Raw genomic sequence first — 57,522 nt, 5'->3', positions numbered from 1 at the left:
GGGGGGACCATACGACGGCGGGAGGGTCGTCGTACGGCTGCAGGGTCCGGTCCCGCGGAACGCGTCCGCCGCCGGATATTCATCCGGACGTCTTGGCCCCCTTGTCGCCGCCGTTGCCGTTGCCATGGCCGTTGCCATGCCCGTTGCCGTTGCCGTTGCCGTTGCCGGGGCCGTCGGTGGGCGGGGCGCTCGGTGTCTGGCTGGGCGGAGCCGGGTCGGGCTTGCCGGGCTCCGGGTCGGGCTTGCCGGGCTTGTCGGGCTTGCCCGGGTCGGGCTTGTCGGGCTTGCCCGGGTCGGGCTTGTCGGGCTTGCCCGGGTCGGGCTTGTCGGGCTTGCCGGGCTCCGGGTCGGGCTTGTCCGGCTTCCCCGGTTCGGGCTTGTCGGGCTTGTCGGGCTTGCCCGGCTTGTCGGGGTCAGGGGCGCCGACTAGCGCGGCGCAGAAGGCAGCGATCCGGTCGGCGCCGCCCGCCGCCTCGCTCAGCGCCGCGAACGCAGCGCTGTCGAGCGACCCGCCGCCGGCCTGGTAGGCGCGGCACAGGCCGGGGAGGTTCGGGCTGGGGGTGGGCTGGACCGGAGGCGTCGTGGTGGGGTCGTGCGACGGGGACGTGCCGGGGTCCTCGGGGCCGGGCGCGGTCGTGCCGGGGTCCTGCGAGCCGGAGTCCTCCGAGCCGGGGCCCTTCGAGCCGGGCGCGTCCGGTGTGCCGGAGCCGGGCTGACCGCTGCCCGACGCGTCGGGGTCGCCCTCCGGCCCCTCCGGGGCTCCGGACCCGCCGGTCGCCGGGTCGCTCGGGTCGCTTCCGGTCGTACCGTCCTGCGACGTCATCGAGGGCCGTTCGTCGACGGCCCCGCTGCTCCGGTCACGGTCCTGCCCGGGAAGGCTGGGGAGGTCGAGAGAGCCGGCGAGGGCGAAGCTGCCCGAGGCGAGGGCGACGACCGCCGCTGTCGCGACGACGGCCTGGGTCGCGGCACGACTGCCGAGTCGTCGGGGGGAGACGAAGTGGCTGCGGCGAGCCGGTGGGGGAGTCGAGCGGGCGGCGTGGAACGCCGCGACCGCGGCGGCCTCGCCGTCCAGCTCGCCGGGACGAGCCGGCGCCCGTGCCGCGGCGAGTGCGGCCCCAAGAGCGCTGTCGGACGCCGCGGGGTCGTCGAGCAGGCGCTCGGCGTCGCGGCGGGACAGGCGGTCGGGATCGGTCATCTCACTGTGTTCAGCGCCGTGCGACCCGCAGGTGTTACGGCCTGTCGCCGATCTTCTTCGCCAGCTGCTTGAGCCCGCGATGGGAGGCGGCGCGGACCGCGCCCGGACGCTTGCCGAGGATCCGGGCCGCGGTCGGCGCGTCGAAGCCCAGGACCGTGCGCAGCACGATCGCCTCCGCCTGGTCGCGCGGCAGCGAGGCGATCAGTGCCAGCGCCGCCTCCGACTGCACCCGCCCGAGCGTCTCGTCCTCCACGTCGACGGGGCCGGCGAGGTCCGTGAGGGACTCGACCGGCTCGTCGGCAGTCGGTCGTCGGCGCGCGTGGCGCAGGTGGTCCAGGGCGCGGTTGCGCCCGATGGTGGTGACCCAGCCGCGGAACGCGTCGGCGTCGCCGCGGAACCGGTCGAGGTCGCGGAAGGCCTGGGCCCACGCCTCGCTGGCGACGTCCTCGGCGTCGGCCGTGCCGACGAGGACCGTCAGGTAGCGCAGGAGGGGCGGCTGGATGTGGCGGTAGACCAGCCGGAACGCCGACTCGTCCCCACCCAGCATCGCCTCGACCGCATGGTCGAGCCCCTCCTCCGCCACGGCCGCATTCTCGCCCCTGGACACCGGTCCGCGGGCAGGAACGGTGACCGGCGCGCCGGACGTGGCGTCCGGCTAGGTCGCCGCGGTCAGGTCGAACAGCGCGATGGGCTCCGTCGTCGGCTGCGGCGAGCCCTCGTCCGGCTCCACGGTGATGCCGACAGCGGCAGCCTGCGCGGCGGAGCCCTCGAGGACGACCGTCTGGTCCGCGGCGTCCGGCATCAGCCCGGCGGGCGTGAACTCCCCGTCGGGGGACATCAGCCACAGCTCGTACGCCTTGCCCTCCGGCGCCTCGACCATGTCCTCGGTGACGATCACGGCGCGGTCGGCCGCCTTGGACCGGACGACGGTCGCCCTCCCGGCCTCGCCGAGGTCGAGGAACACCTTCTCCGCGTCGTCGGCGCGCAGGACCTGCTCGGCGGCGGTCAGGCGGGGCGCGTCGTCGGTGGCCCACGGCTGGATGACCGCGGCGCCGACGCCTACGACGAGCGCGAGGACCGCCGCGACCAGAAAGGGCAGCCACCGCCGCCCGCGGTGCGCTGCGGAGGAGTGGGTGTCGGGTGCCGGGACCTCCGGCGGCAGCGGACGGACCTGGGAGATGCCGGTCAGCACCGACTCACGCAGCGAGGCGGGGGCAGGCGTGGCGACCGTCTCGGCCAGCATGGCGGCGGTCTCGCGAAGCTCGGCGACCTCCCCGCGGCAGTCCTCGCACTGGGCCAGGTGCTGCTCGAAGCGGGCTCGTTCGAGCTCGTCGAGCGCGTCCATGGCGTAGGCGCCCGTGAGCTTGTGCAGGTCGCTCATGAGCCGACTCCCATCAGGTCTCGCAGGCGGATCAGTCCGTCGCGTATGCGTGTCTTGGCGGTGCCGAGCGGCACGTCGAGCAGGGTGGCGACCTCGGTGTGGGTGTAGCCACCGAAGTACGTGAGCTCGACCGCCCGGCGCTGTACGTCGGTCAGTGTCGCAACGGCGCCGCGCACGCGGGCGGCGTCCAGGGAGGCGTGGGCCGCCTCCGCGGTCTGGTCGTGGTCGGTCGGGGCGGTCTCGCGGTTCCAGGTCTCGTCGCGGGCGGTGGCCGCCTCCACCGAGCGCACCCGGTCGACGGCTTTGCGGTGCACGATGGTCAGCAGCCACCCGGCCGCGCTCCCGCGGTCGGGGTCGAAGCGGGTGCTGGAGCGCCAGGCGTCGAGATAGGCCTCCTGGGCGACCTCCTCGGCGTGGGCCGGGTTGCGCACGACCCGCAGCGCCAGGCCGTACGCCCGGGCCGACGTCGCGTCGTAGAACTCCGCGAAAGCCGCCTCGTCCCCGAGGCCGGCACGGCGGAGCAGCTCGGAGAGCCGGTGTGCGTCGCCCGGGGACGGGGTGCCCGGGGGCACCCCGTCCGGTACGGGCCTCACGTGGTCCACGTCAGTCATCCTCGCGCACTGTTGTCGGGACGAGTCACATCTGCGGCATCATGACCGAGTCGATGACGTAGACGGTGGCGTTGGCGGTCTGCACGTTGCCGCAGACGACGGCCGCGCCCTCCGCGGTGAAGTCCTCGCCCGAGCCCTCGACGGTGATCATGTCGCCGGCCAGCGTCTCGTGCTCACCCGCGACGTCCTCGGGGGAGAGGCGCTCGCCGACCACGTGGTGGGTCAGCACGGTCGTCAGGGCCTCCTTGTCCTTGAGCAGCGCGTTGAGGTCCTTCTTGGGGATCTGCGCGAAGGCGTCGTCGGTCGGCGCGAAGACGGTGAGGTTCTCGGCCGAGTTGAGCGTGTCGACGAGGCCGGCCTCGGTCACCGCGGCGACCAGCGTCTTGAGCAGCGGGTTGTTGGAGGCGGCGGTGGCGACCGGGTCGTCGGCCATGCCCTCGACCGAGCCCTCACCGCTGGTGGGGACGCCGGCGCAGCCGGGACCGAAGGGCGTGCCGGCGGCCATCGGCTCCTCGGACTCCATCGGCGACTCCGACTCCATCGGCGCCTCCGACGTGCTCTCGGAGGTGGTGGGCTCGTCGGCGGCCGCGGTGCTGTCGTCCTCGCTGCCGCAGGAGGCGAGGCTCATGGACGCGGTCAGCGCGAGGGCGGCGAGGCCCATGGAACGGGTGCGGAGCGTGGTGTTCATGGTGGTGCCTTTCGACGGGATTGCCAGGGGTGGGCCGGAAGGCCCGCTGTCGGGAGGTGTTCGGACCCGGGCCGCTCCCGGATGGGTGAGAAGTCGAAGAAATGTCGTCGGGCGGTGCGCGGCGCAGGTTCCGGAGGCTCGGGACCTGCGCCACGCACCGCCCGACGGCGATCCGGTGGCGCGCGGCGACGTCAGGTGACGGTCACCGAGATCTCCTGGTGGCCCGAGCTGCCCTCGGGGAACGGCGTCCTCCGCACGTCGGACTGCACCTCGCCGTCCTTGTTGGTCGCCCGGCAGGCGATGAAGTGCTGGCCCGGTTCGGCGTCCCACTCGAGGTACCACTGGCGCCAGTAGTCGTCGGTCACCTGCGGGCCGAGCGTCGCCTGCTGCCACGCCTCGCCGTCGATGCGCACCTCGACCTTCTCGATGCCGACGCCCTGCGCCCAGGCGATCCCGCCGATGACGACCGTCCCTGCCGGGCTCTCCGACAGCGGCTTGGGGGTGTCGACGCGGCTCGACAGCTTGATGGGCGCGTCGACAGCCCAGTCGCGCTCGGTCCAGTAGGCCTGCTCGGCGTCGTACGTCGTCAGCGTCATCCGGGTGATCCACTTGCACGCGCTCACGAAGCCGTAGAGCCCCGGCACGACCATCCGGGCCGGGAAGCCGTGCGTGCGCGGCAGGGGACCGCCGTTCATGCCGATCGCGATCATCGCGTCGCGCCCGTCGAGCGCCACGTCGAGCGGCGTCGAGATCGTCATGCCGTCGACGTCGGTGGACAGGATCTGGTCCGCCCGGGTGCGGCCGATCCCCGCGCGCGCCAGCACGTCGGCGAGCGGTACGCCGAGCCACCGGGCGCCGCCGACGTAGGGACCGCCGACCTCGTTGGAGACGCAGGTGAGGGTGATGTCGCGCTCGATCGTGGGCATCGCGGCGAGGTCCTCGAAGGTCAGCGTGACCTCCTGGTCGACGTCGCCGTCGATGGTCAGCGTCCACGAGTCCACGTCGACGGCCGGCACGGTGAGCCGGGTGTCGACCCGGTAGAACTCGCCGGTCGGGGTCCGCAGCGGGGTGATGCCGGCGTACCTCTGCTCCAGTCCGCGAGGGAACGTCGACGCGGGGTCGGCGGCGACCGGCAGCGCGACGTCGGTGCCGCCGAGGCGGTACGACGTCACCCGGCGGCCTGCTGCCCCCATGGCCACAGCGGCCGCGGCGAGGCCGCCGCTCGCCAGCACGACCCCGCGTCGGCTCGGACCGTCGACCCTGAACGACAGCCCGGTCCGGGCCGGGCCCTCGGCCCGGTGGTCCTCTCGATGTGCCCGGTCGTCGAGGCGGTGCAGCCACCACAGCGAGACGACGGCGACGACGGCGGCGACCAGCGCCGGGACCGCGTCCAGCGGCCCGGCGCTCGGGCGCAGCACGGCGAGCAGGCCGGCGACGCCGGCCAGCGCCACGACGAGGAGCAGGCCCGGCGTCTCGCGCCGCGCCGCGACGATCCCGGCGACGGCCGCGAGGACCAGGACGACCACGGTGACCGAGCCGACCAGCACCAGCTTGTCGGCGGTGCCGAACTGGCGGATCGCCCACTCCTTGAGCGGGGTCGGCGTCAGGTCGATCACGGTGGAGCCGACCGCCAGCACCGGCGAGGCCGCGGGCACGGTCAGCGCGGCGACCAGGTGGGCGGCGGCGAGGCCGACCACGGTGGCCAGCACGCCGAACCCGGCGTGGCGCAGGGTGCCGGCACGGGTGCGGCGCTGGGAGGTCTGCATGGGTGGTCTTCGGAGCCGCGGGCGTCGCGGATGGGTCGGCGTTTCGGTGTGGGCTCTGCGATCGCCCTAGCCTGTGCACGTGTCAGCACCGGAAGTGGCAGACAGGCGCGTCGAGGCGACCGGGCGACGTTCCGGGGTGCGCACGGACATCCAGCTGCTCCGCGCGTTCGCCGTCCTGGCCGTGGTCGTCAACCACCTGGCGCCCAACCGGCTCACCGGGGGCTACCTGGGTGTCGACATCTTCTTCGTCATCTCCGGCTTCCTGATCACCGCCCACCTGCTGGCCGAGCTCGAGCGCGAGGGAAGCGTCCGGCTGGGCCGCTTCTGGGCCCGTCGGGCACGCCGCCTGCTGCCGGCCTCGCTCACGGTGCTCGCCGCGTGCGCGGTCGCGACGGTCGTCTGGCTGCCGCAGACCAGATGGTCGCCGGTGATGGAGGAGATCCTCGCCAGCGCTCTGTACTTCCAGAACTGGGAGCTCGCCGCGTCAGCGCAGGACTACTTCACATCCGCGCAGACCGCGTCGCCCGTCACGCACTTCTGGTCCCTGTCGGTGGAGGAGCAGTTCTACCTCGCCTGGCCGCTCCTGGTATTCGGCACCTGGTGGCTGGTCGCACGCCGCGGTGGCTCCGCCGCGCCCAGGGCGGACCCGCGCGTACGGAGCCGCGTCCTGGCGTTCGTCCTTGGCGGTCTGGGATTGGCGTCCGTCGCATTCGCTGCCTGGTCGGTGTCGGCGCACCCCGACTCCGCCTACTTCCTGACTCCCGGCCGCGTCTGGGAGTTCGCGGCGGGGGGAACGCTCGCCGCCCTCGCTGCGCAGTCCAGGACTGCTCCAGGACCGCACGGGCGATGGCTTGCCGCACCGGGCTGGGCGCTGATGGCGGCCAGCGTGTGGCTGTTCGGTCCCGACTCCGGCGTCCCGGGACTCCTCACGCTGGTTCCGGTCGCGGGTTGTGCACTGGTGATCTGGTCAGGGCGTGCGTCGGCAGGCGAGGCGGTCCCGCGGGTGCTGCGCGCTCCGGTGTGGATCGGCGACATCTCCTACTCGGTCTACCTCTGGCACTGGCCGCTCATCGTCTTTGCCCCGTACGCCCTCCAGCGTCCGATGACGCCGGTGCTGGCGGTGTGCGTCTTCGTCGTCACGTTGGCTCTGTCGCACGCGAGCACCCGCTTCATCGAGGACCCCTTCCGGCGGGCGAAGGTGCTCGTCGCTCGTCCGGCGGCCGTGACGCTGGTCGCCGCGGGCGTCGCCATGGCCGCGGTGGCCGGTGCCGCGGCCTACGTGCCCACGACGGTCGCCGAAGACCTCGAGGACGTGCAGGAGCAAATGGAGGCGCTGGTGGTCCGAGGTGGCGAGTGTGTCGGTGCGGCCGCGGCGTCGTCGACCTGTCCGGACTCCCACGAGCTCACCATCTCCAACTCCTCCCTCCTCACCATCGTCAACTCTCCCTACTACCCGGGCTGGGGTGGCACGTGCCAGGTCGAGCCGGATGACCCGCGGCCTGCCCCGTGCGAGTTCGGTGTGCCCTCCGAGGAGGCGCACCACCGGCTGGCCCTGGTCGGGGACTCGCACGCCGGACACTGGGCGGCACCTCTCGACGTCATCGCCCGCGAACGCGGCTGGAACGTGACGATGCACGTGAAGTCGTCCTGTCTCCCGGCGCCCGGTGACATCCACGCAGCGTGGGCCAGTGAGCCGATGATCGCGAGCTGCCGTGACTGGGGCGACGACGTCCGGTCGAGCCTGACGGCGGACCGCGACCTCGACGTGATCGTGATGTCGGGCATCTCCCGGGACTACGTGAGCAGCGGTGAAGGGGGCGTCGTCGGTGACCTGCGCGCCCTGTGGGCGGAGTGGGTGGACGCCGGGAAGCAGGTCGTGGTGCTCGCGGACCCGCCGGCGCTCGGCCAAGGCCCGGTACCGGAGTGCCTGGCCGCTGCGAGCACGACCCGCGACCCGTGCGCGACGCCGGCCGAGGTCGCGCGCACGCCCGATCCGCTCGTCGAGGCCGCGCGCGGGCAGGACGGCGTCACGCTGGTCGACCTCACCGATGTCGTGTGCGACGAACGTCGGTGCCACGCGGTCGTGGGTGGCATTCCCGTCTACGCCGACCAGAACCACCTGCTGCAGTACTTCGCCCGCACGATGGCACCACTGTTGGACAAGGAGCTGGCGGTCGTCCCAGGTCTGAGCCGCTGACGCGCTCAGGGAAGGTAGTTCGGTGTCTCCCGCAGTCGCCGGTGGAACGCGTCCCACGAGAAGTCGTCGGCGAGGAGCTCGTAGGCGGCGTCGGCACGCCGCTCGGCGTCCCGACGCCCCTCGCGCAGCTGAGCGAGCACGTCGACGTAGGCGTCGGCGTCATCGAAGCGTGCCACCGGCCAGCCGGTGCGATCGCTGACCAGCTCGCCGACCCCTCCGACCAGGGGCGACACCACCGGCACCCGGCGTGCCATCACGTCGAGCAGCGTGAGTGGGATGCCCTCGTTCTCCGAGGTGAGCAGGAACGCGTCCAAGTCTGCGATGGGCAGGTCGTCGAGCGAGGTGTAGGTGCCGTGGAAGGTGGCGCCCACCTCCTTCAGCCGGGCGACCGCCGCTGCACTCTCGTCGGCCGCTGCGATCACCGGTGCGCCGTAGATGTGCCAGTCCACCGGCAACCCGCGCTCGGCCGCGGCCTCGGCGACGTCGGCGAGCACATCGAGGCGCTTCTGACGGTCGAAGCGCGCCGCCCACAGCACCTGGAGCGGAGCGTCGGGGTCGCGCGCCGTCCACTCCCGGCGGGGCGGGAGGTCGACCGGCTGGTGGTGCACCGCGAAGCGGGACCGCGGCATGCGGAACAGCTCGTGGAACTGCTCGACGATCGCGTGGTTGTCGACGATCACCCGCTCCACCACGTCGAGGTAGTCGGCGGGTCGGCGCGCGAGCTGGCTGTAGATCTCTCCGTCCGGTCCGTAGTCCACCGCGAACGTGGACAGGAAGATCCGGCTGTGCGCCGAGATCGACCGCTTGTAGTGCTGGACGGCGTCGAAGGCCTCGGGCGCGTTGAAGATGTGCACGACCTTCGGGCGGAACTGCGCGACCAGCATCGCAACCATCCGCTGCCGATCCTGCAGCGTCATCGAGGAGTAGCCGGCCATGCCGTGCATGTCCACGAAGGTCACGGCGTCGCCGAGGATCTCGGGATTCGTGGAAGCCCCGTGCGTGGTGACGACCGCTACGGCGAGATCGGGCCGGGCACGCGCCATCGCGGTGGCGTAGCGCGCCAGCAGGAGGTCGCCGCCACCCATCCGCACCCAGGGTGCGAAGAACACGACGTCGGGCCGGGTGCCGTCGAGCGCGGCGACCGCCTGCCACCAGGCCGCGCTGCCGGCCGTCAGGGATCCGTCGTACGGCGGGCCGACGTTGCGGTATCCGGCCAGGACGGCCGCGGTGGGGACCGGCACCCACGGCTCGTAGGCGTGCATCTGTCGCCACTCCGCCTCGACCTCCTCGGAGATGGCGACCGGCGCGGCCCACGTCCGCTCGGCGGCGGTCAGGTGCGTCGTGCGCTTCTCGTCGCGACCCCACTGGAGGTAGTGCTGCAGGAGCTGGTCATCGTCGTGCCGGGCCAGGTCGGGGTAAAGGTCGCGGTAGTCGTCCAGGTCGAGGACGGCGAGGTCCCTGAGCTCGGCGCGTGTCAGGACTGCGCGGCGACCCTCGACGCGCCCTGTCGTCAGGTAGTGCAGCCGCGCCTCCTCCGCGGACATCTTCATGACGTCGTCGTGGAGGGCGCGGTAGTGATGCACCCGGAAGCGGGCCGGGTGCAGGGCGGCGAGCTCCTCGCGGGTGAGCCAGCCGCGCCGACCGGCGGGTCTTCCGGCCGTGCGGAAGTGAGCAATCGCCTCGTCATCGGTGAGGTGAGGTGCGTTGTAGAGATAGCGGTAGTGGGACGGTTCGACGAAGCCCGGTCGCAGACGCGCGAGGCGCTCCTGGGCCGGCGGGAGCGGCGCCGGCGGCGCCTCGGCGGCCACCAGGCGGCGACGCGCCTTCTTGCCGCTGGCCTCGCGTGCCAGGCGCGCCAGTAGACGGGATCGGCGGGGCGGTTGGGTCTGACCGAAGGCACGTGCCTCTTCGACGACCGCCGCGGCGATGGCCGGGTCGGTCAAGAGCGGGGTCTGATGGATCAGGCTGCCGCCCGCTCGGTGTGCGCCCATGAGCGACCCCACGGTCTTGGCCCGGTAGAAGAGGAGAGTGTTCTCCGCGGCGAGGTGGGGAATGCCGTCGTGCACCACCTCGGTGTTCCAGTGCCAGTCCTCGGGACCGAATCCACTGTCCCGTCCGGTGGCGTCGTAGGGATGCCGCTCTAGCACCTCGCGGGAGGCCAGGCAGCAGGCGTCCCAGTAGTTCTGGTCGTAGAAGTTCTCGGCGCGGAAGCGCGGATCGGCGGTGGGCCACTGCGGCCAGATGGCCGTGCGGCCTTCGAAGATGATCAGCGCCTCGGGATGGATCACGCACGGACCACCGTGCGCGACCGCCGTGCGGTGGGCCTCGAGGAACCAGGTGAGGGAGGGGAGGTTGTCGGCGTCGAGCACCGCTATGAAGGGCGCACGCGAGGCCCGGACACCGTGGTTGCGCGCGAGACCGAGATCGGCGACCGACACCTCCAGCACGCGCGCCTCAGCCACGTCCTGGAGGTAGCCGGACGGGCCGGCCGCCTCCACGATCACCTCTCGCGTGGCCTCGTCGGCGTTGTCGAGGACGGGGAGGATCTCGACCACGAGGCCGGCGTCTCGCGCGTGGGCGACCGAGCGATGCAGCGTTCGGAGCGTGTGGTGAGCCAGGATGCCCTCGCGATGGGCGTTCAGGATCACGCTCAGGTGGGGCACGTCACTGGCAGTTGTTGGTCCCCCGGGCGTCACGTGGTCCACGTTAACCGGTCACTCCGGGTCGACCGTCGCCAACCAGTCGTCTGCCGATCGCGGACGGAAGTCGAGGAGTTCCCGCAGCCTGCTGATGTCGAGCTCCGCGACGGGGCTGTCCGACTCGCGCGCCGGGCGCCTGTCGATGACAGGCTCCACACCGAGGGCGCTCGCCAGTCCCGAGATGATCTCAGCCACCGAGGTGGTGGTGCCGCTCCCCACGTTGAGCACCCGGATCCCGTCCGGACGCCCCGCGAGCGCGAGGACGACCTCGGCCAGGTCGTCGACGTGTAGATAGTCCCGCCGCGCGCTGCCGTCACCGAACATGACGACGGGCTCGCCGGCCCTCAGGCGCGCCCGCGCGATGCCGATCAACCCCTGGCTGCCCGACGTGGGCTCACCAGGACCGAACACGTTGGCGCACCTCAGGATGTCGGCGGCGAATCCGTCGTGGTGCGCATGCATGGCGACGTACTGCTCGGCGGCTGCCTTCATCACCCCGTAGGAGCTGATGGGCCACAGCGGGGTGTCCTCGGGTGTCGGTACGGGCGCGCTGGGCCCGTAGACCGTCCCGCCGGAGGACAGGAACGTGAACCCTCGCGCACCGGCGGCCGCGGTGGCTTCGAGGGCCGACAGGACGGGCGCCAGGTTGTGCACCGCGTGCGTCAGCGGGTCCTGGTCGGACTCGGCCGGCTTCGTCGTGCCGGCCGCGAACACCACCCACGTCGTGCCCTCCGTCGCTTGCGCGACGGCCAGCGGGTCAGCGGCGTCGCCCTCGATGACGCGAACGCCTGGCAGGGCGACGTGGCGGCGCGAGAGGGCTGTGACGTCCCAACCGCCGGCGCGCGCCGTCCGAGCTATCCGTCGTCCGATGAATCCGAGACCAATCACCGCGAGGTGGCCCGGGGCTGCGGAGCCGGTCACGAGGTCGTCCCGGCGGAGTCGAGGCGGTGCAGCCAGTCCAGGACGTGGCCGACGAAGCCGGTCGCGGAGTGGCGCGACGCGACGTGCGCACGAGCTGCGGTCCCGAACCGAGCCAGCGTCTCGACGTCGGCAGTCACGGCCTTGCGAAGAACCCCGCTCAGCTCGTGCAGGTCGCCGGGCTCGCACAACCAGCCACTGACGTCGTTCTCCACCAGCTCGCCCACCCCGAAGGCGGCAGTGGCGGCGACGGGTCGTCCGGCCAGCATCGCTTCGAGCATGGTGCGGGGCATGGACTCCACGTCGGAGGCGGACACCAACACGTCGGCCGCGGCGTACCACCGCAGGATGTCAGGGTCCGCAGGCACGACGTGCACGTTGTCCAGTGCGGCGTCGCGGACGTAGTCGCGCAGCGCGTTGGAGTACGAGTTGTCCGAGGCCCCGATGAGGTGGAGGGACGCGCCCGCTCGGAGCTCGGAGTCCAGCCGGGCGAACGCGCGCGCCAGGGGAAGCTGGCCCTTGCGCGGCTCGACGGAGCCGACGCAGACCAGGACGCGCTCGTCGTGCGGGATGCCCAGCTCGTCGCGCGCCCGCCCCCGGCTCGTGGTGGCGAGCGCGCGATCGAAGGGCTCGATGTCGAGCCCGTAGGGCACCAGGGCGGCGGACTCGGACGGCACCACGTGGCGATACACCTGCCGGGTGGCCTCCGCCTCGAACAGGACCGCCTCGCACACGCTGAGCGCCTCGTACATCGCGGCGAGGATGGCTGGGTTCGCCGGGGCGCCGAGGAACTCGTGCCAGAAGATCGGCGGGCTGAAGCTCTCGTGGATCGCCCAGGTGGAGGGCAGTTCGAGCCTCGAGGCTGCCAGCACCGCGGGGAAGGTGACGAGCGTGTTGGCCAGGCACGCCACGGCACCGTGCTCGATCGCGAAGTCCGCGACCAGGCGGATCTGGGTCTCGAGCAGCTCGGCGTTGCTTGGCACCTGGCCCACGACCAGCACGGGTGCACCGTAGGTGGTCTCGATGCGCTCGAGTAGCGGGCCGTCGCTCCCGGCCACGACACAGAATGTGACGCCGTGCTGATGCAGACCGTTCATGAGGTCGTCGAGGTACCCCTGGGCGCCACCGATGCCCAGGTCGTGCGCGGCCACCAGGACGCATCCCGACCGAGGGCCGGGAAACGCCCGATGCTGCGCCGCGACGTGCTGCTCGAAGCGCTCGCGGTTGACCCGGGTGCGCTCGTCCGATGGACGGGGCGGCTCCTCGGCCACGCGGACGGGGGTGGTGGGGAGGGCGGCTCGGGTGCCGTCAGTGGCCACTGCAGTCACGCGAACGTCGGCCTCCCGCGCGCCCGCGGGGAGCTCGAGGGTCGCGGAGAACCCGCGTACGGCGCTCTCCGGGCCCGCTCCCCGCTCCGGGGCGCTGGGCAGACTCGTGCGGGCCAGCACTGCGGCGCCGCCGTCGAGAGCCACCTCGACGCGGGCCAGGGCAGGTGTGATGTCTGCGGTCCCGCTCACCAGGAACGTGCCTGGACCAACCACGTCCGGGAGGTCGACCGCGCCGCGGACACGGCCGCCGTCGCGCACGGCGACCAGCCGCTCGGCGAACGGGAGCAGGACCGTGCGCGCGGCCTGGTCGTCGGTGCCTGCGACGGCGACCAGCGCCTGTGCCGACAGCGTGACCTGACCACCGACCGGGCCCAGTGCCACGGTGACCGACCATCCCGAGCGCGCGGACGCGGCGCCGTGGACGGACGCGACGTCCGGTCGGTCGATCTCCCTCTCGACCGTCCCGACGAGCCGTCCGTCGGCGAAGACCACGACCAGGACGACGTCGGCGTGCTCGTGGAAGGTCCACCCCGCCACCACGACGCGGGCGGGGTCCTCGATGGTGTCACTGGGCAGGTCGATTGATCCGCGCAGGCCGCGGCGGAGGTTGCCACCCCCGGAGGGTCGACGATCGGTCACGAGCGAGCTTCTCCATCGGTGGGTGGCACGACTGCGCATTCTGCAGCATGGTGGCGCCGTGACCAGCGCCCTAGGGTGAATCCGTCGGCCGCCGATCCGCGTGGGCCAGAGGAGGAGTGGGGTCGTGGGTGATGACATGGGCGGGACCAGCGAAGCCCTGCGGAGCTTCGTCGAGGAGGCTCCCGTGGCCAGAGGTCCTCATGTGACGTTCCTGCGGGAGGCTCTGGCCGACCTCCCGGCCGGGGCCCGGATCCTTGACGTCGGGTCCGGCGACTCGCCCTATCGCGAGCTGTTCGGCAAGTTCGACTACCTCACCAACGACTGGGGTGACACGACGTACGTCCCCGACGTGCCTGTCGACGTGGTGGCCCCGGCCCACGACCTCCCACTCGCGGATGACGCTCTCGACGCGGTCGTCTGCACGCAGGTCCTCGAGCACACGCCCGAGCCGTGGGCAGTCATCGACGAGTTCGCGCGCGTGATACGTCCGGGCGGCAAGCTGATCCTCACAGCGCCGCTGACGTGGTACTTGCACGAGGTTCCGCACGACTACTACCGGTTCACCGCCTACGGACTGCGCTACCTTCTCGACCGCGCCGGGTTCGTCGACGCCGAGATCCGCCCGATGAACGACAGCGCGGGGACGATCGCAGAGCTGCTGCGCCACCTGCGGTGGATCCTCGGCACTGCGGACGACGGGCGACAGCCCCTCAGGGAGACGTCCGGTGTGCTGGTCGCCGAGCTGGCGGCGGTGGTCGAGCAGACGCGGTGGCTCGACACCCAATGGTCGATGCCGATCAGCTTCTCGGCGACCGCGCGGGTGCCCACCGCGAGCTGATCGGCTCGCGAGGCGGCAGGATGGCCGCCATGAGCGATGCGCCCGCCGAGCTGGTCCACTACGCCGTCACCGATGCCGTAGCGACGATCACCCTGGACAGCCCGGCCAACCGCAACGCCCTGAGCCGCCGGCTGGTCACCGAGCTGTCCGCCCACCTCGAGCGGGCAGGTGCCGACGACGCCGTGCGCGTCGTGCTGGTGGAGAGCTCGGGCAAGGTGTTCTGCTCGGGCGCCGACCTGGCCGAGGCCACGGCCGAGGGCATGGAGGTGGGCGCGCGGCGCATCGTCGACCTGCAGCGGCTGATCGTCACGCTCGACAAACCCGTGGTGACCAAGAACCTCGGGGCCGTGCGCGCCGGCGGCATCGGGATCATCGCCGCCGCCGACGTCGCCATCAGCGCCGAGGACGCGACGTTCGCCCTCACCGAGGTCAAGCTCGGCCTCGCCGCGGCGATCATCAGCCTCACCGTCCACCACCGGATGACTCCGCGCGCCGCGGCCCTGACCACGCTGGGCGGCGAGGTCTTCACCGGCGCGGAGGCGGCGGCGTACGGGCTGGTCACCAAGGCGGTGCCGGCCGACCGGCTCGACGCCGAGGTCGCCCGCACCTGCGCGAGCCTGGCGACCGGCGCAGCCCAGGGGCTGCGCGAGTCCAAGCGGATCCTCAACCGCGAGCTGGTGGCGCGCATCGACAACCTGGGCGAGAAGATGGCGGCGACCAGCGCGCGGCTCTTCGCCAGCGACGAGGCCCGCGCGGCGATGACCGCCTTCCTGTCCCGAGGGTGAGCCGGCAAGTGGGCGCCGTCGGTGCCCGCCGGTATTCTTGACCGTCTGCCCGCGGGAGCGAGGGCAGCGGTGCTGGGGGATGAGGAGCAGGTGTGAGCGAGGAGCTCGAGGCGCGGGAGATCGCGGCGGAGCAGCACTACGTCGACGAGGTCTACGTCCAGCTCGAGGCGTCGACGCGCAGCGCGCGGGCGCTGGCTGCTGAGGGCCACAGCCGCGGCAAGCTGGAGCACGAGGGCGGCCTCGTCGAGCGCGACGCCATGGTCTTCCAGGCCGCCAAGCGCATCGCCCAGCTCGATGCCGCGCACGAAGGCCTCGTCTTCGGCCGTCTCGACCTCGACCCCTCGATCGACGCCCAGCCGCGCTACATCGGGCGCATCGGCGTGCGCAACGCCGACCGCGACGTGCTGCTGATCGACTGGCGTGCGCCGGCGGCCGCCGTGTTCTACCAGGCCACCGCCGCGACCCCGCAGGGCGTCGTACGCCGCCGGGTGCTGCGCTCGCAGCACCGCACCGTCGTCGGCGTCGAGGACGAGCTCCTCGACGACCAGGCCGAGACCGACCTGCCCATCGTCGGCGAGGGCGCGCTGATGGCGCAGCTCTCCCGGGCCCGTGACCGCTCCATGCACTCGATCGTCGCGACCATCCAGGCCGAGCAGGACCAGGCGATCCGAGCGCCCGGCAGGGGCGTCGTGGCGATCTCCGGCGGCCCCGGCACCGGCAAGACCGTCGTCGCGCTGCACCGCGCCGCCTTCCTGCTCTACTCCGACCGCCGCCGCTACGAGAGCGGCGGCGTGCTCGTCGTCGGTCCCAGCGGGGTCTTCATGCGCTACATCGAGCGCGTGCTGCCCAGCCTCGGCGAGACCGCCGTCGCGCTGCGCTCCCTCGGCGAGGTCGTCGGCGGCATCCGCGCGACGCGCCACGACGAGCCGGCCGTCGCCGACGTCAAGGGCGCGACCCGGATGGCCGAGCTGATGCGCCGCACGGCCCGCCAGCACGCGCCCGGCGCGCCGACGAGCTTCCGCATCTACTGGCGCGACGAGACCATCGTGCTCGACCCCTCCCTGCTCGGTCGGCTGCGCCGCCAGCTGATGTCGCAGGGTCGCCGCAACCGCCAGCTCCCGCGGGTGGCCAGGACGCTGCTCGACGCCATGTGGCGCCAGGTCACCGGCGAGCGCGGCAAGGAGCGCGGTCGCGAGGCGTTCGACGACGACATGCTCGGCCACGAAGGCTTCGTCGAGTTCGCCTCCGCCTGGTGGCCGCCGCTGGACGCGCAGACCGTCTTCGGCTGGCTGCGCGACCCGGAGTTCCTGGCCCGCGTCGCAGAGGGCGTGATCCCGCGCGAGGAGCAGCTGCTGCTCACCAAGTCCTGGGCGTCCGGCGAGCTGTCGATCGAGGACGTCCCGCTGCTCGACGAGCTGCGCTACGCGCTCGGCGACGTGCCCCAGCGCACCGACGACGAGCGCGACCTCGACGAGACCGGTCTGCTCGAGGGCGGGGTCGACCTGCAGGAGCTGACCACGATCTCCGAGCGCGACTACGCCCCGGGCGGTCGACAGTGGGCGCCGCCGACCCACCGCATCGAGGACGACGGCTACGCCCACGTGCTCATCGACGAGGCCCAGGACCTGACACCGATGCAGTGGCGCATGGTCGGTCGGCGCGGGCGCACCGCCAGCTGGACCATCGTGGGCGACCCCGCGCAGTCCTCGTGGCCCGACGCGCCCGAGGCTGCGGCCGCTCGTGCCGAGGCGCTGGAGGGCAAGGAGCTGCACGAGTTCCACCTGTCCACCAACTACCGCAACTCGGCCGAGATCTACGCCTTCGCCGCCGACTACGCCCGCCGGGTCGGGCTCGACGCCGACCTGCCCGACGCCGTACGCCGCACCGGCGAGGAGCCGAGGGTCGTCGGACCCGTCGACGACCTCGAGGCCGCCGTGCGTGAGGCGGTCACCACCACCGCCGGTCGCGTCGAGGGCACCGTCGGCATCGTCGTGCCGGTCGCGCGTCGCTCCGAGGTCAACGCCTGGCTCGCATCGTGGCCCGAGCTCGCCGACGACGCCCCGGCCGCGCGGGCGGCGGTGGACTCGAGCGTCACCCCGAGCGGCGAGGACCGCGTCGTGGTGCTCACCGGGCTCGACACCAAGGGCCTGGAGTTCGACGGCATCGTGGTGGTCCGCCCCCAGGAGATCGAGGACGAGTCGGTCACCGGCCGCGCCACCCTCTACGTCGTGCTCACCCGCGCCACCCAGCTGCTCACGACGGTCAGCTGACCTCGAGCGAGAGCTTGCCGCCGGCACGTATTGTCCGCCGCACACGCACCCGTCCACCACGACCGTCCTGGGGAGGCACATGTCCGGGCTCGCGCGTCGACGTGTCGGCATGTTGGCCGCGGCGCTCGTGCTCGTGAGCGGGTCAGCGGCGTGCGCAATCCCCGGGGCCGGGCCCACACCGGCGCCCCCGTCGCGCGGCGACGTCGCGCGGCCCACGCCCGCCCCGGAGTGGCAGACCCTCTTCTCCGACTCCTTCGACGGCGCGGCCGGGGCGTGGCCGGAGGAGTGGCACCACATGCCGGGCTGGAACGGAGCCGCGCAGAACGGCCTCGGCCAGCTCGAGGTGGGCCACCTCGCCCAGCTCCGCTCCACTCCCGGCTGGGTGCTGCCCCCAGGCACGCAGGTGCGGGTCTCGACGAGCCTCCTGATGCCGGACACCGGGAGCAACTACGCGGCGTTGTGGGTGCAGCACCCCAACGCCGCCGACCCCCGCGAGATCGACGTCATCGAGAGCTACGGCCCGCTCAAGCCGGCGGGCGCGCAGCTCGGCTCGCACATCTGCTACGACGAGACGGCCGACAACGCCGTCAACGAGTGCGAGGCGGCCGGCATGTCCGCGGAGCTCTGGCCGGTCGGGCACACCTTCCCCGCCGGGGCGAAGCCCTGGGAGTCGTTCTGGGAGTACCACGCCGAGTTCACCGTCGGTGGCGATCGGGTCCAGTTCCACGCGCAGGACGGCTCGGGCCACCGGCCCTACACAGTGGCCACGACCCGGGACCCGCGCCGGGTCCCCGGCAACACGGTGCCCTTCCACCTGCGGCTGTCGAACAAGGACGTCGACGCCGCCGACGCGGTCCCGGGCGGGACCCGCCACAGCATGCTGGTCGACTGGATCACCGTGCAGGTGAAGTACCCGACCGCTGCCAGCTGAGGTCGGCCCGGGGAGGTGAAGGCGGCTCGGGCGACCGGTGCGGCGGGTCGCGGGCGTCCGTCTCCTAGGCTGCGGGCCGTGCCTTCTACCTCGCGAGCCGGCGGCCGGGTCCTCGTCACGGGTGGCGCCGGCTTCATCGGCACGACGCTGGCCCGCGCGCTCGCGGACTCCGCCGAGCGCTGGGTCGTCCTCGACAACCTGCACCCCCAGGTCCACCCCGGCTCGGAGCCGCCAGCCGACCTGCCGGACTCGGTCGACCTGCGCGTCGGCGACGTCACCCGCGCAGAGGACCTCGACGCGGTCGTCGCCGACCTGCGCCCGGACACCGTCGTGCACCTGGCGGCCGAGACCGGCACGGCACAGTCGCTGTCGGAGAGCACCCGGCACGGCATGGTCAACGTGGTCGGCACGACCCAGCTGCTCGACGCGCTCACCAGGGCCGGCCACGTGCCCGGGCACTTCGTGCTGACCAGCTCGCGCGCGGTGTACGGCGAGGGGGTGTGGCGCAACCCCGACGGCACCACGTTCCAGCCGGGCCTGCGCACGCACGCCCAGCTCGAGGCCGGCTCCTGGGACCACGGGGAGGGGGCCGCCCACGTGCCCAACTCCGTGCGGGGCACCCAGCCCCACCCGATCAACGTCTACGGCGCCACCAAGCTGGCGCAGGAGCAGATCCTGGCCGCCTGGACCGGCTCGCACGACACCCGGCTGTCGATCTTGCGGCTGCAGAACGTCTACGGTCCGCGCCAGTCGCTGTCCAACCCCTACACCGGCATCGTCTCGCTGTTCTCTCGGCTGGCCCGCGAGGGCACGTCGATCCCGCTCTACGAGGACGGCGAGATCACTCGCGACTTCGTCTACATCGACGACGTCGTCAGCGCGCTCGCCGCCGCGATCGCGCGCAAGCCTGCCGACCACCTGCGCACGGTCGACGTCGGCAGCGGCGTGCGGACCACGATCGGCGACCTGGCCCGCGAGATCGCGCGCTACCACTCGGCGCCCGAGCCGCACGTCACCGGCCAGTACCGCGACGGCGACGTCCGGCACGCCTCCTGCACGGTGGAGGACACCGTGAGGCAGCTGGACTGGCAGCCCAGGGTCTCCCTGCGCGACGGCGTCGCCGGGCTGCAGGAGTGGATCGCGACGCAGCTGGACTGATCCCGCCTGAGACGACCGTCCGGGCGGCGGCCACGCCGCCGTAGGGTCGTGCCCATGACCCAGACCCCACCCGTCACCGACCTCCTGGAGCAGATCCAGGGGTACGGCGCGTGGGCGGTCATCCGGCGCAAGGCCGCGCCCACCGCCGGATTGATCGGTGGCACGCCGCACGAGGTGGCGAGCCTGCTCGACATCCCGCTCGAGACCGGGGCGCCCGAGCCCGGCCGCAGCGCCGACCGCCTGGTCGCCGTCCCGTTCCGGCAGGTCCGCGAGCGCGGTTTCGCCGCCATCGACGACGGCACGCCGTTGACGGTGGTCGACATCGAGGCCGAGCACGAGGTGCCGGTCGACGACCTGCTCGCCGCGCTGCCCGACGTACCGGTCGAGCTCGCCGACCGCGGCGGGTTCGCGACCAGCGACGAGGACTACGCAGCGGTCGTCGAGTCGATCATCCGCGACGAGATCGGCCAGGGCGAGGGTGCCAACCTCGTGATCGGGCGGCACTACCGCGCGGTGCTCGCCGACTGGGACGCCGAGAAGGCGCTGACCGTGCTGCGCCGGCTGCTGGAGCACGAGCGCGGCGCCTACTGGACCTTCTGCTTCTTCACCGGTGAGCGGTTCCTCATCGGCGCCAGCCCCGAGCGGCACGTGTCGGTGCGCTCGGGCGACGTCCGGATGAACCCCATCTCCGGGACGTTCCGGGTGGCCGGCCACGGCGACGACCTCAAGCAGCGGCTCCTGGAGTTCCTCGCCGACGAGAAGGAGATCTTCGAGCTCTTCATGGTCGTCGACGAGGAGCTCAAGATGATGTGCGACATCTGCCACGAGGGCGGCCAAGTGCTCGGCCCGTTCCTCAAGCCGATGACGCACCTGATCCACACCGAGTACCTCCTGGCCGGCCGGTCCGACCGCGACCACCGCGAGATCCTGCGCGACACGATGTACGCCGCGACGGTGACCGGCGCGCCGGTGGAGAACGCCTGCCGGCTGATCGCCGACTACGAGCCCGAGGGCCGCGGCTACTACGGCGCGGCACTCGCGCTGTTCGGTCGCTCGCCCGACGGCACGCCGACGATGGACAGCCCCATCCTCATCCGCACCGCCGACGTCTCGCCCGCCGGTGAGCTCAAGGTGACCGCCGGCGCGACGCTCGTGCGCGACTCCGACCCCGACTACGAGGTCGCCGAGACGCGGGCCAAGGCCGGCGGCATCCTGAGCGCTTTCGGGCTCGCGCCCGGGGCGACCTCCGACGGCGCCGACATCGCCGAGCTGGCACGCGACGAGGACGTCGTGCTGGCGCTCGGGTCGCGCAACCAGCGGCTCTCCCGCTTCTGGCTCACCGACCAGGCGGGCGAGCCCGCCGACGCCCGGCTGGCCGGCAAGTCCGTGGTGATCCTGCACGGCGAGGACGACTTCGTGAACATGCTGGTCCACGTCCTCGGCGTCCTGGGCATGACCTCGCGGGTGGTGCGGCACGAGGACTACGCACCGGAGGCCTTCGACGGCGCCGACCTCGTGATCGTCGGTCCGGGACCCGGCGACCCGCGCGAGGGCGACCACCCCAAGATCGCCGCCTTCCGGCGCGCCGTCGACGACCTGCTCGCCGCCGAGCGGCCCTTCCTCGCGGTCTGCCTCGGCCACCAGACGCTGTGCCAGCGCCTGGGGCTGGAGCTCACCTACAAGGACGTCGTCTTCCAGGGCACCCAGTCGCCGGTCCGGCTCGAGGGCCGCACCGAGCGGGTCGGCTTCTACAACACCTTCGTGGGCCGGGTGCCCGACGGCGCCCTGCCGGACGGGGTGCGCGTCGAGGCCGACGAGGCGACCGGCGACGTCCACGCCGTGGTCGGCCCGCACTACCGCGGCATCCAGTTCCACGCCGAGTCGATCCTCACCGAGAACGGCTACGACCTGCTGCACGCCGCCGTGCGCGACCTGCTCGCCTGACGGCAGATCCGCCCAACCCGGGTGCGCCCGCGCGCGACACGGGAGACACTGGTTCGGCGTGGCAGGCAACCGATCGGCGGGCCACGGCGTCACTGTGGGTAGCCATCGGGGGACACGACGGGGGACACGTGCACCACTTCAAGACAGCCTGGGCCGGCCTGTGCCTGCTCGCGCTGATGACCTGCGTCGCCTGCGGGTCGAGCGCGGGCTCGGACCGGCGCGGCGACGTGCGCCCCGCGCGTACGACGAGCACCGCGGCCGCGGTCGCGGAGCGTGAGCCGGCCGGCACCAGCGCCCGGCGGCCCAACATCGTCGTGGTGATGCTCGACGACTTCTCCATGGACCTCGTCCAGACGATGCGCTCGGCGCAGACGATGCGGCGCACGGGTGCGAGCTATCCGCACTCCTTCGTCACCGACTCGCTGTGCTGCGTGTCGCGCTCGAGCTTCTTCACCGGCCAGTACCCCCACCAGACCGGCGTCCGCACCAACATCTCCCGCGAGGGCACCTCGACGCTCGGCGGCTGGCCGGCCTACGACACGCACGGCAACCCCGAGCGTGCCTTCAACGTGCGGCTGCAGCAGGCGGGCTACCACACCGGCTTCGTCGGGAAGTTCCTCAACGAGTACGAGTGGGTGCCGGGCCGGGCGCTGCCGCCGCTCGTGCCGGGGTGGACGACGTTCGACGCCGTCTTCGGCTCGGCCTACGACGGCTGGGGCTTCGCCAGCACGTCCGTCACCGACCAGCGGCTGCGCGTGCGCGAGCACCCGGCACCGCCGGCCGGGGCGAGCGCTGCGGCGAAGGACCGCGCCTACGCCGGCACGGTCATCGGCGACCTCGCCCTGGACTTCCTGCGCCGGGGCGAGGCGGCGGACGCGCCGTACTTCCTCGAGGTCGCGCTGTACGCGCCCCACAACCGCTCGCAGGCCCAGGGCTACTACCCCGGCGACCCCCTCTTCCCGCCGATGTTCCGCGACCGCGCGGGTGAGCGCTCCTGTGGCCGCGTCGCCTGCAGCAAGCTCACCGTGGCGGACCTGCCCGGCTTCGGCGACGCCCCGGCCGACAACCGTCCCCGGCTGCCCGACGGCCGGCGCGGGCGGGCCTGGAACACCGCCGGCTCGCTGCCGGCCGCCGTCGCCGTCCGTGACCTCCGCGACCGCGCGCGGATGGTGCAGTCGGCCGACCGGCTGCTCGCGCGGATCCTGCGCACCGTCGGCCCGGAGACGTACGTCGTGCTGACGTCCGACAACGGGTTCCACCTCGGCCAGAACGGGCTCGGCCGCGGCAAGGGGACGCCGTACGACACCGACGTGCGGGTGCCGCTGCTCGTCACCGGGCCGGGCGTCGTGCCGGGGGCACGGCGCGAGGTCACCAGCAACATCGACCTCGCCCCGACGTTCGAGGAGCTCGCCGGGCTCGTGCCCGCGCCCTACCGCAGCGGTGTCTCGCTGGTGCCCACCCTCACCGATCCGTCGCTGGTGCGCTCGTCGTACGCCTTCCTCGAGCACACCCAGCAGACGCTGACCGGCGGCGATCCCGACGCGGCCTTCACCGGCACCGAGCTCGACCGGATCCCGTCGTACACCGCGGTCCGGAGCCGAACCGCGCTGCTGGCCCGCTTCGACCTCGACCCGCGGCCGGGGCGCACCACGTGGGGCTACGAGTACTACGACTACCGGCGCAGCCCGTACGAGGCGCGCAACCAGGTCGCCAGCGCGAAGCGGCGCGACGACGTTGCGGCGCTGATGGCGAAGCTTGCGGCGTTCGACACGTGCCAGCAGCAGGGGAACGAGCCGGTGCCCGCCGCCTGCCGCGCGGTGCGGCGCTAGCACTACCCTCCGGGGGTGACGCCGGACGTGCCCGCGGACGTGATCCCGGATGTTGTCGTGGTCGACCACCACGACTCCTACACGTGGAACCTGGTGCACCTCGTCGCCCGCGTGACCGGGGTCCTGCCGCGCGTGGTCCAGCACGACGAGGTTCCCCCGGAGGAGGTGCTGCGGCACTCGCACGTCGTGCTGTCGCCCGGGCCGGGACATCCGGGCACTCCTGCCGACTTCGCGGTGGGTGCCGCCGTCCTGCGGGCGGGGACGCGACCGGTGCTGGGGGTGTGCCTAGGGATGCAGGGCCTGGTGACGGCCTTCGGCGGCACGGTCTCCCGGCTCGCTCCCGCCCACGGCGAGGTCGCGACCGTGCGGCACGACGCTGACGGCGTCTTCACCGGTCTGCCGCAGGGCTTCGCGGCCGTGCGCTACCACTCGCTGGGCGCGGTCGACCTGCCCGGCGACCTCGTCGCCACCGCCTGGAGCGAGGACGGCGTGGTGATGGGCGTGCGTCACCGGTCACTGCCGCTCGAGGGCGTGCAGTTCCACCCGGAGTCGGTGCTGTCCGAGCACGGTGAGGCGCTGGTGAGGAACTTCCTGTCGTGAGCGACCCGGTCGACTTCTTCCGTGAGGTGGCGGCCGCGCACCCGCGCTGCTTCTGGCTCGACGGCGGCGGCGCCCGCGAGTGGTCGGGCCGCCGCTCGATCATCGGCTGGCTGAAGGACGACGACGTCTCGCTGAGCTGGTCGGCCGCCCGCCGCGAGGTGCGGCTGCACGCCGGCGGCCGGGCCGAGGTCGTGGGCGACGACGTCTTCGCCGTGCTGGAGGACCGGCTGCGGGCCGGGGAGCAGTGGTTCGGCTACCTCGGCTACGCCTCGCGCACCGACCTGCCCGCCGCCGCCGACCCCTCGCTGCCCGACGCGGTCTGGATGCGGCCACGCGGGGTGCGGGTGTTCGAGCATGCGGTGGTGGTGGGGGGTGGGGGGCCGGATGAGGGATCCCCGGCCGGCCGGGGATCCCTCAGGTTGTCGGCCCACGCAAGAGCCGACAACCTCAGGGAGAGCCCGACAACCCAGTACGCCGCCGCGTTCGCGCGCGTCCAGGAGCACCTGCACGCGGGCAATTCCTACGAGGTGAACCTCACCCACCGGCTGAGCCGCCGCGCCGACCTCGACCCGGTGACGGCGTACCTCCGGCTGCGCGAGCTCAACCCGGCGCCGTACGCCGGCTTCCTCCAGCACGACGTCGCCGGCGCACGGGCGTGGCTGCTGTCGAGCTCGCCGGAGCGGTACGCCCTCGTCACCGCGGACCGGCACCTGGAGACCAAGCCCATCAAAGGCACCACGCCGCGGGGCGCCACCCGGGAGGAGGACGAGGCCCAGCGCTCGCGCCTGGCCGGCGACCCCAAGACGCGCGCGGAGAACCTCATGATCGTCGACCTGCTGCGCAACGACCTCTCGATGGTCTGCGACGTCGGCTCGGTCGAGGTGCCCGCGCTGATGCAGGTCGAGACGTACGCGTCCGTGCACCAGCTCGTCTCCACGGTGCGCGGCCGGCTGCGCGACGACGTCACGACCGTGGCGGCGCTGCGCGCGCTGTTCCCGGCCGGCTCGATGACCGGCGCGCCCAAGCTGCGCACGATGCAGGTCATCGAGGAGGTCGAGTCGACGCCGCGGGGCGTCTACGCCGGCGCGTTCGGGTGGATCAGCGGCGACGGTCCGGCGGACCTCGGGGTCGTCATCCGCTCCCTGACCACCGACGGCAGCGGCACCTGGACGCTCGGCACGGGCGGCGGCATCACGGTGCGCTCCGACCTCGCCGAGGAGTGGGCCGAGGCGCAGTGGAAGTCCGAGCGGCTGCTGCGGGTCCTCGACGGCGGATAGGGCCAGGAGTGAGACCGGGCGAGGACGGCTGGCCGGCTAGGCCGGTGCGTCGGCGGTCACGCCGGGCACCCACATCGAGAACCGGGCCCCGCCGCTGGGCGCCTCGGACACCTCGATGCGCCCGCCGTGGCGGTCGATGACCTGGCGCACGATGGCCAGGCCGAGGCCCGAGCCCGGCATGGCGCGCGACTCCTCGGCACGGTAGAAGCGCTCGAAGACGTGGGGCCGGTCGGCCTCGGCGACGCCCGTGCCCTCGTCGTCGACGGTGAGCACGCCGTCGGCCAGGCGCACGGTGACGGTGCCGTCGGTGGGGCTCCACTTGGCCGCGTTGTCGAGCAGGTTGGTGACGGCCCGCTCGAGGCTGCTGGCGTCGCCGAGCACGGTCCACGGGGTCGTCGACACGTCGAAGGCGATCCCGTGCGCACGGCGGCGCACTCGGGTGACGGCGCGGTCCACCACGTCGGCCAGGTCCACCTCGGCCACCACGTGCGTCATCGGCTCGTCCCGGGCCAGCTCCACCAGGTCGCCGACGAGCGCGCTGAGCTCCTCGATCTGGCCGCGCACGTCGTCGAGGAGCTCGAGGCGCGCCTGCGCCGGGAGCGCGCTGTTGCCCTCGGCCTGCCGGAGCAGGTCGAGGTTGGTGCGCAGCGAGGTGAGCGGCGTACGCAGCTCGTGGCTCGCGTCGGCGACCAGCCGCCGCTGCCGGTCGCGGGAGGCGCCGAGCGCGAGCAGCATCTGGTTGAAGGCGGTCGCCAGGCGGGCCACCTCGTCGTCGCCCTCGACCCGCAGCGGCGTGAGGTCCTCGGTCACCGCGATCCGCTCGACCGCGGACGTGAGCCGGCGTACGGGTCGCAGGCCGTTGCGGGCGACCAGCCAGCCGGCGAGGAGGGCCGCCAGCACGCCCAGCGCGCCGAAGACGAAGAGCACGCCGCCGAGTTTCTCCAGCGTGCGGTCGTTGGGGGCGAGCGGCTGCGCGAGGATCAGGGCCTGTCCGCTGCTGGCGTGCACCGTCGCGACGCGGAACCGCTCGCCCTCCTTCGTGACGAGGGTCCGCACGACCGACTCGCGCCGCCCCGTCACCACCTCGTACTCCGGGCGGCCGAGCGTGAAGTCGGGGATGTCGGTGCCGCTGGGCGGTCCGTCGAGGGTGACGAAGATGACCCGGACGTCGGCAGCGCCGAGCCACCAGGGCGGCACGCCCTGGACCGTCAGCTCGGACAGCGCCGAGACGGAGGTCGCCTTGTGCGCCCGGTTGAGCAGCGACTGGTCGAGCGAGCTCATCAGCTGCTGGCGCATCACGACGTAGGCGGTCAGCGCCATGATCGCGATGGACACCCCGAGGGCGAAGGTGGTCAGCACGGCGACCCGCGACGCCAGCGACCTGCGGTAGTGCCAGCGCCCGGGGGGCCAGTCGGGCGAGGTCATGCTTCCTTCAGCACGTAGCCGACGCCGCGCACCGTCTGGATCAGCCGCGGCTCACCCGCGGCCTCGGTCTTGCGGCGCAGGTAGCCGACGTAGACCTCCAGCGAGTTGGCGCTGGTCGGGAAGTCGTAGCCCCACACCTCCTCGAGGATGAAGGACCGGTCGAGCACCCGGCGCGGGCGGCGCAGGAACATCTCCAGCAGCGTGAACTCGGTGCGGGTCAGCTCGATCGGCCGCCCGCCCCGCGACACGTCGCGGCTGGCCACGTCCATGGTGAGGTCGGCGAAGGTCAGCACCTCGCCGTCGGCGTCCGGGTCGGGCACGACGCGGCGCAGCAGCGCCCGGAGCCGGGCGAGCAGCTCCTCCAGCGCGAAGGGCTTGGTGAGGTAGTCGTCGGCACCGGCGTCGAGTCCCTCGACCCGGTCGCCGACCGCGTCGCGGGCGGTCAGGACCAGGACCGGTACGTCGTTGCCGGCCGCGCGCAGCGCCCGGGTCGTCTCGATGCCGTCGAGGCGCGGCATCATGACGTCGATGACGACGACGTCGGGGTGCTGTGCGCCGACCGCCACCAGACCCTCCGCGCCGTCGGCCGCCAGCACCACGTCGTAGCCGTTGAACTCCAGCGAGCGGCGCAGCGAGTCGCGCACGGCGCGGTCGTCGTCGACGACGAGCACGCGGGGTCTGGACTCGCTCACAGCGCAAGGATGCCAGCCGCCCCTGAGGCGAACCTGAGGGTCAGGCGTACGGCGTCGCCAGCCGCAGGTCGGCCACGAGGCCGCCGAAGGCTTCGTCGTAGCCGCCGCGCCCACGCAGGCGCAGGACCGCCGAGGGGTGGGTGGTGACCACGACGGGTCGTGCCGGCTCCTCGAGCACCCGTCCGCGGACCTCGCCGATCTTCACCGGCCGGTCCAGCACCGCCCGCGCGGCCGTGGCGCCGAGCGCGACGACGACGCGCGGCTCGACCGCCTCCAGCTCGGCGTCGAGCCACGGGCGGCAGGCTGCGAGGTGGCGCAGCTCGGGCTTGGCGTGGATGCGCCGCTTGCCGCGCTGCTCGTGGCGGAAGTGCTTGACGGCGTTGGTGAGGTACGCCGCGCCCCGGTCGATGCCCGCCTCGGCGAGCGCCTCATCGAGGACCCGGCCCGCGGGACCGACGAACGGCTCCCCGCTCCGGTCCTCTTGGTCGCCCGGCTGCTCGCCGACCAGCACGACGCGGGCCGAGCGCTCGCCGCTGGAGAACACCACCTGCGTCGCCGGCTGCCACAGCTCGCACCCGCGGCACTCCTGGGCCGCGGACTCGAGGTCGCCGAGCTCGCGCGATCCGGGGACCCAGGGACTCGCGTCCTTCGCCTCGCTCACCCGGCCACCATGCCTGCCGTCCCTGCACCGCCGGGTCAGCCGCAGGGGTGGGTCTCACGACGCCGGCGTCTCGTCGCAGCGATCAGGCGTAGCGTGCCGCGATGGTCCCGGCACGGGCCCCGTAGCCGCCGCCGGACGTGCAGGCGTGCACGAGGAGCGGGAAGAGCTGGTGGATGCCGAGGCGGTCCTCCCAGCCCTCGACCAGCGGGTGCGCCTCGTGGTACGCCGCCATCACCCGCGGCAGGTGGGTGAGCCCGAACAGGTGCAGCATCGCCAGGTCCACCTCGCGGTGCCCGCCGTAGGCGGCCGGGTCGATGGCGTGGATGGCGAGGTCCTGGCTCCACAGGCAGTTGCCGTTCCACAGGTCGCCGTGCAGCCGGGCCGGCGGCTCGTCGGGGATCAGCGCGTCGAGGCGGCCGATGACCGCCTCGACGGCGGCGGCGTCGGTGTCGGTGATCGCGCCGCGGTCGCGCGCCAGCTTGAGGTAGGGCAGGACCCGCCGCACGGCGTAGAACTCCGGCCAGGAGCCCGCGGGCCGGTTGGGCAGCGGGAGCCGGCCGATGAAGCCGTCGTGGTCGAGGCCCCAGCCCGCTGCGCCGGCGGCGTGGGTGGTGGCGAGCTGCTGGCCGAACGCGACGGCGGCCTCGACGGGTGTCTTGGTGCTCTGCTCGACCCAGGCGAGGACGAGGCAGTCGCTGGCGGCGGCCAGGACCTCGGGCACCGGCACCCCGCCCTCGACCTCGGCGAGCCACCGCAGGCCGGCGGCCTCGGCCTCGAAGAACCCCGCGGGCGCGTGCGGCAGCGTCTTCATCAGGGCGGTCTGGCCGGTGGACAGGCGCAGCCGCGTCGCGGTGGCGACGTTGCCCCCCGCGACGGGCGCGGTGGCCACCACGGCCGAGCCGAGGAGCTCCTCGGCGCGCCGCGCGATGATCGGCTGGCGAGCCATCAGCCGCGGTCCTCGACCCGCGCCTTGGACGTGTCGACCGCGACGCGCAGGGTCGCGTCGCTGGTGCGCTCGACCATCGCCAGCACCTCCTCGAACCCGTCGGTGACACCGTAGTACGGGCCCGGAACCGCAGCCCCCGGATCGAGGCGATCGAGGGAAGCGAGGACGCCGGAGGGCCGGACGCGTCCGGCCCGACCGCCGGGGTGGGGCAGTGCCGCCGCAGGCATCAGTCCCGCGCGGGCAGCGCCGTCCGGACGCCCCAGCCGACGAGGGTGACGACAACGGCGCCGACGAGGGCGCTGAAGAAGCCGTCGACGTGGAAGCCGAGGCCGAACGCCTCGGCGAGCCGGGCGGTCAGCAGCAGCATCAACGCGTTGATCACCAGCAGCAGCAAGCCGAGGGTCAAGAGAATGAACGGCAGCGAGAGGAGCTTGATCACCGGCTCGACGAACGTCGAGACCAGACCGAGGATCAGCGCGACCAGCAGGAGCGGCACGATCTTCTCCTCCACCTCGGCCTGCCCGCTGATCGGACCGTCGAACCAGATCCCGTCGAGGAGCTGGGCGGCCACTGCGAGCCCGGCGGCGTAGGTCAGCAACCACGTCACGAATCGCATGTCACGACCCTAGCCGTGCGCCCCGGCTACCCTCGCCGACGTGGTGACGATCGGCGGCGCGGGCGTGATGGTGCTCGGCGCCGTGGCCGCCGGTGTCGCCGCGGTCCTGCTCGCGCTGGCCCTGCGCCGACGGCTGGGGACGGTCTCGGCGGTGGCGGTCGCGGGCCTGCTGTGGTCGCTCGTCGCGATCGCCCTGGTGACGCTCGTGCCGACCCGACCGGACGTGGGCATCGTGCCGGCCGAGGGCCGCAGCGAGTCGTGCTCGTGGGACTACGGCGGTCCGTCCGGGGTCGCCTTCGACGTCCTGGGTCTCGACCAGCGCACCCTCAACGTCCTGCTGTTCGTGCCCGCCGGGGTGTTCCTCGTGCTCGCGGTGGGCCGCTGGTGGACGGGTCTGGTGCTCGCCCCCCTCGGCCTCGCGCTGCTGGCGGCGTACAGCCTGGCGGTCGAGCTCACCCAGCTGCAGCTCGCGCGGCTCGACCGCGCGTGCGACGTCACCGACCTGGTCGACAACATCCTCGGCGCCGGGATCGGTGGCGCGATCGGGGCGCTGCTCCTGCCCGTGGTGAGGCCGTGGCGGGCGCGCCGCGGCGATCACTAGGGTCGGGCCCATGTCCACGACCCCCTCCGCCCCGCAGCCCCGGCCCAACGTGCTCGCCATCCCCGCGTACGTCGCCGGCAAGCCGCCCGTCGCCCGACCCGGGCTGACGTCGTACAAGCTCTCCTCCAACGAGAACCCCTACCCGCCGCTCCCCGGCGTGCTGGAGGCGGCGACCGAGGCGGCGGCGTCGATGAACCGCTATCCCGACATGGGCAGCACCGCCCTCTACGCCGCGCTCGGCGAGGCGATGGGGGTGCCGGTGGCGGACCTCGCCGCGGCGACGGGGTCGGTCGGGCTGATCTACCAGCTGGTGAACGCGTTCTGCGAGGCCGGCGACGAGGTGGTCTACGCGTGGCGCTCCTTCGAGGCGTACCCGATCGCGGTGACCGCGGGCGGCGCGCGGAGCGTGCAGGTGCCGGTCACCGCCGACGGCCGCCACGACCTCGACGCGATGGCCGCCGCGGTCACCGACCGCACGCGGATCGTCATCGTGTGCACGCCCAACAACCCGACCGGCCCCGCGGTCACCCAGGCCGAGCTCGACGCGTTCATCGCCCGGGTGCCCCCGCACGTCGTCGTCGTGGTCGACGAGGCGTACCTCGAGTTCGTGCGCATGGACGACCCGATCGACGGCATCGCCACCTACCGCCGCCACGCCAACGTCGTGCTGACGCGCACGTTCTCCAAGGCCTACGGCCTGGCGGGCTTCCGTGTCGGGTACGCCGTCGCCCCGGCGCCGCTGGCCGCGGCGCTGCGAGCGGTGTCGCTGCCGTTCGGGGTCAGCCACGTCGCGCAGGCCGCGGCGATCGCGTCGCTCGAGGCCCGCGACGAGCTGTTCGAGCGGGTCGAGGACCTGGTCGGCCGTCGCGCGGAGCTGGTCGCCCGGCTGCGCGCGGTCGGCTGGGAGCTGCCGGACGCGCAGGGCAACTTCGTGTGGTTCCCGCTGGGGGACCGGGCGCTGGACTTCGCCGCGGCGTGCGGCGAGTCCGGGATCTCGGTGCGGCCGTTCGCCGGCGACGGCGTGCGGGTCAGCATCGGCGAGGCCGAGGCGCTGGACCGCGTGGTCGAGGTCGCCGCCCGCTTCGCCTGAGTCGCCCGGAGCCGACGCCAGGAGCCGGCGCCCACCACCGCAGACGCGCGGACAGTGCTCGGCGTGCCGGGCCTGCGCACGCGGGAGGCGGCGTCGCGGACCGGACCTATGTCCGCGCGTCTGCGGCGGGGGCGCGGTCCATCCGGCGGAACGACGGCACCCGCGTCGGGGCCATCGTCGTCACGAGGTAGACCGCGCCGGCGACGAGGAGGGCGGGGGAGACCCCCAGCCCGGCGACCGCGAGCCCGCCGAGGACGCCGCCCAGGGGCATGAGCGACCAGCAGATCGCGGTGTTCAGCGAGCTCACCCGCCCCAGCAGCGGCGCCGGGATCCGCTCGAGGATCACCGCGCCGAGGATCGGGTTGAGGAAGCCGGACGCGGCGCCGGCCACCGCCGTCACGGCGAGGACCGCCCACACCGGCGACTCGAGCGCCATCACGACGTAGCGCGGGGCGCCGGCGACGAGGAAGGCCACGACGTACGTCCGGAAGCGCGGCAGCGTCTCGCCCCACCTCGCGGCGGCGAGCGCGCCCAGCACCGAGGCGCCGCTCATCACCGCGAACACGGTGCCGAGCACTCCGACGCCGGCGCCGGACTCCTTGGCCCACACCGGCGCCAGCACGGCGGCGTAGGCCTGGTCGACGAGGTTGGTGACCGCCACCATCGCGCAGATCGCGACGAGCACCGGCTCGCCGCGCAGGAAGTCCCAGCCCTGCCGCAGGTCGCGGACGTACGACGTCGAGCCGGCGTCGGCCTCGGCCGGCACCGGGCGCCCCCAGCCCGGTGGTGGCCAGGGCGAACACGGTGAAGGAGACGAGGAAGGAGGCGGCGTCGACGTAGAGCGCGTCAGCCGCCCCGACCGTGGCGACCAGCAGGCCGGCGAGCGCCGCACCGCCCATCGACGACGTGCGCTCGACCGCGGAGGCGAGGCCCGACACCCGCTCGAGCGACCAGCCTGCGACGCGGGCGAACTCGGGGCTCATCGCCGCCTTGCCGGCGTCGCCGGGGCCGCGCAGGGCGCCCGCCACGGCGACCAGCACGAGCAGGGTCGGGAAGCTGAGCATCCCCAGTCCGTGCAGCACGGGGATCGAGGCGACGACGAAGGCGGACAGCAGGTCGCACACCAGCGTCACCCGGCGCGGGCCGACGCGGTCGAGCAGCGGCCCGCCCAGCGCCTTGAAGATGACCAGCGGGGTGATCTCGGCGGCCGCGACGAGCCCGGTCTGGGTGGCCGAGCCCGTCGTGGACAGCACGAACCACGGGATCGCGATCATCGAGATCCGGGTGCCGACGAAGGAGATCCCCTCGGCGACGAGCCCTCCGACCAGTGGCGTGCGGCGATTCACTGCGGGTCCCACCGCTGGCCGGGGCGGGGGAAGGCGTTGATGTTCACCACGAACGGCGCGGCGTCGTCGGTGTCGGAGTCGTCGGCCTCCTCGACGGTCCGCGCCAGCGCCTGCACGAGCGCCCTGGCCTGGGCAGGGGTGAGCGTCAGCTCCCAGTCGCTGAGTGTGCCGACGGTGCGCCACTGCTCGGGCAGGAACGGCATCTCGGCGACCGCCGCACGCATCCGGTCGGCGTACATGATCGCCACCGTCGCCAGGTAGGCCTCCACGTCGCTGTCGACCACGCCCCTGTCGCGGTCCGTGCGGGTGCTCGCGTGCGCTGCGCGCCACCAGCGGTCGCGGGCGTTGCCGCGCTCGGCGTCCTCCACGATGAAGCCGTGCTGCGCCAGCTGGCGCAGGTGGTACGACGTCGCGCCGGTGTTGAGGTCGAGCCGCTGCGCGAGCGTCGTCGCCGTGGCCGGGCCCTCGCCGCGCAGCAGCGTCAGCATCTTCAGGCGCACGGGGTGGCTCAGCGCGCGCAGGCCGGCGATGTCGGGGGTGACGGAGGAGCCCATGCGTGGCAGCCTAGACCGCAAACAACCATTTGCAAACACTTCTTGGCGATTGACGCGCTATCGTTGAAACATGAACGACAAGCCGACCTACACGTCCAAGGGCAAGCCCTTCGAGCGGGACATGTCCTATCTCCCCGACCGCGTGCTGGCCGGCGACCGGTCCGCGGACCCGCTCGACGACGCGTTCCCCAGCGGCTCCAAGGACAGCCCCCGCGACGTTCCGGTGTGGAAGGCCGCGCCCGGGCGCTACCGCCTCGTGGCCGCGCGTGCCTGTCCGTGGGCGCACCGCTCGATCATCGTCCGCTCCCTCCTCGGGCTCGAGGACGTCATCTCGTGGGGCGCGCCGGGGCCGACCCACGACGCGCGGAGCTGGACCTTCGACCTCGACGAGGGCGGGCGCGACCCGGTGCTCGGTATCGAGCGCCTGCAGGAGGCCTACTTCGCGCGCCAGCCCGACTACCCGCGCGGCATCACGGTGCCGGCGATCGTGGAGATCGAGTCGGGCAAGGTCGTCACCAACGACTTCCCGCAGATCACCCACGACCTCTTCTTCGAGTGGCGCGAGCACCAGCGTCCCGACGCCCCCGACCTCTGGCCGGCCGACGTCCGCGAGGAGATGGAGGCGGTCATGAAGCGCGTCTTCACCGAGGTCAACAACGGCGTGTACCGCTGCGGGTTCGCCGGCTCGCAGGAGGCGTACGACGACGCCTACGCGCGACTGTGGACGGCGATGGACTGGCTCGAGGAGCGACTGGCCGACCGCCGCTACCTGATGGGCGAGCGCCTCACCGAGGCCGACGTGCGCCTGTTCACCACGCTCGTGCGCTTCGACGCCGTCTACCACGGCCACTTCAAGTGCAACCGCAACAAGCTCACGGAGATGCCGAACCTGTGGGCCTACGCCCGCGACCTCTACCAGACGCCGGGCTTCGGCGACGAGGTCGACTTCGCGCAGATCAAGCAGCACTACTACGTCGTGCACACCGACATCAACCCGACCGGGATCGTGCCGGCCGGCCCGGACGAGTCCGGCTGGCTCACGCCGCACGGACGCGGCTAGGGGCCCGTCACCGGCTCGGGCGGTGGGGTCCAGGCCGGTCCCTGGCCGAACCGGGCCAGCACGGGGCCGTCCGCGGTCCAGCGCAGCCGGGCGAGGTAGAGCACCCGCCGCCCGCGCCGCAGCGGGTCGTCGTGGGAGGAGTACGACCACTCGCAGGGCCCGTTGACCCCGTCGCACACCCACCCGTGCACGAACAGCCGGTGCGGTGTCATCGGCACGTAGTCGGCGCCGCCGGGCCCGCAGATGCCGGTGCCCGCCCGGTCGAGCAGGACGGTCTCCGAGGCGGTCTCCCAGCCCCGTCGCACCGACGCCGAGCGCCGCCACACCGTGCGGTAGCCGCAGCGACCGAAGTCGCCGCGGCTCAGCAGCAGGTGGTGCCAGCCCCGCGCGTCCACCATCTCCGGGTTCTCCAGCACGCCGGGGTCGCGCAGCAGCTCGCGGCTCGGCCCCGCGGCCCGCCGGCCGCTGGCGGTCAGCCGCACCATGCGGATCGACGACGGGGTGCCCTGGGTCCGGTAGAGCAGGAACCGCCGGCCGTCCGCGGCGACGTACGACGAGGGGTCGATGACGCCGCGCGTCGGCAGCCCGGGTGCGTGGCGTACGACGTCGCTGGCCGGCGCGGTCGCCGCGCCCTCGGGGCAGACCAGCGGCTGGGTGTGCAGGGGCGTGAACGGGGTCGCCAGGTCGGGCGCGGTCGCGACGCCGATGCACCGGTCGTCGGTGCGCGGCAGGCCCGCGACGGGAATCGAGTAGTAGGCGAGCCAGGTGCCGTCGGCGGCGCGCTCGAGCTCGGGTGCCCACACGTCGCCGTTGCGCGCCCACAGGGGCCGCGAGTCCAGCAGCGGTGCGCCGGGCGCCCAGCCGGCATACTCCTGGGCGCTGCTGGCGGTGCCGCCTCGCCAGCCGGTGCCGGCCGCGAACCAGCGCGTCCCGTCGTGCACGACGCTCGGGTCGGCCAGGGGCTGCTCCCAGAACAGCGGTCGGGGCGGGAAGCCGACGACCTCGTCGGCCGCAGCAGGACCCGTGCCCAGGCCGGCCACGACGAGGCACAGGACCCACAGCGACAGGGTGACGGCTGGTCCCCGCCGCCGTCCGCGCAGTGCGCCACTCACTCGTCCACCTCCGTCGTGGGTCCGGGACGCACGACAGGGTACGCACGGGGCCGGCCCGCACGGCTGCGCGGGGCGAGGATCCAGAAGTCGTCAAGACCACCCGCACTCTTCGCCCACGTTCGCCTCGTCCTCTGGTCCGCGGGCGGCGGCGCCAGGATGCTGGTCGCGAAGCACTCGCGGGCACGGCGCGACCTGGGGGGGACGCGCCGTGCACCTCGAGGGCGACCGACTCCGGGGGCCTCCGAGCTGCCCGGGCCTCCATCCCCAAGTGGAGGTGGGCCGGCGCCGACGGGTCACCCACGAGCCCGTCGGCGCCGGCTCTTGGGCGCGCCCGCGACGTGCCGGACATCGCGGCTGTCGGATTGGTGCTGGCTGGCCCCGGCCGTTACGTTGAGCACCATCATGTGGTCGGGGTCACACACGCCGGCGGCCACGCTGCAAGCCGTCGGCGTCCGGCGATCCCGAGACTGCCGCTAGCTGTGAAGGAGAGTGCGTTGTCCGACCCTGCCTCCCCCGGGAGCGACACCTTCGGCCCCGACCTCGCGGAGGTCTTCGGACCCGCGCAGTCCGACGGAGGCCCCGACCTCGTCCAGCTGCTGACGCCCGAGGGCGAGCGCGTCCACCACCCCGAGTTCGACCACGACTTCTCCGCCGAGGAGCTGCGCGGGCTCTACCGCGACATGGTCCTCACCCGGCGCATCGACGTCGAGGCGACCGCGCTCCAGCGCCACGGCGAGCTCGGCATCTGGGCCCAGCTGCTCGGCCAGGAGGCCGCGCAGATCGGCGCCGGCCGCGCGCTGCGCCCCCAGGACTACGTCTTCCCGACCTACCGCGAGCACGGCGTCGCCTACTGCCGGGGCGTCGACCCGCTGCGCCTGCTCGGGCTGTTCCGCGGCGTCGACCAGGGCGGCTGGGACCCGGCCGAGAACAACTTCGGCCTCTACACGATCGTCATCGGCGCCCAGACCCTGCACGCCACGGGCTACGCCATGGGCATGCAGCGCGACGGCGTCGTCGGCACCGGCGACCCCGAGCGCGACGCGGCCGTGATCGCGCACTTCGGCGACGGCGCGTCCTCGCAGGGCGACGTCAACGAGGCGTTCATCTTCGCTGCCTCCTACAACGCGCCGGTCGTGTTCTTCTGCCAGAACAACCAGTGGGCCATCTCCGAGCCGATCGAGCGCCAGACCCGCATCCCGCTCTACCAGCGCGCGCTCGGCTTCGGGTTCCCGGGCATCCGCGTCGACGGCAACGACGTGCTGGCGACGTACGCCGTCACCAAGGCCGCGCTGCAGCGCGCCCGCGAGGGCAACGGGCCGTCGTTCGTCGAGGCCTACACCTACCGGATGGGCGCCCACACCACGACCGACGACCCCACCCGCTACCGCCTCAACGACGAGCTCGAGCACTGGAAGCTCAAGGACCCGATCGAGCGGCTCAAGGTGTACCTGCGCCGCAACGGCCTGGTCGACCAGGAGTTCTTCGACGACCTCGACGCCGAGGCCAAGGAGCTGGGCCACCACCTCCGCGAGGGCTGCAAGGCGCTGCCCGACCCGCAGCCGCTCGACCAGTTCGGCTACGTCTTCAGCGAGATGACCGAGGAGATCGCCGCCCAGCGCGACGGCTTCGCGGCCTACCTCGCCAGCTTCGAGGGAGCGCACTGACATGACCGCCAAGATCACGCTCGCCAAGGGCCTCAACATGGGGCTGCGCAAGGCCATGGAGGACGACGACAAGGTCCTGCTGATGGGCGAGGACGTCGGCAAGCTCGGCGGCGTCTTCCGCATCACCGACGGGCTGCAGAAGGACTTCGGCGAGGACCGTGTCATCGACTCCCCGCTCGCGGAGTCCGGCATCGTCGGCACGGCGGTCGGGATGGCGCTGCGCGGCTACCGCCCCGTCGTGGAGATCCAGTTCGACGGCTTCGTCTACCCCGCCTACGACCAGATCGTGTGCCAGGTCGCCAAGTACACCTACCGCTCGCAGGGCAAGGTGAAGATGCCGATCGTCATCCGCATCCCCTTCGGGGGCGGCATCGGGGCGGTCGAGCACCACTCGGAGAGCCCCGAGGCGCAGTTCGCGCACACCCCCGGCCTCAAGGTCGTCGCCTGCTCCAACCCCGTCGACGGCTACTGGATGATCCAGCAGGCCATCGCCCACGACGACCCGGTCATCTTCCTCGAGCCCAAGCGGCAGTACCACGCCGACAAGGCTGAGCTCGACGAGTCGGCGACGCCCGAGCCGCTGTTCAGCTCCCGGGTCGTGCGGACCGGCTCCGACGCGACCGTGCTGGCCTACGGCCCGACCGTGAAGACGGCGCTCAAGTGCGCCGAGGCCGCCGAGTCCGAGGGCCGCAGCCTCGAGGTGATCGACCTGCGCACGCTGTCGCCGCTCGACATGGCACCGGTCTACGAGTCCGTACGCCGCACCGGTCGCTGCGTGGTCACCCACGAGGCGCACGTCAACCTCGGCATGGGGGCCGAGCTCGCCGCCCGCGTCACCGAGGAGTGCTTCTACTCCCTCGAGGCGCCGGTGCTGCGCGTCGGCGCCTTCGACACGCCCTACCCGCCGTCGCGGATCGAGGAGGAGTACCTCCCCGACCTCGACCGGGTGCTGGACGCCGTCGACCGCACGTTCGCCTACTGAGAGGAACCCTGATGTCCGAGTTCCTGCTGCCCGACGTCGGTGAGGGCCTCACCGAGGCCGAGATCGTCTCCTGGAAGGTCAAGGTCGGCGACACCGTCGAGATCAACGACGTGATCGTCGAGATCGAGACCGCCAAGTCGCTGGTCGAGCTGCCCTCGCCCTTCGAGGGCACGGTCGTGTCGCTGCTCGTGGCCGAGGGCGAGACCGTCCCCGTCGGCACGCCGATCATCGCGATCGGCGCCGCCGGTGAGGCGCCCGCCGCCCCGGCCGGCGGCACCGCCCCGCAGACCGAGTCCGACCCCTATCTCGGCATGGCGCAGAAGGCCGGCGCCGGCGAGGGTGCGGGCCAGCCGCCCGCCCAGGTCGACCCGACCGAGATCGACCTGTCCAACCCCGCCGCCTCCGGCTCGATGGAGGGCGCGTCCCTCGTCGGCCGGATCAAGGCAGACCGCGGCCCGATGCGCCGCGCCCGCCGTGGCTCGGCCTCCCCGAGCACCCTTGCGGGGGCGCAGACCCAGATGCAGGTCCAGGGCGCCTTCGCTCCCGGAGGCGCGCAGTCCGACGAGGTCATGCCGGCCGACGAGTCGCCGGTGCCGGCCGTCGACCAGCGGGCCGCGCCTGCCGCTGCCCCGGCCGCGGCGCTCGTCCCGCCCGCGGCCCAGACCGAGCCCCGCGTCGTACGCGCGCTGGCGAAGCCGCCGGTGCGCAAGCTCGCCAAGGACCTCGGGGTGGACTTGGCCACGCTCACCGGATCCGGTCCGTCGGGGTCGATCACCCGCGACGACGTGCACGCGGCGACGTCCGCCGGCGGCACGCGAGCCGGTCGCGAGGTCGCCGACCTGCAGGGCGCGGGCGCGCCCGGCGCGTCGTACGGCGGCTCCGGTCAGCCCGAGCCGGCCGCGGCACCTGCGGCGGGGGCGCGCGAGACCCGCGAGCCGATCAAGGGCGTGCGCAAGATGATGGCGGCGGCGATGAGCCAGTCGGCGTTCACCAGCCCGCACGTCACCGAGTGGATCACCGTCGACGTCACGGCGACCATGCAACTGGTGGGTCGGCTCCGGCAGCGACCCGAGTTCCGCGACGTCAAGGTCAGCCCCCTGCTGGTGCTCGCCCGCGCGGTGCTGCTCGCCATCAAGCGCACCCCGGAGATCAACTCCCTGTGGGACGAGGCCGCGCAGGAGGTCGTCTACAAGCACTACGTCAACCTCGGCATCGCGGCGGCGACGCCGCGCGGCCTGGTGGTGCCCAACGTCAAGGACGCCGACTCGCTCTCGATGCCCGAGCTGGCCACGGCGCTCGGCGAGCTCACCGCCACGGCGCGGGAGGGGCGGACCCAGCCGGCGGAGATGGCGGGCGGGACGTTCACGATCACCAACGTCGGCGTCTTCGGTGTCGACGCCGGCACTCCGATCATCAACCCGGGCGAGTCGGCGATCCTGTGCTTCGGCGCGATCAACAAGCGGCCGTGGGTCGACGAGGAGTCCGGGGAGATCGTGGTCCGTGACGTCACCACCCTGGCGCTGTCCTTCGACCACCGGCACATCGACGGCGAGAAGGGCTCGCGCTTCCTCGCCGACGTCGCCGGCATCCTGCAGGACCCGGGCACCGCGCTCCTCTTCTGAGGGTATCTAGGGACGTCCTGGTAGGCCGGAAGGCCGTTTCGCCACCAGTTCGTCCCTAGATACCCCCCGCGCGGGAGTGCCAGGCCGCCAGGACCTCGGCCTCCCGCTCGGGCGACAGCGCGTGGACCGGTGAGTCGAGGCAGCCGGGCGCGGTCTCGGCGAGCGGCCGCAGCCGTAGGCCGGCGGCGAGCGCCGGGCCGGGGTCGTGAGCCAGCATGCCGTCGTACTCGGGCCGCGGCAGCCACAGCGGCAGCGACCCGTCGCCGGCCCAGTGCGTGACCCCGTGCTCCTCCAGGAACGCCGCGTCGACCCAGGTGAGCCCTACTCCGTCGCCGCCCACGCCGCTCGCCACGTGTGCGAGCAGCTCGCCGAACGCCATCGGCTCGCCGACGGCGTCGAAGGTGCCGGCCGTGCGCGCCGCGGCGAGGTCGAGGAGCCACGCGGCGAGGTCGCGTACGTCGATCACCTGCACCACGTCCTGCGGCCTCCCGGGGGCGAGCACCTCGCCCCCGCGCGCCAGGCGCTGCGGCCAGTGGGCGAAGCGCCCGGTCGGGTCGCCCGGTCCGACGATCAGCCCGGGCCGCACGATCGCCGACGACGCCGCCTGCTCCGTCACGAGCTGCTCGCAGGCGACCTTCATCCCGCCGTAGGCCTCCGGGTCGACGGCCAGGTCGACGTCCTCGACGACCGGGTCGACGAGCGGCTGCATCGCCGGCGACGACGGGTCGGCGTAGACGCTGATCGTCGACACGAACACCCAGTGGGAGCCGGGCGTGGCGGCGAGCGCGCGGCGTACGTGCGAGGGCAGGCGCGAGACGTCGACGACCGCGTCCCAGTCGCCCTGCGCCACGGAGTCGGGGGCCTCGTCGTCGCGGTCCCAGGGCAGGTGCCGCACTCCGTCGGGCAGCGACCCGGACCGTCCGCGACAGGCGCAGGCGACGTCCCAGCCCCGCTGCACCGCCTGGGCCGCGACCTCGCGGGAGAGGAACCGGGTGCCGCCGAGCACGAGGAGCTTCATGGATCCACTCCAACGCCATTCGGGGATGCGCGGCAAGACGGTTCGCTCTGGGCGCAACGCCTGGACGCCCCTTTGTCAGGGCAGCGGTGGCGCTGCGACAATGGCGGCCTCGGACCGCGTGTGAAGGGAGCAGCTGCATGGCCCTCGACGCCACGGCTCCAGCAGGTGGGCCCTCGACGTCGGCACTTCTCGCCCGGGCCCAGCAGGTGGCCGACGAGCTCCTGGCTGAGGCGCGGCAGGAGGCGCAGCGCCTGACCGCCGACCTCACCGCCCTGCGCGAGGAGGCCCGCCGCCTCCAGGCGGAGGCGGAGGCCGACCGCGCCGAGGCCGGCCGGGCGCGCAAGCAGGCCGAGGAGGTGCTGGCGGGAGCGTCCGAGGAGGCCGCCACGATCGTCGTCGACGCCAACGAGCAGGCGTCGCTGCTGATGGGCTCGGCCGAGACGGCGCGCGACCAGCAGGTCGAGCTGGCTCGCTCGGAGAGCCAGCAGCTGCGCGCCCGGGCCGAGCAGGAGGCCGCTTCCCTGCGCGCGGAGGCCGAGGAGCTGCGCGACGCTGCAGGGGCCGAGGCGGCCGCCCTCCTCGCGACCAGCCGCGCCGAGGCGGAGGCCACCCTGGCGGCCGCGCAGGAGACCGCGACCCAGCTGGTGGAGCAGGGTCGTGCCACCGGCCGCCACCACCTGGAGTCGGCGACCGCGGAGGCGGAGTCGCTGCGGGCCAGCGCCTCCAGCGAGTCGGCGCGCATGCGCGAGGAGGCGGCCCGGCACGCCGACGAGCTGCGCCGCAGCGCCGTCGCGGAGGCGCAGCGCCTGCGCCAGGCCGCCGAGGAGACCCTGGCCGCCGCCCGCGCGGAGAGCGAGGACAAGCTGCGCCAGGCCGCCGAGCAGACCGAGTGGGCCACGGCCACGGTCCGGTCCGTCCTGGCCGGCGCCGCCACCGAGGCCGACGCCATCCGCAGGGCCGGCCACGCCGACGTCGCCGCGCACACCCGCGTCGTACGCCGTCGGCTGCAGGGCGTGATCGCGGCGGTCGCCAGGCGGATGGCCCTGGAGCTCGCCGACGCCCGGCAGCGCGCCGAGGAGATCGCCCGGGTCGCCAGCCTCGCCGCCGGCGAGATGGAGAGCGAGGCCAAGGCGGCGCTCGCCCGGGCCGAGGCCGAGGCCGCCCGCATCGTCGCCGACGCGACCGACGAGTCCGAGCGCGCCGTCGAGCGGCTCGAGCGGCGCCGCGCCGAGGCGGAGTCCGGCGCCGCCAGCCTGCGCGCGCTGGTCGCCGAGGAGGTCACCCGCAGCCGCGCGCGGGCGGCCGAGGAGCGGCGCCGCGCGCGTGAGGAGTCGCTGGCGCTGGTCTCCGAGGGCCGCGCCGAGGCGGACCGGCTGCGCGAGGGCGCCCGTCGCGCGCTCGACCGCGCCCGCGCCGAGATCGCCCAGCTGAAGACGCAGCGCGACGGGATCGCCGCCGAGCTCGCGCAGCTCTCCGGCGTGATCGAGGCGCTCTCCGTGCCCGAGCGCCCGCAGCCCGCGCCGGGTCCCGTGCCGGTCTCCCCCGACCTCGGGCACGCGCCGCCCGGCCCGGTCCCCAGCCAGAGTCCCGCCCAGAGTCCCGCCCAGAGCCCCGCCGATGCCCCCGCCCAGGAGGACCCCGATGCCTGACGAGATGTTCACGACCGTGCGCCGCGGCTACGACCCGTCCGAGGTCGAACGCGCCCTCGGGCAGGCGCAGCGCGAGGCGGACGACCTGCGCCGGCGCCTCGAGGCCGCCGAGGGAGCCGCCGAGCAGGCACGCGCGGAGGCCGCCGCCTCCCGCGAGGCGCTCGTGTCGCGGGAGGCGCAGCAGCCCGAGCCGCCGACGTACGAGCACCTCGGTGAGCGGGTCGGGCAGATCCTCGCCCTGGCCGAGGCCGAGGCCGCCGAGATCCGTGACCGGGTCGTCGGCGAGGTCGAGGCGCTGCGCAAGGAGGCGGAGGCCGAGGTCGCCGCGCTCCGCGCCGACGCCGACCGCTACGCCGAGGAGACCCGCCGCGACGCCGAGGCCGAGGGCGCCCGGGTGCTCGCCGACGCCCGCACCGCCGCGGACTCCGAGCGCGACGCCGCCGAGCGTGACGCGTCCGCCCGGCGCGCCGAGGCCGAGGCGCTCTACGAGGAGCAGCGCGCGAAGGCCGCCCAGGCCGCCGCCGACTTCGAGACCACGCTGGCCGAGCGGCGGCAGAAGGCCACCTCGGAGTTCCAGGCGCAGCAGGCGGCCACCCAGGCCGAGCTCGACGCGATGGCGGCCCGCAACCGCGACGCGGAGGCGGCCATGGAGCGCAGCCGCGCCGAGGCCGAGGCGCGGGTCGCGCGGATGCTGGCCGACGCCGAGGAGCGCTCGACCACGATGGTGGCCGAGGCCCGGGCGACCGCGGACCGGGTGCGTGCGGAGTCCGAGCGCGAGCTGGCCGCCGCCGCTCAGCGCCGCGACAGCATCAACGCCCAGCTGTCCAACGTGCGCCAGATGCTCGCCACCCTGACCGGCACCGTGCCGGGCGTGGCGCTGCCCGAGCCCGAGCCCGAGTCCGAGCCCGAGTCCGAGGCCGAGTCCGAGCCCCGGTCCGAGCAGCCGCCAGCGGCGGCCGACGTACCCGACGACACCGCCGATGCTGCCGAGACGGCCGACGGGGTCGCGCAGCCCGAGGAGCGGTGAGCCGCCCAGCCGGCTGACCCGCCTCAGGCTCCGCCCGGGACGCCGCGCGGCGGCGTCGTGGCGCCGGTGATCCAGCCGTCGAAGAACGCCGACAGCTCGCGGCCGGTCTCGCTCTCCCAGTGGGCGTAGATCTGCTCGCGCGAGGCAGAGGTGTTGTCGTGGGCGGCGAGCCAGGACCGGGCGATGCGGAAGAACTCGTCGTCGCCGAGGGCCAGGCGCAGCTCGTTCCACATCAGCGCCGGCGTGGTGTAGATGTTGGAGCCGCCGAACTGCCGCGGGTCGTAGTCGCCGGGCGGTCCGTACTGCTCGCGCAGGCCCTGGTCGGCGAGGTGGGCGCCCTGCACGCTCGCGCGCAGCGGCCGGATGTCGTGCTCGTCCTCGTAGAGCCACTGCATCAGCATGGTCATGCCCTCGTTGAGCCACACGTCGCGCCAGTCCGCGGGCGAGACCTGGTCGCCGTACCACTGGTGCACGATCTCGTGCGCGATCACCTGCGGGGACAGGACGTAGTCGTTGTTGCCCAGCGTGACCATCGTCTGCGTCTCCATCGCGCTCTGCGAGTCGGTGACGACGAGCCCGAGGGAGTCGAAGGGGTAGGGGCCCAGCCTGGTCTCGACCCAGTCGACGATCGCGGCGGCGGTGTGCAGGCGCGCCGTCGGCGTCGCGGTCCCGCGCTTGGTCCAGTAGTCGAGGCGCAGGCCGTCCTCGGTGGTGTTGCTGCTGTGGGCGTAGTCGCCGATGGCGAGCGTGATGAGGTACGACGACGCCGGCTCGACGAGCTGCCACGACGTCGTGGTGCGGTCCTCGTCCGTCGTGAGCCCGGTCAGCTTGCCGTTGGCGACGCCGGTCCACGGCGCGGGGGCCTCGACGGTGATGTCGTAGAGCGCCTTGTCGGAGGGCTGGTCGTTGACCGGGTACCACGTGTAGGCGCCGTAGGGCTCCTGCATGGTCCACACCTCGCCGGTCGGCGTCACCGTGAAGCCGGTCGTGGAGAAGTCGCTGCGGGTGGTGGGCGCCGGCGCGGGCTCGGGCGTGCCGGCGTAGGGGACGACCAGCTCGTAGCGGCGGTCGGCGTCGACGGGGGCCTGCACGACGAGGTCCTTGCCGCGGTGCACCACGTCCACGGTCTCCCCGTCGAGGCTCACCTCGCCCACGCGCAGCGGTGCGCCGAGGTCGAGCTGGAAGCGCGGCGCGGAGCGGGTCGCGCGGAACGTGATCGTCGCCTCGCCGGTGAGCAGCTCCTCGTCGGGGTTCCAGGCCAGGTCGAGGTCGTAGTGCAGCGCGTCGACCCGCGGGTCGCCGACGGCGGGGTAGACGCTGTCCTCCACCGGCGTGGAGAGGGCGAGGTCGAGGTCCTGCTCGACCGCGTCGACGACCTCGGGAGCAGAGGCCGGCGCGGCGGCCGTCTGGGCGTCGGTCGGCGTCGCGGCGGACGTGGGTGCGGAGGTGGGGCTGGTCAGCCCGTCCGGGCCGTCCGCGGCGTCGGAGCAGCCCGCCAGGAGGGTCACGGACAGGGTGACGGCGGCACCGAGGATCGGGCGCGGTCGCCTCACCGCTCGCCCCGCAGCAGCGGCCGGGCCAGCTTGCGACCATGGTGGATCTGCGCCTTGACCGTGCCCAGGGGAGCACCGACCAGCGCGGCGATCTCGTCGTAGGGCAGGCCGTAGACGTCGCGCAGCAGCAGCGGCTCGACGTACTGCGGGTGCTCCCTCTCGATGGTGTCCATCGCCTCGAGGAGGTCGAGGCGCGTGCCTGCGATGACGCTGGTCGTGCGCGGGTCGGGCCGGTCGTGGGCGCCGTCCTCGAAGTCGGTCGGCGTGGCGAGGTTCTTGAGCCGGCGGTACGTCGTGCGCGCGCTGTTGACGGCCACGATGTGCAGCCAGGTGGTGAACCGGCCGCGCCTGCCCCACGTGCCGATCCGGGTCGCGACGTTGAGCATCGCCTCCTGGCACGCGTCCTCCGCGTCACCGGAGTAGGGCAGCACGCCGCGGCAGATGTTGAGCACGCGCGGACGGACGGCGGCGAGCAGCGACTCGAGCGCGTCGCGGTCCCCGTCGCGGGCGCGCCGCGCCAGGTCGTCGATCTCGTCCGGCGTCGCCGCGACGCCCAGGTCCCCCGAATAGCTCACGCCTGCACGATAATGCCCGGGTGTCCGCCCCCTCCCGTCTCGGCCGCTACCCGCTGCGGCGTCGGATCGGGTCCGGGGCGTTCGCGACCGTCTGGCTGGCCTACGACGAGCACCTCGACTGCCCCGTCGCGATCAAGGTGCTGGCCGACAACTGGGCGGGCGACCTGCACGTGCGCCAGCGCTTCCTCGAGGAGGGCCGGTTCCTGCGCAAGGTGGAGTCGCCCCACGTCGTGCCGGTCTACGACGCCGGCGAGCTGCCCGACGACCGTCCCTTCCTGGTGATGGCGTACGCCGACCAGGGCACGCTCGCCGACCGGCTCGAGCTGTCCTCGATCGACGCCGGCGAGGCGCTTACCGTGGTGACACAGGTCGGCGCGGGACTGACGGCGCTGCACGACCGGGGGGTGCTGCACCGCGACGTCAAGCCCGCCAACGTGCTGTTCCGCACCGTCGAGAACGGCCGGGGCCCGCACGTGGTGACCATGCTCGGCGACCTGGGGCTGGGCAAGGCGATGGACATGTCGTCGCGGCTGACCATGGTCGGCGGCACGCCCACCTACGTCGCTCCGGAGCAGGCGCTCGGCGAGGCGCTGGACGCGCGCGCCGACCAGTACTCCCTCGCCGCCCTCACCTACTACCTGCTGGCGGGCCGCCCGCCCTACGCACACAGGACGCTCGCCGCCGCCGAGGACCCCGCCCCGCCGGCGCCCATGGGCGTCGACCCGGAGGTGGAGGCGGTCGTCCGGCGCGGGCTCGCCAAGGACCGCGCGGAGCGCTTCTCGGACGTCGCGTCGTTCACCGCGGCGCTGGCCGACGCCCTCGGCGGGCGGCCCGACGGAGCGCCGCGCGCGTGGATCCCCGCGGACCCCGACCACACCCAGGCCACCCCGGACCCCGGTCGCACCGGCGTGGCGACCGGTACGGCGCCGGACCCTCCGGCGCCCCCGGCCCGGCAGCGTCGGCGCCGGCCGTGGCTGGTGGCCGGCGTCCTGTGCCTGGCGCTGGGGGCCGGGGTCGGGTGGGCTGCCGAGCGGCTGACCACCTCCGAGCGCACCGTCGAGGACGTCACCGGCACGATCTCGGTGCGGGTCCCCGAGGACTGGGCCGCCCAGGTCGACCCGGAGCGATGGACCCCCGTCGGCGACGAGCAGGAGCACCCCTCGATCGCGTCGGGGTCGCGTCCGGGGTGGAACACCGAGGAGGACCCGGCCCCCGGCGTCTTCGTGGGCATCCTCGCGGCCGGCGAGCTCCCGCCGCAGGTGCCGCAGCACCCCGCCTGCGGCGAGGCCGGGTCGCCGATCGAGGACCAGCGGCGCGGCGACGACTCGGTGACGGTGTTCTTCACCGGCTGCCCCGGCGTCGACCTCATCGTGGAGCGGGTGGTGCAGCTGACCTCGAACCGGTTGCTGTGGGTCCAGGTCCGCAGCCACGACCGCGGCACCGCCAACCGGGTCCTCCAGTCGGTCACGACCGTCGGGATCTGAGCCGCTAGGGCGCGACGCCGCCCGAGGCCCCGCGCATGCCCTCGGCCACGCGGTCGATGAGGTCGCGCGCCCCTGCGACGTCGCGCTCGCGGCCGTGCACCACGATCTCCACGTCGGCCTGGCCGCTGCCGTCGAGGTCGAGCCAGCGCATGAAGCTGTGCCGCAGGTTGCCCTCGTTGCTGCGGTAGGTGTACTCGAGGGAGTCGAAGCCGCGGCGGAGGGGCTCGAAGTCGTCCTGCTCGGCGCCCAGCCGCGCGATCCGGATGTCGATCGCGTCCTCGATGGTGATGTCCTGGCTGTTGATCTGCTCGACGCGCATGACGTAGCTGTTGTTGGAGGTGCCCGGCTGCTTCAACTTCCACTCGTTGCTGGCGTTGGCGTTGATCCGCCAGCCGACCGGCGCGGGGAAGGTGATCTCGAACTTTCCGCTGCCGAGGGTGGCGGGAGCCATCGGGATGCCCGGCCGCAGCGGCGGGTCGTCGGGGTCCTCGGCGAAGGGACGCGGTGGCTCGGTCGGGAGGGCGGGGCGCACGGCGGGCACCGGCGCCGGGACGCCCGCTCCGATGGACTCGTCACGGGTCTGCGCTGCTGCGGCCCAACCGCCCCCGACGCCGAGGGCGAGGAGCACGCCCAGCACCGCAGGCCCCCGCCGATCCATGGGGACAACCTAACCGGCCGGGGCCGCGCCGCGGCGGCCCGCCGCACCTCCTACGGTGGCCCCATGCTCATCCGCAACGCCCGCCTGGTGGCCGTCACCGAGCACGTCCCCGGACGTCTCGACGTCCGCGTCGAGGACGGGCGCGTCGTGGAGGTCGCCCCGGGGCTGTCGCCGGCCCCGGGGGAGCCGGCGTACGACGCGGGCGGGCGGTGGCTGGCGCCCGGGCTGTGGGACCAGCACGTCCACCTGGGCCAGTGGACGCTCGCGTCCGCGCGGCTCGACCTGGCCACCGCGCGCTCCTGCGCCGAGGCCGTCGAGCTCGTGCGCGAGCGGCTGGAGGCGTGGCCGGACCTGCCGGTCATCGGCTGGGGGCACCGGCCGACCGCGTGGCCCGACAACCCCGCGGTCTCCGACCTCGACGCGATCGCCACCGACCAGCCGATCGTGCTGATCGCCGGCGACGGCCACCACGGGTGGCTCAACACGACCGCGCTGCACATGCTCGCCCTGCCGATCCGCGAGAGCGTGGTGAGCGAGGGGGAGTGGTTCCAGGCCTACGGCCGGCTCGCGAGCGTCCTGGCGGCCGAGGGCACCGGCCCGGACGCCTACCGGCGCTCCATGGAGGCGGCCGCCGCGCAGGGAGTGGTCGGCGTGGTCGACCTCGAGTTCAGCGGCGGCGTCGCGGACTGGGTGGACCGCTGGGCCGGCGGCGCCGACCTCGTCCGGGTGCGGCACGCCTGCTACGCCGACGGCCTCGACGACGTGCTCGCGCGCGGGCTCCGCACGGGCGACCCCCTTGCCGCAGACCCGCGCCTGACGATGGGTCCGCTCAAGATCATCAGCGACGGCTCCCTCAACACCCGCACCGCGTGGTGCTGCGAGCCCTACGCCGAGAAGGCCGTCCCCGGGCTCGAGGAGGGCCAGCCCAACCAGACCCCGGAAGAGCTCCGGTCGCTGCTGGCCCGCGCGGCGGCGGGCGGTCTCGACGTGGCCGTGCACGCGATCGGCGACCGGGCGGTGCGCGTGGCGCTCGACGCGTTCGAGGCGACCGGCGCCCGCGGGGGGATCGAGCACGTCCAGCTCACCACGCGCGACGACGTACGCCGGATGGCGGCGCTCGGCGTCCGCGCGAGCGTCCAGCCGGCGCACCTCGTGGACGACCGCGACGTCACCGAGCGGCTCTGGCCCGGGCGCGCGGAGCGCTGCTTCCCGCTGCGGTGGATGCTCGACGACGGTGTCGACGTTGTCCTCGGCTCGGACGCCCCGGTCTCGCCGCTCGACCCCTGGCTGGGCATCGCCACGGCGGTCCACCGCTCCGGGGACGAGCGGGAGCCCTGGCACCCCGAGCAGTCGATCACCGCGCGCGAGGCGCTCGCCGCGTCGACCGACGGGTGGGGCACCGTCGCCGTCGGCCACCCCGCGGACCTGGTGCTGCTCGACGACGACCCGCTGGCCGGGGACTCCGACCGTTCCCACGCGGCCGAGCTGCGGGCCTTCGCCGACCGGGTCGCGGTGACCTGGGTGGCCGGTCAGGTGGCGTACGAACGGGCGTGACGGACCCCTGACCGGACGCGACGACGGCGCCAGTTAAGGTAAGCCTTACCTAACCTTGCTCCCGTCTCGGAGGGACATCCCGTGCCCGCACCCCGTCAACACCTCTTCCACCCGGCCAACGCCGGCGCCTACCGCGAGGCCGTCGGTGCCGCGGTGGACCACCTCGTCGCGCACCTCGCCGCCACAGCGGGGCGTCCCTCGGGCGGGGTCTCCCCGCGCGAGGCGGCACAGCGCGTCGCCGCCGTCGACCTCGACCGGCCGCTGGGCACCGGGCCGGACGCCCTCGCCGAGCTCTCCCGGCTCTGGCTCGACGACGCCATCTGGTTCCACGAGCCGACCGCCGCTGCCCACCTCAACTGCCCGGTGGTGATCCCGGCGCTGGCCGCCGAGGTGTTCGTCAGCGGGGTCAACGCCAGCCTGGACACCTTCGACCAGAGCGCCGGGGCCACCTTCATCGAGCGGCACCTCGTCGACTGGACGACGGCGCGCATCGGCTGGGGCCCCGGCGCGGACGGCATCTTCACGACCGGCGGCACGCAGTCGAACCTCCAGGCGCTCCTGCTGGCCCGCGGGCAGCAGGTCGCACCGGTCGACCGGCTGCGCATCTTCGCCAGCGCCGACGGCCACTTCTCGGTGCAGAAGGCCGCCCGGGTGCTCGGCCTCGGCGACGCGGCCGTGGTGCCCGTCGCCGTCGACCACGCGCGGCGGATGGACCCGACCGCTCTCGCCTCCGCGCTCGCCGACGCCGTGGCCTCGGGCGAGGTGCCCATGGCCGTGGTGGCCACCGCCGGCACCACCGACTTCGGTGCGATCGACCCCCTCCCGGAGGTCGCGGCCCTGGCTCGGGCGTACGGCGCCTGGTTCCACGTCGACGCGGCGTACGGCGGCGGCCTCCTGGTCTCCGCGCGCCGGCGCGACCGCCTCGACGGCATCGAGCTGTCCGACTCGGTCGCCATCGACTACCACAAGACGTGGTTCCAGCCGGTGTCCTGCAGCGCCCTGCTCGTGCGCGACGGAGCGACGCTGGGGCACGTCACGTGGCACGCCGCATACCTCAACCCCAAGGACTCCGCCCACCCCAACCAGGTCGACAAGAGCCTGCAGACGACGCGCCGCTTCGAGGCGCTCAAGCTGTGGATGACGCTGCGGGTGATGGGCGCCGACGCGATCGGCGAGCACCTCGACGCGGTCATCGACCTCGCCGACGCCGTCGCCGCGGAGCTCACCGCGATGCCGGAAATCGACGTCGCCGCCGCCCCGCAGCTGAGCACGATCGTGTTCCGCTGGTGCCCGCCCGGGCTTGACGACGACGAGGTCGGTCGCCTCAACGCAGCCGTCCGGGCCGAGCTGTTCGACTCCGGCCGGGCCCTCGTGGCGGCGACCCGGGTGGACGGACGCAGCTACCTCAAGCTGACGCTGCTCAACCCCGTGGCGACGGTCGACGACGTCCTCGGGGTCGTGGCGCTGGTCCGCGCGACCGGCCGGCGGCTCCTCGCCGGGCCTGCGGAGACGGGCGCCCGCGACGGCCGGGTGGCGGTGCTGCGATGACCGCCGGCGCGCCGACGTACGACCTCCTCGGCATCGGGCTCGGGCCGTTCAACCTCGGCCTGGCCTGCCTCGCCGAACCGCTCGACGACCTTCGCGCGGTCTTCCTCGAGGCGGCCGACGGCTTCTCCTGGCACCCCGGGATGATGCTGCCCGACGCGACGCTGCAGGTGCCGTTCCTGGCCGACCTCGTCACCCTCGCCGACCCGACGTCGCGGTTCTCCTACCTCGCGTTCCTCAAGGACGTCGGCCGGCTCTACCCGTTCTACATCCGCGAGAGCTTCTACCCGCTGCGCCGCGAGTACGACGACTACTGCCGGTGGGCCGCCGAGCGTCTGGACTGCGTGCGCTGGGGCGAGCGGGTGGTCGCGGTCGAGCACGACGGCGAGGCCTACGTCGTGCGCTCGGCCACGGGCCGCAGCTGGCGGGCACGCCGGCTCGTGCTCGGCACCGGCACCGCGCCCCGGCTGCCGTTCGCCGTCGAGGGGCCCGCCCTGCACTCCGCCGACTACCTCGACCGCAAGCCCGGCCTGCTGGCCGCCTCCTCGGTCACCGTCGTCGGCAGCGGCCAGAGCGCCGCGGAGGTGTACGCCGACCTGCTGGCCGAGCAGGAGGAGCACGGGTTCGCCCTGACCTGGGTCACCCGCTCGCCGCGGTTCTTCCCCATGGAGTACACCAAGCTGACGCTGGAGATGACCTCGCCCGAGTGGTCGTCGTACTTCCAGTCGCTGCCGGCCGGGCGACGCGCCGAGGTGCAGCGCGGGCAGGCCGCGCTGTCCAAGGGAATCAGCTCGCAGACCATCGATGCGATCTTCGACGAGCTCTACCGCCGCCAGGCGACGGGCGGCGTCGACACCACGCTCCTCACCGCGACCGAGGTGACCGCGGCGCGCTGGGACGGCACCGGCTACACCCTCGACCTGCGCCACACCGAGCAGGACAGCACCGGCCAGCTGCGCACCGCCGCGCTGGTGCTCGCCACCGGCTACGCCCCGCGCGTGCCCGACTTCCTCGAGCCGGTGCGTGACCGGATCCGGTGGGACGAGCACGGCCGGTTCCTCGCCAGCGCCAGCTTCGCCGTCGACCACGCCGGCGACGAGGTGTTCGTGCAGAACGCCGAGGAGCACACCCACGGCTTCGTCGCGCCCGACCTCGGGATGGGCGCGATGCGCAACTCGGTGATCCTCGCGCAGGTGCTCGGCCGCGAGCCGTACGCCGTGGAGAAGCGCATCGCCTTCCAGGAGTGGGGCATCCCCGACCGCTTCCGCGAGGAGGCACCCGCATGAGGCTCACCGTCGAGCCCCTCGACCCGGCCCGCGACGCATTCCTCCTCCACGCGTGGGTCACCCACCCTCGCTCCGTCTTCTGGGGCATGCAGGACGCGACGCCGCAGCAGGTGCACGAGGAGTACGCCCGCATCGCCGCCGACCCGCACCACGAGGCGCTGCTCGGCCGCGCCGACGGCGTGCCCGCGTTCCTGATGGAGCTCTACGCCCCGGCCCACTCGCCGCTCGCCGGGCTGCCGGAGCTGCGCGCCGGTGACGTCGGCATGCACCTCCTCGTCGCGCCCACCGACACGCCCGTCCACGGCTTCACGAGGGCGGTGATGCGGCGCGTGATGGCCGAGTGCTTCGCCGACCCGGCCGTGCGCCGCGTCGTCGTCGAGCCCGACGCCCGCAACGCCCGCATCGCCGTCCTCAACGCCGCCGTCGGCTTCGTCGTCGCCCGCCACGTCGAGCTGCCCGACAAGACCGCCGCGCTCAGCTTCTGCACGCGTGAGCAGTTCACCGCCGCCACCGGAGGAGCCGCATGACCATCGACCCGACCGACCTCACCGCCCACCTCGTCCCGGCGACGATGGCGCGCGCCCACCGCGCGCTCGTCGCCAAGGCGATCGCCGAGCTCACCCACGAGCGGCTGCTCGAGCCCACCCGCGACGAGCCGTCCGCGGACGGGTGGCGGCTCGACCTGGGCGCCGCGACGTACGCCTTCACGGCTACGCGCCACCCGCTCGAGCACTGGGTCGTCGAGCCCGACTCGCTGGTGCGCACGGTCGCCGGGCGTCCCGCGACGGTCGACGCGCAGGACTTCGTGATCGACTGCAACGACCGGCTCGGAATCCCCGACCACCTGCTCGCGGTGTACCTCGAGGAGGTCGCCGCCACGCTCGCCTCCGCCGCCTGGAAGCTCTCCCACCACCGGCTCTCGTCCGCCGACCTCGTCCACGCCGACCACCAGACCATCGAGGCGGCGATGACCGAGGGGCACCCCGGCTTCATCGCCTGCAACGGCCGCATCGGGTTCGGTGTCGACGACCACGCCCGCTTCGCGCCCGAGGCCGGGGCGGACGTGCGCCTGCACTGGCTCGGCGTACGCCGCGACGAGGCGCTGCTCTCGCTCTCGGCCGGCCGGACCGAGGAGGAGCACTACCTCGCCGAGCTCGGCCCCGACGTCCTCGTGGACTTCGAGAAGCGGCTGCGCGACCGCGGGCTCGACCCTGCCGACTACCTCTACCTCCCGGTCCACCCGTGGCAGTGGGTCAACCGGATCGCCGTGACGTTCGCGCCGGACGTCGCGCGCGAGGCGCTGGTCTGGCTCGGGGAGGTCGACGCGCCCCACCGTGCCCAGCAGTCCATCCGCACCTTCTTCCCGCTCGCGCATCCCGAGCGGTCCTACGTCAAGGTCGCGCTCGCGATCCAGAACATGGGCTTCGTGCGCGGGCTCAGCCCGGCGTACATGGCGGCGACCCCCGCGATCAACGACTGGGTCGCCGAGCTCGTGGCGGCCGACGAGGAGCTGGCGGCGAGCGGCTTCACGGTGCTGCGCGAGCACGCGGCCATCGGCTGGACCGGCGACGCCTACCACCGCCTGCCGGTGTCCTCGCCGCAGCGCAAGATGGTGGCCGCGCTGTGGCGCGAGAGCCCCGTGCCCGGGCTCGCCGAGGGCGAGCGGCTCGCCACCATGGCGTCGCTGCTGCACCGCGACCGCGACGGGGTGCCCCTCGTCGCCGAGCTCGTCGCCGCGTCCGGGCTCGACGCGGAGGAGTGGGTGGCGCGCTACCTGCGTGCGTACCTGCGTCCGCTCGTGCACTGCCTGCTCGCCCACGACCTCGCCTTCATGCCGCACGGCGAGAACCTCGTCATGGTGCTGCGCGACCACGTGCCGGTCCGGATGGTGATGAAGGACATCGGCGAGGAGGTCGCGGTGCTCACCGGCCGGCCGTTGCCCGACGGCGTCGAGCGGATCCGCGCCGTCGTGACGCCGGACCTCGCGGCGCTGTCGATCCACACCGACGTCTTCGACGGCTTCCTGCGCCACCTCGGGGCGATCCTCGCCCGCGCCGGCCTGCTGGCCGACGACAGGTTCTGGGCGCTGGTGCGCGAGTGCGTCGCCGGCCACGCCGCCGACCATCCCGAGCTGGCCCGCGCGGCGGCGACGTACGACCTGCTCCGCCCGGAGTTCGCGCACAGCTGCCTCAACCGGCTGCAGCTGCGCAACACGCTGCAGATGGTCGACCTGTCCGACCAGGCGGAGTCGCTGATCTTCGCGGGCACGCTGCGCAACCCGGCCGCCGCCGGATGAGCGTGCGCCGCGACGCGTACGGCGTCCCTCACGTCCGCGCCGGCAGCATCCTCGAGCTCGCGCACGAGCAGGGCCGGGTCACCGCCCGCGACCGCGCCTGGCAGCTCGAGGTCGAGCGGCTGCGCGGCGAGGGCCGGGTCGGCGCGCTCGGCGGCTCCGGTGCCTGGGACGCGTTCGCCCGCGACGTCGACATCGAGGGCACGGCCCGCAGGGGCTTCGACGCGCTGCCGGGCGAGTCGCAGGAGTTCGTGGCGGCGTACGTCCACGGCGTGCGCGCCGGTTTCGCCGAGGGGGCGTCCGCGCCGGAGCTCGTGGGGCGCCCCAGGCCCGGGAGCTGGCAGGTGTGGACCCCGCTGGCGGTGTTCCTGGTGCAGCACGTGCTGTTCGCCGGGTTCCCGACCCGGCTGTGGGCGCGCTCGGTCGGCCCCGGCCTCGACCCGCGGCTGGCCGCGCTGCTGGGGGTCGGCGAGCCGCCGCACGGCAGCAACGCCTTCGCCGTCGGAGGCGGGCGTACGACGACCCGGTCGCCGCTGATCGGCGCGGACCCGCACCGCGTCTTCGAGTCGCCCGGGATCTACCAGCAGGTCGGGCTGGCCTGCGACGAGCTCGACGTCGTCGGGCTGGCGTTCCCGGGCGTGCCGGGGGTGCAGCACTTCGGGCACACCGGGCACGTCGCGTGGGCGGTCACCAACGCGATGGCCGACTACCAGGACGTCTCGGTCGTCGGCGGCCGCCTGCGGGTGCGCACGCCCACCAGCGAGCTCGGCGACGTCGGGTTCGCCGCCCTGCTGCCGCTGCTGCGCGCGCGCACCGTCGCCGACGTCGACGCCGCCCTCGAGCACTGGGTGGAGCCGGTCAACAACGTGCTCGTCGCCGACACCGCCGGGCGGGTGCTCCACCGGGTGGCCGGCCGGGTGCCCGTACGCCGCGACGGCGAGTGGGTCGGGTGGGCCGAGCTGCCCCAGATCGAGGTGGCGGCCGACGCGGTGGTGGTCAGCGCCAACGACCGCACGGACGAGCGCTGGGACGGCCTCGCGGACCGTTTCGCCCCGCCGTGGCGGCGCGACCGCATCGCCGCGCTGTTGGACGCCGGACCGGTCGGCGTCGCCGGCGCCGCGGCCGTCCTCGCCGACGAGCACGACACCGCGGGCGGCGCGCTGCTCGACCTGCTCCTCGGGCTGCGCGACCTTCCGTCGCCGAGCGCGGCCCTGGTCGAGCGGCTGCGGCGGTGGGACCGCTCGATGGCCGCCGGGTCAGTGGCCGCCGGTGCCTTCGCGGCCGTGCGCGACGCGCTGGTCGCCGCCGTGGTGGCCCACCCCCTGCTCGCGCCGGCCCGGGTGGCCGCACCGCCCGTCCACGGCGAGGTGCTGGCCCCGTGGTGGCACCTGCCGACCCGCGTCGCCCGGGCGCTGCCCGAGCTCGTCGCCGACCCACCCGCGGGACTCGACCTCGAGGAGCTGGCCCGCGCCTCACTCGCGCAGGTGGCGGCACTGCCCGACCAGCCGTGGGGCGACCGGCACCGCTTCACGCCTGTCCACGCCCTCGCCGACCTCGGCCTCGACGCCGCCGCGCACCTCCCGTCCGTCGCCGGCAGCCCGCTCGGCGGGGACATCGAGTGCGTCACCGCCACCTCGTCGGTGCCCGGCACCGACATGTCGATCTCCGGGCCGGTAGCCCGCCTCGTGTGGGACCTGGCGGACCGCTCCCGCAGCCGATGGGCGGTGCCGCTGGGCGCCGGCGGCTCCGCGGGCACGCCCCACCACGACGACCAGTTCACCGCCTGGAAGGACGCCACCTTGCTCCCCGTCACCCCGCCTGCTGCCGTCCCCGCCGGCACCGGCAGGTTCAGCCTGCGCGCCGTCGGCCCGGCGGGCGACGCACCCCTGCTCCACGGCTGGTTCACCGAGCCGCGCGCCGCGTTCTGGGGCATGGGGATGCGCTCGGTCGAGGAGGTGGCCGCGATCTACGGCTGGATCCACGAGCAGGACCACCTCACCGCCGACCTCGTGCTCCTCGACGGCCGCCCGGTCGGGCTCGTCCAGACCTACGACCCGTTCGTCGACGCGGTCGGCGAGCACTACGACCGCCGCCCCGGCGACCTCGGGGTCCACCTCTTCCTCGCCGACGACGCCGCCCGCGCGGGCACGACGGCCGAGCTGCTGGCGTACCTCGTCGCCCACCTCTTCGCCGACCCGGCCGTACGCCGCCTCGTCCTCGAGCCCGACGTCGCCAACACCAAGTCGGTGGCGCTGCTGCGGCGGCTCGGGGCGGAACTGGGCCCGGTCACGACCGTTCCGGCACCGCTGCCGGACCTGCCCGCCAAGACCGCGCAGTTCGCCTTCCTGCCCCGGCCGGTCGACCGCTGAGGCGCGGCTCGGGGCCGCTCGCCGGCGACCGACCGCCGTGTCGCCGGCGTGTCGTGGGCGACACGCCGGGGTGACAAGCGTCGCACCGCCGGCACGGCCCCTCGGCCGGGCGGGCATGACCGGGCGCCGTCGCGGGTACGGCGCCGCCTTGAGCGACCACCGCCCCGCGCCCCCGACCGTCCCGGCGCTCGTGTGCGTGCCCGGACTCGGGCTCGAGGCGGCGGAGTGGCGTACGACCTTCCTGGCGCTCGCGCCGTCCGGCGTCGTCCGAGCGATGCCCGGCTACGGCCGGCGCCCCTCTCGCGCCGACGACCTGCGACCGGCCGCGCTCGGCGAGCGTCTGACGGCCGACCTCCCTGCGGGCGTGGTGCTCGTCGGCCACTCCGCTTCCTGCCAGGTGGTCGCCCGAGCGGCGGCCCTCGCGCCGGACCGGGTGGCCGCGCTCGTACTGGTGGGGCCGACGACCGATCCGCGTGCCGACACCTGGCCGCGGCTGGCGGCCCGGTGGCTGCGCACGGCAGCGTGGGAGCGTCCCGCACAGGTGCCGTTCCTGGTGCGCAGCTACACCCGCGCCGGCCCGGTCTGGATGGCCCGCACCATGGACCGCGCGCGGCGCGAGGACGTCCGCGGCGACCTCCGAGCCGTACGCTGCCCCGTCCTCGTCGTGCGCGGACGCCACGACCGGATCTGCCCGGAGGACTGGACCCGCGCCCTCGCCTCCCTCGGGCCGGCCGGGTCGCGCGCGGTGACGCTCCGGCGCGGCGGCCACATGGTGCCGCTGACCCACGGGGACCTCCTCGCCTCGACGGTCGCGTCCTGGCTGGCGTCGGTGTGCGCCCTGCCTGGCGGTGCGTGAGCCACATCCCTGGCCGCGCGGATGTGGCTGGGTCACCGCGGGGGTGGGGTCGACGTACGCCGCGCCCGCTGGCGGTGCGTGAGCCACATGCGCGGGCGCTGGGATGTGGCTGGGCCACCGCGGGGGTGGGGTCGTCGTAGGTCGCGCCGGTGGGCGGTGCGTGAGCCACGTGCGCGGGCGCTGGGATGTGGCTGGGTCACCGCTGGGGTGGGCCCACGTACGGCGAGCCC

The 57,522-nt window shown here is 73.8% G+C and carries 48 protein-coding genes and 1 pseudogene; 26 read left to right on the top strand and 23 right to left on the bottom strand.

Annotated features, from left to right (window positions below):
- Positions 1 to 79: 79 nt before the first annotated feature.
- The 6 genes from J3P41_RS07805 to J3P41_RS07780 form a co-directional block, all read right to left on the bottom strand.
- The gene (locus J3P41_RS07805) at positions 80 to 1,195 is read right to left on the bottom strand and encodes a hypothetical protein (protein WP_210649602.1); all 1,116 of its coding nucleotides are present in this window, start codon (positions 1,193 to 1,195) and stop codon (positions 80 to 82) included.
- 34 nt (positions 1,196 to 1,229) lie between these two features.
- Positions 1,230 to 1,778 (bottom strand): RNA polymerase sigma factor, encoded by a 549-nt coding sequence (locus J3P41_RS07800; RefSeq protein WP_210649601.1) that lies wholly within the window; start codon positions 1,776 to 1,778, stop codon positions 1,230 to 1,232.
- Between the two features lie 72 nt (positions 1,779 to 1,850).
- On the bottom strand, positions 1,851 to 2,576 hold the full coding sequence (locus J3P41_RS07795; RefSeq protein ID WP_210649600.1) for an anti-sigma factor domain-containing protein: 726 nt from the start codon (positions 2,574 to 2,576) through the stop codon (positions 1,851 to 1,853).
- Positions 2,573 to 3,187, bottom strand: a complete 615-nt coding sequence (gene sigK, locus J3P41_RS07790; RefSeq protein ID WP_246861487.1) for an ECF RNA polymerase sigma factor SigK — start codon at positions 3,185 to 3,187, stop codon at positions 2,573 to 2,575. The genes J3P41_RS07795 and sigK overlap by 4 nt, the downstream gene beginning before the upstream one ends.
- Before the next feature lie 25 nt (positions 3,188 to 3,212).
- Positions 3,213 to 3,875 carry a fasciclin domain-containing protein gene (locus J3P41_RS07785; protein ID WP_210649598.1) on the bottom strand — a complete coding sequence of 221 codons (663 nt, stop codon included), beginning with the start codon at positions 3,873 to 3,875 and terminating at the stop codon, positions 3,213 to 3,215.
- 191 nt (positions 3,876 to 4,066) lie between these two features.
- Positions 4,067 to 5,641: a molybdopterin-dependent oxidoreductase gene (locus J3P41_RS07780; RefSeq protein WP_210649597.1), complete on the bottom strand. Its 1,575-nt coding sequence runs from the start codon at positions 5,639 to 5,641 to the stop codon at positions 4,067 to 4,069.
- A gap of 136 nt (positions 5,642 to 5,777) precedes the next feature.
- On the opposite strand from J3P41_RS07780, the gene J3P41_RS07775 reads away from it, so the two are divergent.
- Entirely contained in the window at positions 5,778 to 7,838 is a 2,061-nt protein-coding gene (locus J3P41_RS07775; RefSeq protein WP_210649596.1) for an acyltransferase family protein, read from the top strand.
- A 5-nt stretch (positions 7,839 to 7,843) separates the two neighbouring features.
- On the opposite strand, the gene J3P41_RS07770 is transcribed toward J3P41_RS07775, so the two are convergent.
- From J3P41_RS07770 to J3P41_RS18915, 3 genes are all read right to left on the bottom strand, one after another.
- The gene (locus J3P41_RS07770) at positions 7,844 to 10,486 is read right to left on the bottom strand and encodes a glycosyltransferase (RefSeq protein ID WP_307861893.1); all 2,643 of its coding nucleotides are present in this window, start codon (positions 10,484 to 10,486) and stop codon (positions 7,844 to 7,846) included.
- Positions 10,487 to 10,552: 66 nt separating this feature from the next.
- Positions 10,553 to 11,458 (bottom strand): NAD-dependent epimerase/dehydratase family protein, encoded by a 906-nt coding sequence (locus J3P41_RS07765; RefSeq protein WP_210649594.1) that lies wholly within the window; start codon positions 11,456 to 11,458, stop codon positions 10,553 to 10,555.
- A complete protein-coding gene (locus tag J3P41_RS18915; protein ID WP_210649593.1) occupies positions 11,455 to 13,422 on the bottom strand; it encodes a glycosyltransferase family 4 protein in 1,968 nt (655 codons plus the stop codon). Before J3P41_RS18915 ends, J3P41_RS07765 begins: the two co-directional genes overlap by 4 nt.
- 124 nt (positions 13,423 to 13,546) lie before the next feature.
- Here J3P41_RS18915 and J3P41_RS07755 point away from each other — a divergent pair, with 124 nt between their 5' ends.
- From J3P41_RS07755 to J3P41_RS07715, 9 genes are all read left to right on the top strand, one after another.
- On the top strand, positions 13,547 to 14,260 hold the full coding sequence (locus J3P41_RS07755; protein WP_210649592.1) for a class I SAM-dependent methyltransferase: 714 nt from the start codon (positions 13,547 to 13,549) through the stop codon (positions 14,258 to 14,260).
- Positions 14,261 to 14,289: 29 nt separating this feature from the next.
- Complete coding sequence (locus tag J3P41_RS07750) at positions 14,290 to 15,045, top strand: enoyl-CoA hydratase-related protein (RefSeq protein WP_307861879.1); 756 nt, start codon at positions 14,290 to 14,292, stop codon at positions 15,043 to 15,045.
- Between the two features lie 92 nt (positions 15,046 to 15,137).
- On the top strand, positions 15,138 to 17,315 hold the full coding sequence (locus tag J3P41_RS07745; RefSeq protein ID WP_210649590.1) for a UvrD-helicase domain-containing protein: 2,178 nt from the start codon (positions 15,138 to 15,140) through the stop codon (positions 17,313 to 17,315).
- 109 nt (positions 17,316 to 17,424) lie between these two features.
- The gene (locus tag J3P41_RS07740) at positions 17,425 to 18,246 is read left to right on the top strand and encodes a hypothetical protein (RefSeq protein WP_210649589.1); all 822 of its coding nucleotides are present in this window, start codon (positions 17,425 to 17,427) and stop codon (positions 18,244 to 18,246) included.
- A gap of 78 nt (positions 18,247 to 18,324) precedes the next feature.
- Positions 18,325 to 19,404, top strand: coding sequence for an NAD-dependent epimerase/dehydratase family protein (locus tag J3P41_RS07735; protein ID WP_307861878.1), 1,080 nt, complete (start codon positions 18,325 to 18,327; stop codon positions 19,402 to 19,404).
- A gap of 54 nt (positions 19,405 to 19,458) precedes the next feature.
- The gene (locus tag J3P41_RS07730; RefSeq protein WP_210649588.1) at positions 19,459 to 21,348 is read left to right on the top strand and encodes an anthranilate synthase family protein; all 1,890 of its coding nucleotides are present in this window, start codon (positions 19,459 to 19,461) and stop codon (positions 21,346 to 21,348) included.
- Between the two features lie 128 nt (positions 21,349 to 21,476).
- Positions 21,477 to 23,177, top strand: a complete 1,701-nt coding sequence (locus J3P41_RS07725; protein ID WP_210649587.1) for a sulfatase-like hydrolase/transferase — start codon at positions 21,477 to 21,479, stop codon at positions 23,175 to 23,177.
- Positions 23,178 to 23,192: 15 nt separating this feature from the next.
- Complete coding sequence (locus J3P41_RS07720) at positions 23,193 to 23,777, top strand: aminodeoxychorismate/anthranilate synthase component II (protein ID WP_307861877.1); 585 nt, start codon at positions 23,193 to 23,195, stop codon at positions 23,775 to 23,777.
- Entirely contained in the window at positions 23,774 to 25,054 is a 1,281-nt protein-coding gene (locus J3P41_RS07715; protein ID WP_210649586.1) for an anthranilate synthase component I family protein, read from the top strand. The genes J3P41_RS07720 and J3P41_RS07715 overlap by 4 nt, the downstream gene beginning before the upstream one ends.
- Positions 25,055 to 25,090: 36 nt before the next feature.
- On the opposite strand, the gene J3P41_RS07710 is transcribed toward J3P41_RS07715, so the two are convergent.
- The 6 genes from J3P41_RS07710 to J3P41_RS07685 all read right to left on the bottom strand — a co-directional run bounded on the left by J3P41_RS07710 (position 25,091) and on the right by J3P41_RS07685 (position 29,394).
- The gene (locus tag J3P41_RS07710; protein WP_210649585.1) at positions 25,091 to 26,479 is read right to left on the bottom strand and encodes a cell wall metabolism sensor histidine kinase WalK; all 1,389 of its coding nucleotides are present in this window, start codon (positions 26,477 to 26,479) and stop codon (positions 25,091 to 25,093) included.
- Positions 26,476 to 27,171: a response regulator transcription factor gene (locus J3P41_RS07705; RefSeq protein ID WP_210649584.1), complete on the bottom strand. Its 696-nt coding sequence runs from the start codon at positions 27,169 to 27,171 to the stop codon at positions 26,476 to 26,478. The genes J3P41_RS07710 and J3P41_RS07705 overlap by 4 nt, the downstream gene beginning before the upstream one ends.
- 40 nt (positions 27,172 to 27,211) lie before the next feature.
- Positions 27,212 to 27,832, bottom strand: coding sequence for a UdgX family uracil-DNA binding protein (locus J3P41_RS07700; RefSeq protein WP_210649583.1), 621 nt, complete (start codon positions 27,830 to 27,832; stop codon positions 27,212 to 27,214).
- An 82-nt stretch (positions 27,833 to 27,914) separates the two neighbouring features.
- Complete coding sequence (locus tag J3P41_RS07695) at positions 27,915 to 28,778, bottom strand: fructosamine kinase family protein (RefSeq protein ID WP_210649582.1); 864 nt, start codon at positions 28,776 to 28,778, stop codon at positions 27,915 to 27,917.
- Complete coding sequence (locus J3P41_RS07690) at positions 28,778 to 29,005, bottom strand: hypothetical protein (protein ID WP_210649581.1); 228 nt, start codon at positions 29,003 to 29,005, stop codon at positions 28,778 to 28,780. The genes J3P41_RS07695 and J3P41_RS07690 overlap by 1 nt, the downstream gene beginning before the upstream one ends.
- Positions 29,005 to 29,394, bottom strand: a complete 390-nt coding sequence (locus J3P41_RS07685; protein ID WP_210649580.1) for a phage holin family protein — start codon at positions 29,392 to 29,394, stop codon at positions 29,005 to 29,007. The genes J3P41_RS07690 and J3P41_RS07685 overlap by 1 nt, the downstream gene beginning before the upstream one ends.
- A gap of 40 nt (positions 29,395 to 29,434) precedes the next feature.
- On the opposite strand from J3P41_RS07685, the gene J3P41_RS07680 reads away from it, so the two are divergent.
- Both J3P41_RS07680 and J3P41_RS07675 read left to right on the top strand, forming a co-directional pair.
- Complete coding sequence (locus J3P41_RS07680; RefSeq protein ID WP_210649579.1) at positions 29,435 to 29,995, top strand: VanZ family protein; 561 nt, start codon at positions 29,435 to 29,437, stop codon at positions 29,993 to 29,995.
- A 10-nt stretch (positions 29,996 to 30,005) separates the two neighbouring features.
- Complete coding sequence (locus J3P41_RS07675) at positions 30,006 to 31,085, top strand: histidinol-phosphate transaminase (protein WP_210649578.1); 1,080 nt, start codon at positions 30,006 to 30,008, stop codon at positions 31,083 to 31,085.
- A gap of 106 nt (positions 31,086 to 31,191) precedes the next feature.
- On the opposite strand, the gene J3P41_RS07670 is transcribed toward J3P41_RS07675, so the two are convergent.
- The 3 genes and pseudogenes from J3P41_RS07670 to J3P41_RS07660 form a co-directional block, all read right to left on the bottom strand.
- Entirely contained in the window at positions 31,192 to 31,851 is a 660-nt protein-coding gene (locus tag J3P41_RS07670) for an MFS transporter (RefSeq protein WP_210649577.1), read from the bottom strand.
- Positions 31,852 to 31,882: 31 nt separating this feature from the next.
- Positions 31,883 to 32,431, bottom strand: a pseudogene (locus J3P41_RS19400) (MFS transporter); the annotation flags it as partial.
- Positions 32,428 to 32,985, bottom strand: coding sequence for a transcriptional regulator (locus J3P41_RS07660; protein ID WP_210649576.1), 558 nt, complete (start codon positions 32,983 to 32,985; stop codon positions 32,428 to 32,430). The pseudogene J3P41_RS19400 and the gene J3P41_RS07660, both read right to left, overlap by 4 nt.
- Before the next feature lie 70 nt (positions 32,986 to 33,055).
- On the opposite strand from J3P41_RS07660, the gene J3P41_RS07655 reads away from it, so the two are divergent.
- Positions 33,056 to 34,045 carry a glutathione S-transferase family protein gene (locus J3P41_RS07655; protein ID WP_210649575.1) on the top strand — a complete coding sequence of 330 codons (990 nt, stop codon included), beginning with the start codon at positions 33,056 to 33,058 and terminating at the stop codon, positions 34,043 to 34,045.
- On the opposite strand, the gene J3P41_RS07650 is transcribed toward J3P41_RS07655, so the two are convergent.
- Positions 34,042 to 35,157, bottom strand: coding sequence for a family 43 glycosylhydrolase (locus J3P41_RS07650; RefSeq protein WP_210649574.1), 1,116 nt, complete (start codon positions 35,155 to 35,157; stop codon positions 34,042 to 34,044). The genes J3P41_RS07655 and J3P41_RS07650 overlap by 4 nt on opposite strands.
- 593 nt (positions 35,158 to 35,750) lie before the next feature.
- Between J3P41_RS07650 and pdhA the strand changes: the two genes are divergently transcribed.
- From pdhA to J3P41_RS07635, 3 genes are read left to right on the top strand one after another with little or no spacing between them, the layout of a single operon-like run.
- A complete protein-coding gene (gene pdhA, locus J3P41_RS07645; RefSeq protein ID WP_374192871.1) occupies positions 35,751 to 36,821 on the top strand; it encodes a pyruvate dehydrogenase (acetyl-transferring) E1 component subunit alpha in 1,071 nt (356 codons plus the stop codon).
- A 1-nt stretch (position 36,822) separates the two neighbouring features.
- The gene (locus tag J3P41_RS07640; RefSeq protein WP_210649572.1) at positions 36,823 to 37,803 is read left to right on the top strand and encodes an alpha-ketoacid dehydrogenase subunit beta; all 981 of its coding nucleotides are present in this window, start codon (positions 36,823 to 36,825) and stop codon (positions 37,801 to 37,803) included.
- An 11-nt stretch (positions 37,804 to 37,814) separates the two neighbouring features.
- Complete coding sequence (locus J3P41_RS07635; protein ID WP_210649571.1) at positions 37,815 to 39,425, top strand: dihydrolipoamide acetyltransferase family protein; 1,611 nt, start codon at positions 37,815 to 37,817, stop codon at positions 39,423 to 39,425.
- A 55-nt stretch (positions 39,426 to 39,480) separates the two neighbouring features.
- Here the strand turns inward: J3P41_RS07635 and J3P41_RS07630 are convergent, their stop codons facing one another.
- A complete protein-coding gene (locus J3P41_RS07630) occupies positions 39,481 to 40,443 on the bottom strand; it encodes an NAD-dependent epimerase/dehydratase family protein (protein ID WP_210649570.1) in 963 nt (320 codons plus the stop codon).
- 137 nt (positions 40,444 to 40,580) lie between these two features.
- Here J3P41_RS07630 and J3P41_RS07625 point away from each other — a divergent pair, with 137 nt between their 5' ends.
- Together J3P41_RS07625 and J3P41_RS07620 are read left to right on the top strand one after the other, a co-directional pair.
- Positions 40,581 to 42,092, top strand: coding sequence for a hypothetical protein (locus J3P41_RS07625; protein ID WP_210649569.1), 1,512 nt, complete (start codon positions 40,581 to 40,583; stop codon positions 42,090 to 42,092).
- Positions 42,085 to 43,119, top strand: a complete 1,035-nt coding sequence (locus J3P41_RS07620) for a hypothetical protein (RefSeq protein WP_210649568.1) — start codon at positions 42,085 to 42,087, stop codon at positions 43,117 to 43,119. Before J3P41_RS07625 ends, J3P41_RS07620 begins: the two co-directional genes overlap by 8 nt.
- A gap of 23 nt (positions 43,120 to 43,142) precedes the next feature.
- On the opposite strand, the gene J3P41_RS07615 is transcribed toward J3P41_RS07620, so the two are convergent.
- The gene (locus tag J3P41_RS07615) at positions 43,143 to 44,672 is read right to left on the bottom strand and encodes a M1 family metallopeptidase (protein ID WP_210649567.1); all 1,530 of its coding nucleotides are present in this window, start codon (positions 44,670 to 44,672) and stop codon (positions 43,143 to 43,145) included.
- Positions 44,669 to 45,247: an RNA polymerase sigma factor gene (locus tag J3P41_RS07610; protein WP_307861876.1), complete on the bottom strand. Its 579-nt coding sequence runs from the start codon at positions 45,245 to 45,247 to the stop codon at positions 44,669 to 44,671. The genes J3P41_RS07615 and J3P41_RS07610 overlap by 4 nt, the downstream gene beginning before the upstream one ends.
- 20 nt (positions 45,248 to 45,267) lie before the next feature.
- On the opposite strand from J3P41_RS07610, the gene J3P41_RS07605 reads away from it, so the two are divergent.
- A complete protein-coding gene (locus J3P41_RS07605; RefSeq protein ID WP_210649566.1) occupies positions 45,268 to 46,731 on the top strand; it encodes a serine/threonine-protein kinase in 1,464 nt (487 codons plus the stop codon).
- 4 nt (positions 46,732 to 46,735) lie between these two features.
- Here the strand turns inward: J3P41_RS07605 and J3P41_RS07600 are convergent, their stop codons facing one another.
- Entirely contained in the window at positions 46,736 to 47,389 is a 654-nt protein-coding gene (locus J3P41_RS07600; protein ID WP_210649565.1) for a hypothetical protein, read from the bottom strand.
- Positions 47,390 to 47,452: 63 nt separating this feature from the next.
- Between J3P41_RS07600 and J3P41_RS07595 the strand changes: the two genes are divergently transcribed.
- From J3P41_RS07595 to J3P41_RS07565, 7 genes are all read left to right on the top strand, one after another.
- The gene (locus J3P41_RS07595; protein WP_210649564.1) at positions 47,453 to 48,943 is read left to right on the top strand and encodes an amidohydrolase; all 1,491 of its coding nucleotides are present in this window, start codon (positions 47,453 to 47,455) and stop codon (positions 48,941 to 48,943) included.
- Positions 48,944 to 49,024: 81 nt separating this feature from the next.
- Complete coding sequence (locus J3P41_RS07590; protein ID WP_210649563.1) at positions 49,025 to 50,491, top strand: aspartate aminotransferase family protein; 1,467 nt, start codon at positions 49,025 to 49,027, stop codon at positions 50,489 to 50,491.
- Positions 50,488 to 51,774, top strand: a complete 1,287-nt coding sequence (locus J3P41_RS07585; RefSeq protein WP_210649562.1) for a lysine N(6)-hydroxylase/L-ornithine N(5)-oxygenase family protein — start codon at positions 50,488 to 50,490, stop codon at positions 51,772 to 51,774. The genes J3P41_RS07590 and J3P41_RS07585 overlap by 4 nt, the downstream gene beginning before the upstream one ends.
- On the top strand, positions 51,771 to 52,301 hold the full coding sequence (locus J3P41_RS07580) for a GNAT family N-acetyltransferase (RefSeq protein ID WP_210649561.1): 531 nt from the start codon (positions 51,771 to 51,773) through the stop codon (positions 52,299 to 52,301). Before J3P41_RS07585 ends, J3P41_RS07580 begins: the two co-directional genes overlap by 4 nt.
- Positions 52,298 to 54,070 (top strand): IucA/IucC family siderophore biosynthesis protein, encoded by a 1,773-nt coding sequence (locus J3P41_RS07575; protein ID WP_246861486.1) that lies wholly within the window; start codon positions 52,298 to 52,300, stop codon positions 54,068 to 54,070. Before J3P41_RS07580 ends, J3P41_RS07575 begins: the two co-directional genes overlap by 4 nt.
- Positions 54,067 to 56,436: a GNAT family N-acetyltransferase gene (locus tag J3P41_RS07570; protein WP_210649560.1), complete on the top strand. Its 2,370-nt coding sequence runs from the start codon at positions 54,067 to 54,069 to the stop codon at positions 56,434 to 56,436. The genes J3P41_RS07575 and J3P41_RS07570 overlap by 4 nt, the downstream gene beginning before the upstream one ends.
- A gap of 148 nt (positions 56,437 to 56,584) precedes the next feature.
- On the top strand, positions 56,585 to 57,292 hold the full coding sequence (locus tag J3P41_RS07565; RefSeq protein ID WP_210649559.1) for an alpha/beta fold hydrolase: 708 nt from the start codon (positions 56,585 to 56,587) through the stop codon (positions 57,290 to 57,292).
- Positions 57,293 to 57,522 lie beyond the last annotated feature (230 nt).

This window comes from Nocardioides sp. SYSU D00065 (assembly GCF_017916425.1).
In the GTDB taxonomy this organism is placed as follows: domain Bacteria; phylum Actinomycetota; class Actinomycetes; order Propionibacteriales; family Nocardioidaceae; genus Nocardioides.
Note: the sequence above shows the minus strand (reverse complement) of the source record. Positions and strands in the feature narration are given on the sequence as shown.

What these genes read in the sequence shown, in the direction of transcription:
- J3P41_RS07690 (WP_210649581.1), bottom strand. Translation starts at nt 29,005, where the DNA reads ATGCCTGCGGCGGCACTGCCCCACCCCGGCGGTCGGGCCGGACGCGTC.
- J3P41_RS07795 (WP_210649600.1), bottom strand. Translation starts at nt 2,576, where the DNA reads ATGAGCGACCTGCACAAGCTCACGGGCGCCTACGCCATGGACGCGCTC.
- J3P41_RS07635 (WP_210649571.1), top strand. Translation starts at nt 37,815, where the DNA reads ATGTCCGAGTTCCTGCTGCCCGACGTCGGTGAGGGCCTCACCGAGGCC.
- J3P41_RS07660 (WP_210649576.1), bottom strand. Translation starts at nt 32,985, where the DNA reads ATGGGCTCCTCCGTCACCCCCGACATCGCCGGCCTGCGCGCGCTGAGC.
- J3P41_RS07780 (WP_210649597.1), bottom strand. Translation starts at nt 5,641, where the DNA reads ATGCAGACCTCCCAGCGCCGCACCCGTGCCGGCACCCTGCGCCACGCC.
- J3P41_RS07710 (WP_210649585.1), bottom strand. Translation starts at nt 26,479, where the DNA reads ATGACCTCGCCCGACTGGCCCCCCGGGCGCTGGCACTACCGCAGGTCG.
- J3P41_RS07655 (WP_210649575.1), top strand. Translation starts at nt 33,056, where the DNA reads ATGAACGACAAGCCGACCTACACGTCCAAGGGCAAGCCCTTCGAGCGG.
- J3P41_RS07620 (WP_210649568.1), top strand. Translation starts at nt 42,085, where the DNA reads ATGCCTGACGAGATGTTCACGACCGTGCGCCGCGGCTACGACCCGTCC.
- J3P41_RS07580 (WP_210649561.1), top strand. Translation starts at nt 51,771, where the DNA reads ATGAGGCTCACCGTCGAGCCCCTCGACCCGGCCCGCGACGCATTCCTC.
- J3P41_RS07585 (WP_210649562.1), top strand. Translation starts at nt 50,488, where the DNA reads ATGACCGCCGGCGCGCCGACGTACGACCTCCTCGGCATCGGGCTCGGG.
- J3P41_RS07750 (WP_307861879.1), top strand. Translation starts at nt 14,290, where the DNA reads ATGAGCGATGCGCCCGCCGAGCTGGTCCACTACGCCGTCACCGATGCC.
- J3P41_RS07675 (WP_210649578.1), top strand. Translation starts at nt 30,006, where the DNA reads ATGTCCACGACCCCCTCCGCCCCGCAGCCCCGGCCCAACGTGCTCGCC.
- J3P41_RS07595 (WP_210649564.1), top strand. Translation starts at nt 47,453, where the DNA reads ATGCTCATCCGCAACGCCCGCCTGGTGGCCGTCACCGAGCACGTCCCC.
- J3P41_RS07575 (WP_246861486.1), top strand. Translation starts at nt 52,298, where the DNA reads ATGACCATCGACCCGACCGACCTCACCGCCCACCTCGTCCCGGCGACG.
- J3P41_RS07600 (WP_210649565.1), bottom strand. Translation starts at nt 47,389, where the DNA reads ATGGATCGGCGGGGGCCTGCGGTGCTGGGCGTGCTCCTCGCCCTCGGC.
- J3P41_RS07730 (WP_210649588.1), top strand. Translation starts at nt 19,459, where the DNA reads ATGACCCAGACCCCACCCGTCACCGACCTCCTGGAGCAGATCCAGGGG.
- J3P41_RS07630 (WP_210649570.1), bottom strand. Translation starts at nt 40,443, where the DNA reads ATGAAGCTCCTCGTGCTCGGCGGCACCCGGTTCCTCTCCCGCGAGGTC.
- J3P41_RS07625 (WP_210649569.1), top strand. Translation starts at nt 40,581, where the DNA reads ATGGCCCTCGACGCCACGGCTCCAGCAGGTGGGCCCTCGACGTCGGCA.
- sigK (WP_246861487.1), bottom strand. Translation starts at nt 3,187, where the DNA reads ATGACTGACGTGGACCACGTGAGGCCCGTACCGGACGGGGTGCCCCCG.
- J3P41_RS07805 (WP_210649602.1), bottom strand. Translation starts at nt 1,195, where the DNA reads ATGACCGATCCCGACCGCCTGTCCCGCCGCGACGCCGAGCGCCTGCTC.
- J3P41_RS07785 (WP_210649598.1), bottom strand. Translation starts at nt 3,875, where the DNA reads ATGAACACCACGCTCCGCACCCGTTCCATGGGCCTCGCCGCCCTCGCG.
- J3P41_RS07695 (WP_210649582.1), bottom strand. Translation starts at nt 28,778, where the DNA reads ATGGCTCGCCAGCCGATCATCGCGCGGCGCGCCGAGGAGCTCCTCGGC.
- J3P41_RS07685 (WP_210649580.1), bottom strand. Translation starts at nt 29,394, where the DNA reads ATGCGATTCGTGACGTGGTTGCTGACCTACGCCGCCGGGCTCGCAGTG.
- J3P41_RS07640 (WP_210649572.1), top strand. Translation starts at nt 36,823, where the DNA reads ATGACCGCCAAGATCACGCTCGCCAAGGGCCTCAACATGGGGCTGCGC.
- J3P41_RS07570 (WP_210649560.1), top strand. Translation starts at nt 54,067, where the DNA reads ATGAGCGTGCGCCGCGACGCGTACGGCGTCCCTCACGTCCGCGCCGGC.
- J3P41_RS07740 (WP_210649589.1), top strand. Translation starts at nt 17,425, where the DNA reads ATGTTGGCCGCGGCGCTCGTGCTCGTGAGCGGGTCAGCGGCGTGCGCA.